This window comes from Methanobacterium veterum (genome assembly GCF_000745485.1).
Taxonomy (GTDB): domain Archaea; phylum Methanobacteriota; class Methanobacteria; order Methanobacteriales; family Methanobacteriaceae; genus Methanobacterium_D; species Methanobacterium_D veterum.
Genome location: NZ_KN050694.1, coordinates 257,079 through 314,749 on the forward strand (window position 1 = coordinate 257,079; position 57,671 = coordinate 314,749).

At 31.9% G+C, this 57,671-nt stretch carries 51 protein-coding genes (1 of these 51 only partly in view); 29 read left to right on the forward strand and 22 right to left on the reverse strand.

Features of this window, described 5'->3' with window-relative positions; translation table 11 throughout:
- Both EJ01_RS15105 and EJ01_RS15110 read left to right on the forward strand, forming a co-directional pair.
- On the forward strand, positions 1-426 hold the end of the coding sequence (locus EJ01_RS15105) for a M42 family metallopeptidase (RefSeq protein ID WP_048082551.1). 603 nt of this gene lie to the left of the window's left edge; the window shows 426 of its 1,029 coding nt (coding positions 604-1,029); the start codon falls outside the window, past its left edge; its stop codon occupies positions 424-426.
- A 273-nt stretch (positions 427-699) separates the two neighbouring features.
- Positions 700-960 (forward strand): hypothetical protein, encoded by a 261-nt coding sequence (locus EJ01_RS15110; protein ID WP_048082552.1) that lies wholly within the window; start codon positions 700-702, stop codon positions 958-960.
- A 36-nt stretch (positions 961-996) separates the two neighbouring features.
- On the opposite strand, the gene EJ01_RS15115 is transcribed toward EJ01_RS15110, so the two are convergent.
- From EJ01_RS15115 to EJ01_RS15130, 4 genes are all read right to left on the reverse strand, one after another.
- A complete protein-coding gene (locus tag EJ01_RS15115) occupies positions 997-1,704 on the reverse strand; it encodes an ATPase domain-containing protein (protein ID WP_048082553.1) in 708 nt (235 codons plus the stop codon).
- 46 nt (positions 1,705-1,750) lie between these two features.
- The gene (locus EJ01_RS15120; protein ID WP_048082554.1) at positions 1,751-3,001 is read right to left on the reverse strand and encodes a methanogen output domain 1-containing protein; all 1,251 of its coding nucleotides are present in this window, start codon (positions 2,999-3,001) and stop codon (positions 1,751-1,753) included.
- 78 nt (positions 3,002-3,079) lie between these two features.
- Entirely contained in the window at positions 3,080-4,855 is a 1,776-nt protein-coding gene (gene uvrC / locus EJ01_RS15125) for an excinuclease ABC subunit UvrC (RefSeq protein WP_048082555.1), read from the reverse strand.
- A 69-nt stretch (positions 4,856-4,924) separates the two neighbouring features.
- On the reverse strand, positions 4,925-5,650 hold the full coding sequence (locus tag EJ01_RS15130) for a DUF169 domain-containing protein (RefSeq protein ID WP_245611233.1): 726 nt from the start codon (positions 5,648-5,650) through the stop codon (positions 4,925-4,927).
- A gap of 700 nt (positions 5,651-6,350) precedes the next feature.
- Here EJ01_RS15130 and uvrB point away from each other — a divergent pair.
- The 5 genes from uvrB to EJ01_RS15155 all read left to right on the forward strand — a co-directional run bounded on the left by uvrB (position 6,351) and on the right by EJ01_RS15155 (position 15,276).
- Positions 6,351-8,306, forward strand: coding sequence for an excinuclease ABC subunit UvrB (gene uvrB, locus EJ01_RS15135; protein ID WP_048082557.1), 1,956 nt, complete (start codon positions 6,351-6,353; stop codon positions 8,304-8,306).
- The gene (uvrA, locus tag EJ01_RS15140) at positions 8,306-11,212 is read left to right on the forward strand and encodes an excinuclease ABC subunit UvrA (protein ID WP_048082558.1); all 2,907 of its coding nucleotides are present in this window, start codon (positions 8,306-8,308) and stop codon (positions 11,210-11,212) included. Before uvrB ends, uvrA begins: the two co-directional genes overlap by 1 nt.
- 217 nt (positions 11,213-11,429) lie before the next feature.
- A complete protein-coding gene (locus EJ01_RS16795) occupies positions 11,430-13,517 on the forward strand; it encodes a CHASE4 domain-containing protein (RefSeq protein ID WP_052376262.1) in 2,088 nt (695 codons plus the stop codon).
- 255 nt (positions 13,518-13,772) lie between these two features.
- Positions 13,773-14,615: a DUF362 domain-containing protein gene (locus tag EJ01_RS15150; protein WP_157197652.1), complete on the forward strand. Its 843-nt coding sequence runs from the start codon at positions 13,773-13,775 to the stop codon at positions 14,613-14,615.
- 46 nt (positions 14,616-14,661) lie between these two features.
- Positions 14,662-15,276: a PrsW family glutamic-type intramembrane protease gene (locus tag EJ01_RS15155; protein ID WP_048082560.1), complete on the forward strand. Its 615-nt coding sequence runs from the start codon at positions 14,662-14,664 to the stop codon at positions 15,274-15,276.
- 121 nt (positions 15,277-15,397) lie between these two features.
- Here EJ01_RS15155 and EJ01_RS15160 read toward each other — a convergent pair whose 3' ends face one another.
- From EJ01_RS15160 to EJ01_RS15170, 3 genes are all read right to left on the reverse strand, one after another.
- The gene (locus EJ01_RS15160; protein WP_048082561.1) at positions 15,398-15,634 is read right to left on the reverse strand and encodes a TRAM domain-containing protein; all 237 of its coding nucleotides are present in this window, start codon (positions 15,632-15,634) and stop codon (positions 15,398-15,400) included.
- 310 nt (positions 15,635-15,944) lie between these two features.
- A complete protein-coding gene (gene dmpI, locus EJ01_RS15165) occupies positions 15,945-16,130 on the reverse strand; it encodes a 4-oxalocrotonate tautomerase DmpI (RefSeq protein ID WP_048082562.1) in 186 nt (61 codons plus the stop codon).
- A gap of 53 nt (positions 16,131-16,183) precedes the next feature.
- Entirely contained in the window at positions 16,184-16,825 is a 642-nt protein-coding gene (locus EJ01_RS15170) for an NAD(P)H-dependent oxidoreductase (RefSeq protein ID WP_048082563.1), read from the reverse strand.
- Positions 16,826-17,028: 203 nt separating this feature from the next.
- Between EJ01_RS15170 and EJ01_RS15175 the strand changes: the two genes are divergently transcribed.
- From EJ01_RS15175 to EJ01_RS15190, 3 genes are all read left to right on the forward strand, one after another.
- Entirely contained in the window at positions 17,029-17,670 is a 642-nt protein-coding gene (locus tag EJ01_RS15175) for an exopolysaccharide biosynthesis protein (protein ID WP_052376264.1), read from the forward strand.
- A 468-nt stretch (positions 17,671-18,138) separates the two neighbouring features.
- Positions 18,139-18,342 (forward strand): hypothetical protein, encoded by a 204-nt coding sequence (locus tag EJ01_RS15185; protein WP_048082565.1) that lies wholly within the window; start codon positions 18,139-18,141, stop codon positions 18,340-18,342.
- A 231-nt stretch (positions 18,343-18,573) separates the two neighbouring features.
- Positions 18,574-19,245, forward strand: a complete 672-nt coding sequence (locus EJ01_RS15190) for a peroxiredoxin (protein WP_211251456.1) — start codon at positions 18,574-18,576, stop codon at positions 19,243-19,245.
- Positions 19,246-19,452: 207 nt separating this feature from the next.
- Here EJ01_RS15190 and EJ01_RS15195 read toward each other — a convergent pair whose 3' ends face one another.
- Together EJ01_RS15195 and EJ01_RS15200 are read right to left on the reverse strand one after the other, a co-directional pair.
- The gene (locus tag EJ01_RS15195; RefSeq protein ID WP_048082566.1) at positions 19,453-20,007 is read right to left on the reverse strand and encodes a dTDP-4-dehydrorhamnose 3,5-epimerase family protein; all 555 of its coding nucleotides are present in this window, start codon (positions 20,005-20,007) and stop codon (positions 19,453-19,455) included.
- Complete coding sequence (locus EJ01_RS15200; RefSeq protein ID WP_048082567.1) at positions 19,998-20,639, reverse strand: flavin reductase family protein; 642 nt, start codon at positions 20,637-20,639, stop codon at positions 19,998-20,000. Before EJ01_RS15200 ends, EJ01_RS15195 begins: the two co-directional genes overlap by 10 nt.
- A gap of 484 nt (positions 20,640-21,123) precedes the next feature.
- On the opposite strand from EJ01_RS15200, the gene EJ01_RS15205 reads away from it, so the two are divergent.
- Complete coding sequence (locus EJ01_RS15205; RefSeq protein ID WP_048082568.1) at positions 21,124-21,756, forward strand: CARDB domain-containing protein; 633 nt, start codon at positions 21,124-21,126, stop codon at positions 21,754-21,756.
- Positions 21,757-23,177: 1,421 nt separating this feature from the next.
- Positions 23,178-23,687 carry a type 1 glutamine amidotransferase domain-containing protein gene (locus tag EJ01_RS15210; RefSeq protein ID WP_048082569.1) on the forward strand — a complete coding sequence of 170 codons (510 nt, stop codon included), beginning with the start codon at positions 23,178-23,180 and terminating at the stop codon, positions 23,685-23,687.
- A gap of 239 nt (positions 23,688-23,926) precedes the next feature.
- Here EJ01_RS15210 and EJ01_RS16800 read toward each other — a convergent pair whose 3' ends face one another.
- Positions 23,927-24,838, reverse strand: a complete 912-nt coding sequence (locus EJ01_RS16800; RefSeq protein ID WP_052376266.1) for a response regulator — start codon at positions 24,836-24,838, stop codon at positions 23,927-23,929.
- A 154-nt stretch (positions 24,839-24,992) separates the two neighbouring features.
- A complete protein-coding gene (locus tag EJ01_RS15220; protein ID WP_048082570.1) occupies positions 24,993-25,940 on the reverse strand; it encodes a ribonuclease H-like domain-containing protein in 948 nt (315 codons plus the stop codon).
- A 438-nt stretch (positions 25,941-26,378) separates the two neighbouring features.
- On the opposite strand from EJ01_RS15220, the gene EJ01_RS15225 reads away from it, so the two are divergent.
- From EJ01_RS15225 to EJ01_RS15250, 7 genes are all read left to right on the forward strand, one after another.
- Positions 26,379-26,597 carry an AbrB/MazE/SpoVT family DNA-binding domain-containing protein gene (locus EJ01_RS15225; protein WP_048082571.1) on the forward strand — a complete coding sequence of 73 codons (219 nt, stop codon included), beginning with the start codon at positions 26,379-26,381 and terminating at the stop codon, positions 26,595-26,597.
- Between the two features lie 427 nt (positions 26,598-27,024).
- Positions 27,025-27,246 (forward strand): AbrB/MazE/SpoVT family DNA-binding domain-containing protein, encoded by a 222-nt coding sequence (locus tag EJ01_RS15230; RefSeq protein ID WP_048082572.1) that lies wholly within the window; start codon positions 27,025-27,027, stop codon positions 27,244-27,246.
- Between the two features lie 22 nt (positions 27,247-27,268).
- Positions 27,269-28,009, forward strand: coding sequence for an MBL fold metallo-hydrolase (locus EJ01_RS15235; RefSeq protein ID WP_048082573.1), 741 nt, complete (start codon positions 27,269-27,271; stop codon positions 28,007-28,009).
- 5 nt (positions 28,010-28,014) lie between these two features.
- A complete protein-coding gene (locus EJ01_RS15240) occupies positions 28,015-28,797 on the forward strand; it encodes a sulfite exporter TauE/SafE family protein (protein ID WP_048192899.1) in 783 nt (260 codons plus the stop codon).
- 162 nt (positions 28,798-28,959) lie between these two features.
- The gene (locus tag EJ01_RS17890; RefSeq protein ID WP_245611234.1) at positions 28,960-29,301 is read left to right on the forward strand and encodes a TSUP family transporter; all 342 of its coding nucleotides are present in this window, start codon (positions 28,960-28,962) and stop codon (positions 29,299-29,301) included.
- 94 nt (positions 29,302-29,395) lie between these two features.
- Entirely contained in the window at positions 29,396-29,560 is a 165-nt protein-coding gene (locus EJ01_RS17895) for a hypothetical protein (protein ID WP_245611235.1), read from the forward strand.
- 362 nt (positions 29,561-29,922) lie between these two features.
- A complete protein-coding gene (locus tag EJ01_RS15250) occupies positions 29,923-30,912 on the forward strand; it encodes a hypothetical protein (protein ID WP_048082575.1) in 990 nt (329 codons plus the stop codon).
- Between the two features lie 136 nt (positions 30,913-31,048).
- On the opposite strand, the gene EJ01_RS16810 is transcribed toward EJ01_RS15250, so the two are convergent.
- A complete protein-coding gene (locus EJ01_RS16810) occupies positions 31,049-33,763 on the reverse strand; it encodes a PAS domain S-box protein (protein WP_052376270.1) in 2,715 nt (904 codons plus the stop codon).
- A 493-nt stretch (positions 33,764-34,256) separates the two neighbouring features.
- Here EJ01_RS16810 and EJ01_RS16815 point away from each other — a divergent pair, with 493 nt between their 5' ends.
- From EJ01_RS16815 to EJ01_RS15270, 3 genes are all read left to right on the forward strand, one after another.
- Entirely contained in the window at positions 34,257-35,105 is an 849-nt protein-coding gene (locus tag EJ01_RS16815; RefSeq protein ID WP_052376272.1) for a nuclease-related domain-containing protein, read from the forward strand.
- 599 nt (positions 35,106-35,704) lie between these two features.
- Positions 35,705-36,259, forward strand: a complete 555-nt coding sequence (locus EJ01_RS15265) for a PadR family transcriptional regulator (protein ID WP_048082576.1) — start codon at positions 35,705-35,707, stop codon at positions 36,257-36,259.
- Positions 36,260-36,593: 334 nt separating this feature from the next.
- Positions 36,594-38,276 carry an MFS transporter gene (locus EJ01_RS15270; protein WP_052376274.1) on the forward strand — a complete coding sequence of 561 codons (1,683 nt, stop codon included), beginning with the start codon at positions 36,594-36,596 and terminating at the stop codon, positions 38,274-38,276.
- 372 nt (positions 38,277-38,648) lie between these two features.
- Here the strand turns inward: EJ01_RS15270 and EJ01_RS15275 are convergent, their stop codons facing one another.
- Positions 38,649-39,275 (reverse strand): type 1 glutamine amidotransferase family protein, encoded by a 627-nt coding sequence (locus EJ01_RS15275; RefSeq protein ID WP_048082578.1) that lies wholly within the window; start codon positions 39,273-39,275, stop codon positions 38,649-38,651.
- 783 nt (positions 39,276-40,058) lie between these two features.
- Between EJ01_RS15275 and EJ01_RS15280 the strand changes: the two genes are divergently transcribed.
- The 3 genes from EJ01_RS15280 (at position 40,059) to EJ01_RS15290 (ending at position 44,513) form a co-directional block, all read left to right on the forward strand.
- On the forward strand, positions 40,059-40,265 hold the full coding sequence (locus EJ01_RS15280; RefSeq protein WP_245611236.1) for a ubiquitin family protein: 207 nt from the start codon (positions 40,059-40,061) through the stop codon (positions 40,263-40,265).
- A gap of 45 nt (positions 40,266-40,310) precedes the next feature.
- Positions 40,311-41,651 carry an APC family permease gene (locus tag EJ01_RS15285; RefSeq protein ID WP_211251457.1) on the forward strand — a complete coding sequence of 447 codons (1,341 nt, stop codon included), beginning with the start codon at positions 40,311-40,313 and terminating at the stop codon, positions 41,649-41,651.
- A 429-nt stretch (positions 41,652-42,080) separates the two neighbouring features.
- Complete coding sequence (locus EJ01_RS15290) at positions 42,081-44,513, forward strand: DUF11 domain-containing protein (protein ID WP_157197653.1); 2,433 nt, start codon at positions 42,081-42,083, stop codon at positions 44,511-44,513.
- Positions 44,514-44,809: 296 nt separating this feature from the next.
- On the opposite strand, the gene EJ01_RS15295 is transcribed toward EJ01_RS15290, so the two are convergent.
- The 3 genes from EJ01_RS15295 to EJ01_RS15305 are packed head-to-tail and all read right to left on the reverse strand — an operon-like array spanning position 44,810 to position 47,334.
- A complete protein-coding gene (locus tag EJ01_RS15295) occupies positions 44,810-45,586 on the reverse strand; it encodes an MIP/aquaporin family protein (RefSeq protein WP_048082581.1) in 777 nt (258 codons plus the stop codon).
- Between the two features lie 9 nt (positions 45,587-45,595).
- Positions 45,596-45,805: a DUF2180 family protein gene (locus EJ01_RS15300; RefSeq protein ID WP_048082582.1), complete on the reverse strand. Its 210-nt coding sequence runs from the start codon at positions 45,803-45,805 to the stop codon at positions 45,596-45,598.
- A 29-nt stretch (positions 45,806-45,834) separates the two neighbouring features.
- Complete coding sequence (locus EJ01_RS15305) at positions 45,835-47,334, reverse strand: DUF2193 domain-containing protein (RefSeq protein ID WP_048082583.1); 1,500 nt, start codon at positions 47,332-47,334, stop codon at positions 45,835-45,837.
- A 529-nt stretch (positions 47,335-47,863) separates the two neighbouring features.
- Between EJ01_RS15305 and EJ01_RS15310 the strand changes: the two genes are divergently transcribed.
- On the forward strand, positions 47,864-48,055 hold the full coding sequence (locus tag EJ01_RS15310; protein WP_048082584.1) for a hypothetical protein: 192 nt from the start codon (positions 47,864-47,866) through the stop codon (positions 48,053-48,055).
- A 486-nt stretch (positions 48,056-48,541) separates the two neighbouring features.
- The gene (locus EJ01_RS15315; protein WP_245611237.1) at positions 48,542-48,826 is read left to right on the forward strand and encodes a DUF2769 domain-containing protein; all 285 of its coding nucleotides are present in this window, start codon (positions 48,542-48,544) and stop codon (positions 48,824-48,826) included.
- Positions 48,827-48,959: 133 nt separating this feature from the next.
- Here the strand turns inward: EJ01_RS15315 and EJ01_RS15320 are convergent, their stop codons facing one another.
- On the reverse strand, positions 48,960-49,628 hold the full coding sequence (locus EJ01_RS15320; protein ID WP_048082586.1) for a hypothetical protein: 669 nt from the start codon (positions 49,626-49,628) through the stop codon (positions 48,960-48,962).
- A 382-nt stretch (positions 49,629-50,010) separates the two neighbouring features.
- Entirely contained in the window at positions 50,011-50,304 is a 294-nt protein-coding gene (locus tag EJ01_RS15325) for a hypothetical protein (protein WP_048082587.1), read from the reverse strand.
- 582 nt (positions 50,305-50,886) lie between these two features.
- On the opposite strand from EJ01_RS15325, the gene EJ01_RS15330 reads away from it, so the two are divergent.
- Positions 50,887-51,195 (forward strand): hypothetical protein, encoded by a 309-nt coding sequence (locus EJ01_RS15330; protein WP_048082588.1) that lies wholly within the window; start codon positions 50,887-50,889, stop codon positions 51,193-51,195.
- A 278-nt stretch (positions 51,196-51,473) separates the two neighbouring features.
- Here EJ01_RS15330 and EJ01_RS15335 read toward each other — a convergent pair whose 3' ends face one another.
- From EJ01_RS15335 to EJ01_RS15345, 3 genes are all read right to left on the reverse strand, one after another.
- Positions 51,474-51,872, reverse strand: coding sequence for a hypothetical protein (locus EJ01_RS15335; protein WP_048082589.1), 399 nt, complete (start codon positions 51,870-51,872; stop codon positions 51,474-51,476).
- Positions 51,873-52,105: 233 nt separating this feature from the next.
- The gene (locus EJ01_RS15340; protein ID WP_048082590.1) at positions 52,106-54,691 is read right to left on the reverse strand and encodes an ATP-dependent helicase; all 2,586 of its coding nucleotides are present in this window, start codon (positions 54,689-54,691) and stop codon (positions 52,106-52,108) included.
- A gap of 256 nt (positions 54,692-54,947) precedes the next feature.
- Entirely contained in the window at positions 54,948-55,676 is a 729-nt protein-coding gene (locus EJ01_RS15345) for a metallophosphoesterase (RefSeq protein WP_048082591.1), read from the reverse strand.
- A gap of 571 nt (positions 55,677-56,247) precedes the next feature.
- Here EJ01_RS15345 and EJ01_RS15350 point away from each other — a divergent pair.
- Entirely contained in the window at positions 56,248-56,817 is a 570-nt protein-coding gene (locus EJ01_RS15350) for a HEAT repeat domain-containing protein (protein ID WP_048082592.1), read from the forward strand.
- 43 nt (positions 56,818-56,860) lie between these two features.
- Here EJ01_RS15350 and EJ01_RS15355 read toward each other — a convergent pair whose 3' ends face one another.
- Positions 56,861-57,586, reverse strand: coding sequence for a hypothetical protein (locus EJ01_RS15355; RefSeq protein ID WP_048082593.1), 726 nt, complete (start codon positions 57,584-57,586; stop codon positions 56,861-56,863).
- Between the last annotated feature and the right edge of the window lie 85 nt (positions 57,587-57,671).

Consider the following 57,671-nt stretch of genomic DNA (forward strand, 5'->3'; position numbering starts at 1 on the left):
CAGGAAGAAGTTGGACTTAAAGGAGCAAAAACTTCAGCATTTAAAATAAATCCTGATTTAGCTATAGCTTTAGATGTTACAATATCTGGGGACCACCCTGGAATTAAGGAAGACGAAGCCCCTGCAAAACTTGGAGGCGGACCTGCTATAATTTTAACTGATGCCAGTGGAAGAGGTATAATAACTCATTCTAAAGTCAAAAAACTCCTTATTGAAGCAGCTGAAAGAGAAGATATTCCATATCAGCTTGAAGTAAGTGAAGGCGGTACCACAGATGCAACAGCAATTCACCTTACAAGGGAAGGAATTCCTACAGGTGTTTTATCAGCTCCAACAAGGTATATTCACACACCAGTTGAGGTTGTAGACCTTGATGATGTTGAAAATACTGTAAAATTACTGGTGGCTGCACTTGAAAATGCTTAATAATTAAACTTTATATTTTAATTATTTTATTTTTTAAACACAAATTTGTTTTAAAATCAGTTAGAATAGAATGAAAGTAAAAAAACCTTTTTCTGGGATATTATTAAACTTTGGTTTTATATTAATTATTTTGAATATGTAACTTTATTTAGTTTGTATCAATTATAATTTTTAGTATGTTGAATGGGAGTTTAATAAATATAGTTTACACGTTGTAACTTATTTTCAAGTTACTGTGTACTAAACGCTTAGTGATGGAATATGGTGGTTAAGATGGCAGAGCATGAACATAATGATATAGATTTAAAAGAATTTGAAGAAGGAAATAAAGAACTGGAAGAACATATAGCTAAAAACAAAGAAGAAGCACTGGGTGTTTTAAAGAAATTATTTAAGCCTTTATATGGGAATAAATGGAGTAAAGAACAAGATGAAGATATAGAGTTGTTGTTAAAATCTATAATGGATATGGCAGTATGTGAAGCTTTAATCGATGTTAGGCTCGCCTTTTTAAATTATGGCGAAGAAGAGTAATTAAAAAAGTAGAATGTAAATTGGATATAAATATACTTATTTAGGTTCTGAACTGGATAGTATTTCAATTCCAGTTGAATTTATTTCATAGGTCATGAATTGAGTAGGTGTTTTAGTGCTCCTCATTTTCACGATATCCATTACTCTTTCCCTACGGCCTGTGTATGGATTTTCACGTTTCATGAGCTTTATAGCTCCATAAACTGAAAATAATGCCAGTTCATTAAATTCTTGGGAAGTGGCACTGTCAAGTATCACAAGTGCAGTAATGTCCCTCTTTTTCAGTTCATATACCAGCAGATCGAAGCGGTCTCTAAATTCATAAGGTGTTAACTTAGCGGTGTAACTTCCAAGGCTGTCTAAAATAATGACTTCAATATCTTCAGGAATGTTTTGTAGAATTTTAGCAAAGTTACCCTTCATAGTACCAATATCTATGCTCATTGCAGCCTCAGTTACCTTTGCTCTAGCTCCTGCCAGTTCAATGAAAGTTAAAAGGCCATTTTCCTGGAATTTTTCTAAATTCCAGTTGAAAGAGTTACCCTGTGTATTAAGATCATGAGCGTCTTCTTCTGTAGTTATGTATGCTGTTTTAAGTCCTTGATCACAGCTGTTTTTTGCAAAATGAAGTCCAAATATTGTTTTTCCGGAACCTGCATCCCCTGTAAGAAGCATTGTCCTACTTGCCGGAAATCCGCCGGTAATGTGATCTAATACTGATATGCCTGTTTTTACTCTTTCCAATGTTATGTCTCCTTTAACTCTATATAAATAAAATAAGTTAACTTCATTATTTAAGTATATGGTCTTTAGCCAGTATAAATTCAAATGTACATTTATCTGAACCTTCAGCCATGCATGATATCTGTTCCACATTGCCTTTAATAGATGTCCATGTAAAACTACGTAATATAATTATTCTGCATATCATGCAGAACATAGGACTGTATTCTGCTTCTTTTTCCCATGGACAATTTGAAAATTTAAGATAATTTTGGTGATTTTCTAATGTATCCTCTGCTTCAATACCCAGATTTGATAGAAATCCTTTTATCCATTTAGTATAGTAGTTTAAGATATTTTCATTTAAATTGGGTTTACCTTCTTCAAACTTTGGTTTCATGTTTATTTCAAAACGGTCTGAAAAACTTTTTGCAATATTATTTCTTATCTGAGGAGGTATATTTGATGCAAATACAGGCATAGCACTTAAAAGGAAACCGAAAAGCTCACCTCTAGCTTTTTCTTTTAAAAGCTGTTCTTTTTCTTTTTCAGCATTCTTACGTTCTGTTATGTCTTGGAATATAAGTACGATACCATTTATATTGTTTTTATCATCTTTGATAGGGGAACTTGTGTCATCAATTGGTATATGTCTCCCATTTTTAGTTATCAAAATGGTGTGATCTTTCATACCAGTTATGGAACCTTTTTGAAGCACTTCTGTAACTGGACTTTCTACTGGACTGCCAGTTTCTTCATTAATAATTTTAAAAATACTTTCCAATGGTTTTCCTAAAGCCTCATCCTGTTTCCATTCTGTAATCTTTTGAGCAATGGGGTTCATGAATGTGATGCATCCATCTTTATCAGTGGTAATTACAGCATCACCAATACTTTCAAGAGTTGTAGAAAGCCATTTCTCATTTGCCTTTAATTTGCTTTCCATTTCATACTTGTAGAGCGCAACTTCAATGGCACTGTGCAGTTCTCTATCTTCGAAAGGTTTAATAATGTAACCAAAAGGACCTGTTATTTTAGCTCTTTTAAGGGTTCTTTCATCAGAATATGCTGTTAGATATACGACAGGGATATCAAGATTATCTTTTATTTGTTGGGCAGCGTCAATACCGTCCATTTCTCCCTTTAGTACAATATCCATAAGTACTAGATCAGGATTAGTTTCCGAAGCTTTTTCTACAGCTTCTTCACCTGAAGACGTGATTGCAGGCACGATATAACCCATATTTTCCAGCCTGTGTTTGATATCCATGGCTACAATACTTTCATCTTCAACAACAAGAATTTTAAAAGATGCCATAATGCATACTATTTTAAAGCTTTAAATATATTAATATTGCCTTTTGCACACAATCATAAAGGATTTATAAGATTCATACTAAGCAGTACTGCTTTTATGCAGGTGCTTGTAGATGATAAATGCTAAGTTTTTATTTATACTCTCAACACTTGCTAACTCTTCAACACTGGCATTTTTTATGCTGTTAATGTCACCAAAATGTTTAAGCAGTTTTATTTTTCGTTTTTCCCCAACTCCCTTTATCCCGTCAAGCACAGAATACTTCAATTCGCGAGATCTAAGTTTTTTATGGTAAGTAACTGCAAATCTATGTGCTTCATCTCTTATCCTCTGCAGGAGATGTAAAGCTTCGGAATTTCTAGGTAAAATTATGGGGGTCGAATTATTTGGGACAAATACATGCTCGAATTCTTTAGCTAACCCAATAGTAGGTATATCGTCCAAATTAAATGATTTTAAAACGTCTAATGCCACATTAAGCTGTCCTTTTCCTCCATCTACTATGATAAGATCCGGCTTTTTATCCTCATCTCCAGTGGCAATCTTGCTGTACCTTCTGCTTAAAACATCCCGCATCATGGCATAATCATCAGGACCAGGAATTTCTACTTTAAATTTTCGATATTTACTTTTTTTAGGCATGCCGTCTTCAAAAACAACCATAGATCCAACTGCATGTTTGCCGCTGATATTTGAAATATCAAAACATTCAATATGTCTTGGTATTCTAGGGAGTTTAATGTATCTTTGAAGATCAAGCAAAGTATTTCTGACTTCTTTCTCTTGATTCTTAATTATTTCCGCATTTTTAGCTACCATCTGAACCAAACGGGTTTCTGTTACATTTTTAGGAGTTCTAAGAGCTACTTCATATTCCTGGTTGGAAGACAACCATTCTTCAATCAGATCCTTTTCATCAGGTTTGTACTGTATAATAATTTCTGACGGCACATGTCTTGGGCTCATATAATACTGTTTTAGAAATGCTGAAAGGATTTTATCTGGTAATGTGCCTTCCGTTCCGCTCATTAAGAAATCATCTTTTCCGATGATTTTGCCGTCTCTTATGGAAAATACAACTACACAAGCCAGTTTTTCATCGTATGAACATGCTATTACGTCCTGTTCAAGGCCTCTATCAAATTCTATTTTCTGTTTTTCAAGAATGCTGTCTACAGACATAATTTGATCCCGCAGTACTGCTGCCTTTTCGAATTCATGGTTCTCTGCAGCTTCTACCATCATCTTATTTAGCATATCAATTATTTTATTATATTTACCCTCAAAGAACAGGTTAATTTTCTCTACAATTTCATTGTAAGATGTTTCAGTTATTTTGCCTCCGCATGGAGCACTGCAAAGATGAATTTGATAGTTGAGACATGGCCCGTCCATTTTCCTGCAGGCCCTTATTTTAAAAATAGCTTTTAATGATTTGACCATCCTCCTTACAGATCCAACATCTGTAAATGGTCCATAGTAAAATGCACCATCATCTCTAACATTTCTTGTAATTAAAATCCTTGGAAACTTTTCGTTGGTTATTTTAATATAGGGATATCTTTTGTCATCCTTTAATCGAATATTATACTTTGGTTTGTACTTTTTTATGAGATTGGATTCCAGAATAAGTGCTTCTTTTTCTGTATCTGTTATAATATACTCTAAGTTATGAAAATGGCTCATGAGCAATTTTGTTTTTAAAGGTAATTCTGATTTGCTGAAATAGGATTTGACTCTTTTAATTAATGATTTAGCCTTTCCAACGTAGATTACATCGTCATCAATATTTCTCATTATATATACGCCGGGTTTATTGGGTAAATTATCTGGATTACTGCAACGATTTGACATTTAATCGCCTCTTGTATTTTTAGTGGTCTTGAATGTAATAAAAAAAGAAACACTGATTTAAGTGTTATTTTAAGAAATTATATTATCTCTTGTTTTAGGAGAAGCAACTTGCGGCCTTTTTACAGCGAAGGAATTATTCAAATCTTCATGCATCCCTTCTGCAATTTTTAATGGTATGCCAATAGCCATGTATTCTGGGGGGAACCATACGTTTCCAGTTGGATCTACAGGACCCACAAATGCAGTATCTTTTGGAGCTTTTTCAGCCATTCCTGCAGGGTAAGTAACAAAAGTTGCACATGAAGGGCCAAAAGCCATACTAATTGCATTAAATGGGTTTTTAGTTCTAAAGTGTATAATACTGCTTAAATTTCTTATTTGTTCTCCATTACCGAAGCAGAGGATTGATTTAACATCAACATTATCTTCTACATCTTCACATCTCTGTATTATAAGGTATTTCCCAAGTGGTTTTATTTCCCCAATGGATTCTAAAAACCCTTCAACATACTCCGGTCCAGCTTTAAGATATTCTGCTTCCCCACCTCTAAATTTTTCATTTCCTGTAGAAACGAAGTATTTAATGAATTTGAGGGGTTTAGTGAACCCTAAATATGTCATTGATCCAGGACAGCAGCCTTTAAGGGTATCTTTGCCAATATATAATGGAGGTTGATCTTCATTTATAGAAGCTAACATTATGGCTTTAGCAACGCAACGATCAAGAGAACACATAGGTACTGCCCCTTCAGGGATCGTTTCAGAACTATAAACAGCTATGGGGTTTGTATTCAACTTTCCACCAATTTTAAGACTCTTTCCAATTTTTTTTATGGAACTATTTTCCGTTTTAACCACCTTATAAATTTATGATTTATGTGGCTCTTGAAATCTATGATTTAGAGCATCGAAATAAGAAATTTCGAATGTTCAGAAAATATTGTCAAAATTGAAAATTTTGACACAGCAAAAATCGCAGATTTTTGCATGCTTTGCATTTTTCTCAACCTTCATCTTTTTCTAAAAATTGATGTTCAGGAAAATCATATATTTTCCTTCAACCTCCAAAAATATTAGAAATATTTTTGGGGTTCAGAAAATACGTAGTATTTTCTTCAACCTTCGTTATACCATCAATTATTTATATCATACTTCCCAATATTAATAAAGTTATTTTCTTATAAGTTATAATAATATATATAAAAGTTATCTTTTTTTCAAAAAAGAGGAAAGAGAAATAAAAAGATTTAAGCAAGTATCTAAGAATAAAACAGTAATAAACGGATTAAAACGAATAAATTAGAAATTAAAATACTTATAAGGTGATTTAAGTATCAAATATGGCTTTGTGTTACAGCTTCAAAATGACATTTAGGGCACCTATTACTTTTCTAATGCTCTTACTCAAAACCTATTTTATATCAATACAAAACTTAAACTATCAAAAGATTTTAGAAAAATGTTAAAATACCCTTTTCATACAGAGGAAAGAGAAATGACAGGATTTAAACTCAATTCAAATTATAAACCATTAGGAGATCAACCAAAAGCAATAAATTCGCTTGTAAATGGTATAAATGATGGATTAAAGCATCAAACACTACTTGGAGTTACAGGATCCGGAAAGACATTTACAATGGCAAATGTGATTAAAGAGATAAATAAACCTACATTGGTCATGTCACACAATAAAACACTTGCTGCACAACTTTATGAAGAATTTAAAGAATTTTTCCCTGAAAATGCTGTGGAATATTTTGTAAGTTATTATGACTACTACCAGCCGGAAGCATATATTCCCCACACTGATACATTCATAGATAAAGAAGCCAGTATAAACGATGAAATAGACCAGATGAGACACTCAGCAACACAATCACTACTTTCAAGGGATGATGTGATAGTAGTTTCAAGCGTTTCATGTATATATGGTATTGGATCTCCTGAGGACTATGGAGATCACTTGTTGCATATGAGAGTTGGAGAAACGATGGAACGAGAGGAAATATTATCAAAACTCGTCCATATACAGTATGAAAGAAATGATATAGATTTTACAAGGGGAAAATTTAGAGCAAGAGGAGACGTAATAGAAATATTTCCAGTTCACGGTTCACTTCCTGTAAGGATAGAACTCTTTGGAGATGAGATAGATGGAATATCTTATATAGACCCTTTGAGGGGAAATGTAGCCAAAAAAATAGATAGAATAACTATATTTCCTGCAAAACACTTCGTTATTTCTGACAGTAAAATGCAGAAAGCATTAAAAGACATTGAAATGGAATTGGAAGATAGATTAACTATTTTAAGGTCTCAAAACAAACTACTGGAAGCACAACGCCTTGAACAGAGAACAAGGTTTGATATGGAAATGCTTCAGGAAATGGGATACTGTCCTGGGGTTGAAAATTATTCACTTCATTTAAGCGGTAGAAAATGGGGCAGCATGCCTCACACTCTTATAAAATATTTCCCAGAGAATTTTTTAACAATAATCGACGAATCCCACGTTACAGTACCTCAAATTGGGGGAATGTATGCTGGAGATCGCGCACGTAAGGATTCACTTGTAGATTATGGATTCAGGCTCCCGTCAGCCCGTGAAAACAGACCTCTTAACTTTGAAGAGTTTGAGAGTCTAATGAATCAGGTTATTTATGTTTCTGCAACTCCTGCAAATTATGAACTCGCGAAAAGTCAGAATACTGTAGAGCAGATTATAAGGCCTACAGGGCTCATTGATCCAAAGGTGATAATAAAACCAGTTAAAGGGCAGGTAGATCACCTTTTAGGGGAAGTTCAAAAAAGAATTAAGAAAAATCAGAGAATTCTGGTAACTACATTAACCAAAAAAATGGCAGAAGACCTTACAGATTACTATGCAAAAATTGGAGTTAAAGTGAGGTACCTCCACTCAGAAATAAGCACATTGGAACGTATTGAAATTATCGATGACCTCAGACGTGGTGAATTTGACTGTCTTGTGGGAGTAAACTTACTCAGGGAAGGGCTGGACCTTCCAGAGGTATCTTTAATTGGAATTCTTGACGCAGATAAAGAAGGTTTCCTCCGTTCTGAAACATCACTTATACAGACAATAGGACGGGCTGCAAGAAATGTAGAGGGTGAAGTAATTATATACGCTGATGAAATCACAAAATCTGTAGAATCCGCAGTTAAAATAACTAACAATAGAAGAAAACTGCAGATTGAATATAATAAAAAACACAATATAACACCAAAAACTGTGGTAAGATCCATCAAGGAAAAAGAGAAAAAGGATAAAATTGAATTAATAGATGATATTGAAAATATGCCAAAAGATGAAGTTCGCTTACTTATTAAGGATTTAGAGCATGAAATGACTTTAGCTGCAAAGAAACTTGATTTTGAAAAAGCTGCAAAGATTAGAGATAAAATCAGCATTCTAGAAGGGGTTTCAAAGTAATGAATACAAAGAAAGATAGTATAACTATAAAGGGTGCAAGGGAACACAATCTTAAAAATATAGATGTTACTTTACCAAGGGATAAATTCGTTGTAATTACAGGGCTCAGTGGTTCTGGAAAATCATCCCTTGCATTTGATACAATTTATGCTGAGGGACAGCGGAGATATGTGGAATCTCTCTCAGCTTATGCAAGGCAATTTTTAGGGCAGATGAAGAAGCCGGAAGTTGATTATATTGAGGGACTTTCGCCTGCCATATCTATTGACCAGAAAACCACTAAAATGAATCCAAGGTCAACAGTGGGAACAGTAACAGAAATATATGATTATTTAAGGCTTCTTTACGCAAGAATTGGTACTCCACACTGTTACAACTGTGGAAAACCTATATCACAACAGACTTCGGGCCAGATTGTGGATAATATTTATAAAGAAGAAGAAAAAACTAAAGTGCAGATTTTAGCTCCTGTTGTTAAAGATAGGAAAGGAGAGCACCAGAAAATATATGAAGACCTTCAGAAAAAGGGATTTGTAAGGGTAAGGGTCGATGGTGAAGTTTTAAGCCTGGACGAAAATATCGATCTTGATAAAAATAAAAAACATACAATTGAAGTCGTTGTAGATAGATTAATCATAAGATATGATGTTGATTTTAAAAGAAGACTCGCCGATGCAGTTGAAACTGCCCTTGAACTTGGAGACGGCCTCATGGTTGTACTCTATGAAAAAGATGGTGAAAAGGAAGAAAAAGTATTCAGTGAGCATTTTGCATGTACGGACTGCGATATAAACTTTGAAGAGATAAGTCCAAGGACATTTTCATTTAACAATCCCCATGGGGCATGTCCTGAATGTAATGGGCTTGGAAGCAAGATGGAAATAGATACAGACCTGGTAGTACCGGACAGTACTTTATCACTTGAAGATGGAGCAGTCCTTCCATGGAGTAAATCCAAAAATAAGGATAATTATTACCACCAAATGCTTAAAGCAGTCGCTGATCACTATGGATTCAGTATGGAAACTCCTTTTGAAGAATTACCTAAAAAATACCAAAATTTAATTCTTTATGGGTCTTCTGAAAGAATAGATTTTACTTTCAGGCGGAAAGGCAGGGTACACCATGTAAAACGGAAATTTGAAGGTGTGGTAAAGAGAATGGAACGTCTCTTTATAGATACCAAATCAAACTACATGCGAAGTTATATTGGGCAGTTTATGAGTGATAGAAAGTGCCCTGCATGTAATGGGACCAGATTGCGCCCTGAAAGTAGATCTGTGACCGTAGGTGATAGAACCATAACTGCAGTGGTTGCAATGCCTATAAAAGAGTCATATAAATTCTTTGAAGAACTTGAACTTACTGAGATGCAGCACTTCATTGGAAAAGAGATCTTAAAAGAGATAAGGGAACGTTTAAGATTTTTATCAGATGTAGGGCTTGATTATATTACACTTGATAGATCTTCTGGAACACTTTCTGGGGGTGAAGCCCAAAGGATCCGCCTTGCAACACAAATAGGTTCAGGTCTGGTAGGGGTTCTTTATATACTCGATGAACCGAGTATTGGTTTGCACCAGAGGGACAATGCACGACTTATTGAAACTCTGAAAAAACTGAGGGACATTGGAAATACCCTGGTAGTTGTAGAACACGATGAAGAAACCATACTCTCTGCAGATTATGTTGTGGATATAGGCCCTGGAGCAGGTGAACATGGTGGAAGGGTTACAGCAATGGGAACTCCAGTTGAAATAATGAATAATCCTGATTCTATAACTGGAAGATATTTATCCCGGAGTGAAACCATAGAGGTTCCAAAAGAACGTGCAAAACCTACTGGAAAATTCATTACTGTAAAAGGTGCGAGACAGAACAACCTCAGAAATATAGATGTAAAAATACCTCTTGGTGTCTTTACATGTGTTACGGGAGTTTCTGGCTCTGGGAAGAGTACCCTTGTAAATGACGTGCTTTATAAAGGTCTTTATGGAGAATTTAATAGGAAACCAGTAACAACTGGAAAACATGATAAGATAAATGGAGTTTCCAATATTGATAAGGTAATTATAATTGACCAGTCTCCAATTGGGCGTACTCCGAGGTCGAATCCAGCTACTTACACTGGCGTATTTACCTATATCCGGGAAATATTTGCTGAAACTCTTGCATCTAAAAAGAGAGGTTATAAACCAGGTAGGTTCAGTTTCAATGTAAAAGGCGGACGATGCGAAGCGTGCAGTGGTGATGGAATAATTAAAATTGAGATGCACTTTTTGGCAGATGTATATGTGCCGTGTGAAGTGTGCAAAGGGAAGCGTTACAACAAGGAAACACTGGATGTGAGGTACAAAGGTAAAAATATTGCAGATGTGCTGGATATGACAGTTGAAGAGGCAGTTCACTTCTTCAGAAATGTTCCACGTATACAGAAAAAACTTCAAACCCTTGATGATGTTGGGCTTGGTTATATTAAACTTGGACAGCCTGCAACAACACTTTCAGGTGGGGAAGCTCAGCGAGTAAAACTTTCAAAAGAGTTAAGCCGCCAGAGTACTGGTAAAACTCTTTATATACTTGACGAACCAACCACAGGACTTCACTTTGCAGATATTAAAAAGCTTCTCCAGGTTCTTGGTAGATTGAGGGATTCTGGAAACACAGTCCTGGTCATAGAACATAATCTTGATGTTATAAAAACAGCAGACTATATTATAGACCTGGGCCCTGAAGGAGGGGATGAGGGAGGTCTTGTTATTGCAGAAGGTACTCCTGAGGAAGTTGCATTAAGTGGTACGTATACCGGAGAATTTTTAAACGAGATTTTAAATGGAAAACCCCTCATTTCTTCCATTGAATCAGATGATGATGTAATTTCAGAGGGGTCTTCGGGTAACAAGTAAATTTAATCTGCAGTTTATAGAATATTCTAAAAAGTAAATTTACTTTTTTTTAACTTATTTTTTCATCTCAAACTTCTTTTTTTTGGCTTATAAGTTTGTATGATTTGCTTAAACACGCATAATAATCTATTAAAACTAATAGTTTTATTAATGAAGGTTTCTAATATAAACACTAAATTGTGTCAGTGATAAAAAGATCGAGCGATATGGGGCAACAATGAAATTACGAGAGAAAACACTGGTACTCCTTGGAATAACTATAACATGTTCTATTATTGTTATGTGCATGGCTTCAAATGTTGTTTTAATGGGAGGATTTCAAACACTTGAAGAACAGAACACACTCCAGAATATTCAGCTAGCTACAAATGTGCTTTCAGGTGAAATTTCTGATTTAAATAAAACTATTAATGACTGGGCAGTCTGGGATGACACGTATATTTTCATACAGAATCATAATTCAAGATATATACAAAGTAATCTTTTAAATTCTACTTTTACTGGTTTGAAACTTAATCTGATCATTTATGTTGATAATTCCGGAAATATTGTCTATGGCAAAGAATTCGATCTTCAAAAAAAGGAAGAAAAACCTGTTTCTGAAGGTATTAAGAAGTATATATCTAAAGATAATATTTTACTGAGTTCTCAAGATGGTGTAAAAGGGATCATCATGCTTCCAGAGGGACCGATGATAATTGTTTCACACCCTATTTTAACTTCAAATGGAGATGGTCCCAGTAAAGGGACATTAATCTTCGGCCGATATTTAAGTGATGTTGAAATTCAGCATTTATCTGGTGAAATACAGTCTTCTCTTACATTGATTAGTTACAATGATTTCAATATACCTGCTGATTTTCAAACTGCACGCGAATCAATGTCTCAAAGTTCCCCATTTTTTATTAAACCAATAAATGATAGTTATATTGCAGGTTATGCTCTCATAAATGATATTGATGGAAAACCTGCATTTATTCTAAAAACGGAAAGGCCAAGAGGTTTTTATAAAGAATATCAAAATACACTATCTTATTTTATTACATCCCTACTAATAATATGCTGTTTTCTTGCTGTAATAACCCTTATTTATCTGGATAGGTCTATTCTCTCTAAATTATCTAGATTTAGTAAGGATATTTCTATTATAGGTAAAAAAGGTGATCTCTCTACGCGTATACTTGCTGATGGGGAAGATGAACTTTCATCTTTAGCAGAATCAATTAATGGCATGTTATCAAGAATAGAAACGTCACAGGATCAATTAAAAAAATCAGAACTGGAATTCCGTTCTTTAGTTGAATTAGCTAATAACTCCATTGTTTTAACAGATAGCGCTGGTAAAATTATGTTATGGAATAGAAGTGCACAGCGCATGTTTGGATACAGTGAAAATGAGATTTTAGGAAAGCCAATTTCAATTCTATTTCCAGATGAATACCATGAATCTTACCAGAAAGTGATGGATAACCCATATAACTCTGCTAATTCTCAAAATATGGGAGTAATCTATGAGTCGTATGGATTTAAAAAAGATAAAAGCAGGTTCATGCTGGAAATTTCACATATTTCATGGAAGATAAAGAATGAAAAGTTTTACTGTGCAATTATAAGGGATATTACTGATAGTAAACAGGCAGAAAATGAAATTAAAGAATCATTAAGAGAAAAAGAAGCGCTGTTAATGGAAATTCACCACAGAGTTAAAAATAATATGCAGATAATTTCAAGTCTGCTGTCCCTTCAAAGCAGGTATATAAAGGATAAAGACGCATTTGAAGTTTTTAAAGAAAGTCAAAATCGTGTTAAATCCATGGCAATGATTCATGAAAGGCTTTATAATTCTAAAGGACTTGCAAAAATTGATTTTGCAGGATATATTAAGAATCTAGTAGATGATCTGTTTGGTTCTTATGGAGTTAATCAGGATGATATTAAGATCGACATCAGTGCAGATAAGATTTTTTTAAATGCGGATACTGCAATACCTGTTGGTCTTATAATAAATGAACTTGTAACTAATTCTTTAAAATATGCTTTTCCAGCTGAAAATAGTGATCATGAAAAGAGCAGGATATACATAAAATTTCACAGGAATAATAAAAATATGTTATTAGTTGTGGGGGATAATGGTATAGGGCTTCCAGAAGATGTAGATTTACAACATTCAGAAACACTGGGCTTACGTCTTGTACGCTCATTAGTAGACCAAATTAATGGGACAGTTGAACTTCACAGTAACGGCCAAACAGAATTCCGAATTATTTTCACCCAAATTGAGCAGAATAGTCCAGTAACCAGCTAATTATATTAAATTTTAGGAATGACATTTATTCTTAATTTTATGCTTTTTTAAGGCCCTATCAATTTAATTAAGATATTAAATCACTGATTTTTAAATAACCAAAAATAAATTATGTCTTTAGATACATAGTATGACTATCTTATTTAAATGAGGGGGATGTTATTTGCCTGAGGAGGTAATCTTATAGGTCAAAATAAGAATAGCAAAGTATTTTTAGTTAAAACTAAAGATAGATACTCGGGAATAAATAATTTAATGGATCATTTTAAAATAGATGAATTTTCAGGGGATAAAGTTGCATTAAAATCTAATTTTAACAGTGCTGATCCGTTTCCAGCTTCAACACACATCGATACACTTCATGCAATTATTAAAAAACTGAATGAATCTAATGTCTCGGATTTAACTTTAGCCGAACGTAGTGGAATGGGTAACACCCGCAATGTCCTTGAGAAAATGGGAGTTTTTGAATTATCAGATAAACTCGACTTTGAAGTCGTTGTGCTCGATGAAGAAGATAAAGATAAATGGGTGAAGGTTGAAAAAGAAGGAACTCACTGGGTTAAAGGGTTTTATATATCAAAAATATTTCTGGAATCTGATAAAGTTGTCCAGACGTGCTGTCTTAAAACACATAGATTTGGGGGCCATTTTACATTATCACTTAAAAATTCTGTTGGAATCGTTGCAAAAAGACTTCCTAACGGTTTATATAATTATATGGCTGAATTACATGTGTCTCCCTATCAAAGACTTATGATTGCTGAAATTAACAAGCACTACAATGTTGATCTGATCGTTATGGATGCTATACATGCTTTTATAACAAAGGGACCTGAACAGGGAGAAGTTGTGGAGCCAAATCTTATTCTTGCATCCGCTGATCGAGTAGCAATGGATGCAGTAGGGGTTGCAATTCTTAGAAATTATGGTGTTAAGACTGGTATTAGCAAAGGCCCAATTTTTGAGCTGGATCAAATTCAAAGAGCTGCAGAGTTAGGAATAGGAGTTAAATCCGCGCAGGAAATTGAATTAGTCCCATTAAACGATGAGAGCGACGGCGATGCAGAAAGCATAATGAAAATACTTGAAGAATAGATCTTTTACTTTTATATTTTAAAATTATATTGGGAGTATTTATCATATGCCTGATGCTCGAGATGATAAAATAAGATATTATCAAGATAATTTAATTATAGAACCACATAGGCCCAATTTAAAAGAGAAACTTTTCTTTTTACTTTCAGGGATAATAGTTAGTATTCCTATAACCCTTCTTTTTGGATCATTTACAAGAAATTTTTTAGATGTTTTCCCTTCTTTTTTTGCCAGTCTAATTTCAATAATTATTTTCACTCCCTTTATTGAAGAGTTTGCCAAAGCATATCCCTTATTTTATAGACATGGTGAAACTGAAAGATCCATTTTTATTTTAGGGTTCCTGGTTGGTCTAGGATTTGGTATAACAGAATTTGTACTGTATGTATTTGTACTTAATATACCTGTAATAGTAAGACTGCCTGGAATTTTATTTCATGCATCAGCCACGTCTATAGTTGCATATGGTATTGCAAAAAAGCAGCCTTTAAAATTTTATTTAATTGCTGTTGGTTTACACATCTTGAATAACTTTTCAGCAATGATTGAAACGGGAGATATTGGTATTATTGTAGCCAATATTGGTGCTTATTATCTTTGTTTGAGGTTTTATCTTAAGACTACTGAGCAGTTTATTGATGGTAGTTATTTCGTTGATTAACGATTAAAAATAGATATTACAATAAAATATAGTTAAATTAAGCTTATTAAAACTAAAAAAATAAAATATAATTTAAAAAAATTAAGTTTATGAAATAATGATTTTCATGAATTTAATTTAATTATTCTACTATTTCAGCAAAACCAAAGTTTCTTCTTATAGAAGTGATTTTAATTTTAACTTCATCGCCTATTTTAGCGCCTGTTACAAAAACAACAAATCCTTCTATTCTTGCGATTCCATCGCCGTCTCTTCCAAGATCTTCAATTTTAACATCGTATTCTTCGCCTTCGTTTAAAGGAGAAGAAGAATTTCCTCTATTTGAGTAATTATCTCTTCCGTAATTATTATTAAACAATTCATCACGTCCTAAATACGGCCATATAAATGACCTGTAATACAGTTTGATTTATAGGTATATATAGTTATGCTATTTTTTAAATTTAAAAAGAATTTTAGATAATTACAGGCGGTTATAACTGCAGTATATTCTAAAAATTTAACATTTTTATTTTCATAAAATTATTCTAAAAATATATGGTATTTTGAAGATTTTAGTTAATTTAATGCTGTTTTTAAGGCAGTATAATTAAAATTAGAAAATTTATAAAAAGAAATATATTTGAAAAATTCAGGTAAATTATTTTAGATTAGATTAGTAAAGGCTATTATTTCCTGTTGCATAACAGAATATTCCCAGTCCCCACGTTTTCTGCTTCAACTTCCCTTATTATAGTCACAATTGCTTCTACTGGTAATCCCATTATTTTACTTGCACTTTCTGCAATAGTTTTTACAAGTTCTTCTTTTTGTTGTTTTGTTAATTTAGGTCCTTCTATTGTAATTACAGGCATGATATCACTCCTTAAATTTATTGGGTAATTGTTTATTTTTAATGCTTAAATATTTATAGAGAATTTATTCTTTCTTTGAACTTTTCAAGCTCTTTTTTTACATGTTCTTTAGATACCATTGCTGGGCCGTATATGCCAATAGAAGGAAGCACTTCAAGACCGGTCACTTCAAGAATATTGTGGGTTATAAATTTAAAGATATCATTTAAATCGCCGTGGGGACCTTCAGAGGAATATACTTCTTTAGGTGCACCTGTTGTAAAGGATAGCATCGCTTTTTTACCTCTTAATAAACCTGTATCATACATCTTTCCTTCAGCTATATTGTGGACAACTCCAGGCAGGAATACCCTGTCGAACCAGCCTTTTAAGATTGCAGGGGGTGATGTCCACCATACTGGGAACTGGAAAATTATCATATCTGCCCATTTTATTTTCTTTACTTCGTCTTTGATGTCCTGAGAAAGTGATCCTGTTCCGACTGCATTTACCTGTTCCATCATTGGATTAAATTGCTCAGTATTTTGCCTTTGCGAAAAATCATTTTCGTCAAGGACTGCTTTAAATCTCATCCCGTATAAATCTGATATTTTAACTTCATGGCCATTATCCCTTAATGTTTTAGCTGTAATGTCTTTCATAACTCCATTTAGAGAATTTGGCTCAGGATGTGCAAAAATAATAAGTACATTCATACTATCAACCTCCTTTTTTAATATTTTATGTACCTAAAAATTTAAATTCTTTTTGATGCTTATTAATAATAGCTGCATTTTAAAAAGAAAATAAGAAATTAAATGGACATTATAAAAATCAAAACTCTGTTTAAATAGTTTAACTTAAATTAAGAATATTGTCCAACTGTTGTAATTAATGAATAATTCTATGGTGGTTATAATTGCCTGAAACTAAGTCTAACGAATGCTTTTCAATATCACTGGAAGATATATCTTCTAAAATTCCGGATGATGGTATTAATATAAGAGACTTCCTCGATTTAATGGGTGATCGTGGGGGGTTGATTATATGCTTAATTTTAGCAACTCCTTTTTTAATTCCAGTATCTATTCCAGGATCCAGCATACCTTTTGGACTTGGAATTATGTTTATTGGAATAAGCAGGATTTTTAACAGGTATCTAATACCTAAATTTATTATGGAATATGTACTGCCGAAGGATACTCTCTTGAAGATACTAAATGGAACCATGACGGCTTTAGGAAAAGTAGAAAAGTATATTAAGCCCCGCTTTTTAGTATTGAGTAAAGGCCCTGCAATAAGTCGATTTAGTCTTTCTCTAATGGTATTTACTTCGTTTTTACTTATGCTCCCCTTACCTGTACCATTAACAGACAGTTTGCCGGGATATTCAATCTTTTTTTTAGTCTTAGGTATCCTTGAACACGATGGCTACTTCATTTTAGCAGGATATATACTGACCAGCATCACCACTATTTACTTTAGCCTGATATTTTTGTTTGGCTATGCTGGAATAACCTTTGTTTTATCCCATTTTGGGATATATATGCCTCAATTTTAGTTTTGGAGTATTTTCTAAAATAGATGAACATCCAAACGGTCCACACCTAATAGAATTCCTGCAAAACCTAAACATCCAAAAAACCACTCAAGAAATATATAAAACGATTAAAAGTTTACTGTGAATTCACAGGCAAAACACCCACACAATTAATGGGAGAAGCAGAAGAAGATGAAGAAAACAGAATAAGAATGAAAAACAGACGAATCAAAAAAAAATATTACAAGCTACTTAGTATACCTACGAGAACTAAACAGAAGCCCCAATTACATAACAAACTTAATAGTCACAGTAAAAAGTTTCTACAGCGAATACAAAATAGAATTACCAAGAATACGCTGCAACCTAAAACAGGAAGAACAACTAATAACAACTGAAGATATCATAACCAAAAAACACATTCAAAAAGTTCTAAAATACTGCAACACCAAATTCAAAGCAATAATCCTTCTAATGATGTCATCTGGAATGGGCACATCTGAAATACGACATCTAACTATCAACGATTTTATAACAAGTCAAGTAATCGCCATAAAAGAATCATTTGAGGAAAAATTAGTTGAAAGAGATGAACAAACCAAACTATTATTGTGGTTGGCTGAAGTGCTTAACGCAGACCCTGAACTTGCAGAACAGTTTAAAAAATCAGCTATAAAATATAATATAAAATAAATTATATTATTTTTTTTATTTATTAGCGAAGATAAATCCACTATTCCATGTACATCATGTACAAAATGTACACCATGTACATAATATTTTTATTCTAATTTTAAACAGAATTAATCATTTTTTTCACTAAAAACCTTGAATAATATTACTTTTTAACTAAAAAACCAAAAAACTAAATGTTTTACGGTACAAATAAAATGAAGTAAATAAAAATTAAATTAAGGAGGTAAAATGATGGAAAATATGCAAGAAAAGAAAAATATACCCCTTTTAGGTGATGATTTCCCTGAAATGAAAGTACAAACCACCTATGGAATGATGGAACTCCCACAAGAATTTTCTGGAAAATGGTTTGTCCTCTTTAGCCACCCTGCAGACTTCACACCTGTCTGTACAACAGAATTCGTTGCATTCCAAAAAAGATATGATAAATTCAAAGAACTGAACTGCGAACTTATAGGTCTAAGTGTGGACCAGGTCTTTGCCCATATTAAATGGGAAGAATGGATAAAGGAAAATCTTGACATAGAAATCCAATTCCCAATAATAGCAGACACTGGAGCAGTAGCCCAAACATTAGGCCTTATCCACCCAGGAAAAGGGAGCAACACTGTAAGGGCTGTTTTTGTTGTAGACGGCCAGGGAAAAATAAGAACAATACTTTATTATCCACAAGAACTTGGAAGAAACATGGATGAAATCTTAAGAATTGTAGAAGCCATGCAAATATCTGATGAAAACAATGTTGCCATGCCTGCAAACTGGCCGAAAAATGAAATATTAGATGACCATGTAATTGTTCCACCAGTTCCAACTGTACCAGCAATAAAAGAACGATCTAAACAGGCAAAAGAAGAAGGATTTGAGTGTTTTGATTGGTGGCTTTGCCATAAAAAGCTGTAGATTTTAATTTATTTTACTTTTTTTAAAATATTTATTTAAGCGAAAATACATCCAACCAGTTATGTACATCATGTACATTACAACTTTCTTTCATCTTTTGAAAATTGAAATAGAAAAAAAATATTTGAGTATATAAAAATACACCAAATATATAACCTATAAAATTTTTAATATATTACCATCCGGTTCTTTCACGGCAGAATAATGTTATTCCATTTTACAATCCCAATCATATGGAATAATATCATTGTTAATAGGATTAACCCGCCTCTCATCTACATCTTCAGGATCATAAAAGAGAGAAGGCATTCCTATCACGACAGATATTTCATTACCTACATTTTTGGTGCCGTGAAAGATTCCTGGAGGGATATAAACTATGCGGGGATATTTTTCACCCATAAATATTTCATTAGTAACTTTATATGTAGGTGAATCTTTCCTATAATCATATAAAGCAACTTTTACCATTCCAGTGACACATATCAAGTGATCTTCCTGCTTAGAATGAAGATGCCATCCCTTAATCATTCCAGGATAAGAATACGAAGCAATAAATTGCTTAATGTTCTGTGCTTTCAATTCTTCATCATCTAAACGAATGAGTTCAGTTAAAAATCCTCTTTCATCACTGAATAGCTTTGTATCTTTTAATACAACACCATCAATGAGTTCTTCACCATAAAAACCAGGTATATTCTGAACTCTTGGTCTTTCTAACTTATTGAAATCTTCTATACTTTCTATACTTTCTATTTGCATGTTTTCACCTCTTTTTCATACATCCATGATAATGGATCTTTACCGTCTTCAAACATAGCACCATAAGGTTCAAATTTATCAATATCATTAACAGTGCAGAAATGCATTCCATCGTTTGATCCTGTCATCATCAATGGTTTAGCTTTTTTTAGATCCCAGGAACCATCCTCAGGGTTGTAAACATTGTCATCTATCTCTAGATGTACTACTTTACCCATGATTAACAGATAAGGAATGCCATTATAATCCTCTTCATATATGTTGTGTAGTTTACATTCCATCCATGCATAACAGCCTTCAATCCCTGGTGCTTTAACTTTTTGGGAAGGTCTTTCTTTTAGATCCGCAAGTTTAAATTCGTTAATATTAAATGGTACATGCATAGCCGTTGGTATTACTTTATCCGCCATATCTGTACCTGGCATGTTGATAACGAATTCTTCTGTTTCTTTTATATTGACAAAAGTGTCTCTCATTTTTGCTGATGCCACACAAATCAGATCAAATGGACGTAAAATTGACATAACACACGAATAAGGGGCTATGTTATTAATGCCATTTTTACTAACTGTAGAAATAAATGATACTGGCAATGGTATCAGCGACTCTCTCTTAAAATTTTCTAAGATCATATTACCACCATTACTCCTTATATTTCCACCTATATAAATATTAGCTTTTTATTAAATAGTATTACATAATTAACAGAATATTTATAAAATTTATTACTGAATGTAGACAAAATAACCAATTAAACACCAAAAAAAACAGGAATAATAAAAAAAATAATTTATAAAAAAAATTCCTTCTTATTTTATCCAATTACATCATGTACATAGAACTTTTAATTTTGAAAAACTTTATTTTATTTATATTTTTAATTAACTAATATTAACGAAGATATATCTGACTTCCTATGTACACAATGTTCATTTTGTACATAAAAGAGTAGTTTTATATTTTTTTATTTGATTTAAGAAGATTTAACTAAAAAAATGATGTGTATACGTCTATTTTAGTTAAAATAATTATTTAATATTTTCTATTAATTTGTTATAGTAAATAATATTATATTAAAATTGATAATTATCTTTATAAATAAAGGAAAATTCAAAAATGAAACAAAAAATTGTAATATTAGGAATTACATTGATAACAGCATTCTTGTTAATGGGATCTGCATCAGCAACAACATTCACATTACTTGATAATGATTTAGATTTAAGTTATTCCAATAGTGCTTATACTTTTAATATTTATTTTAATCCTTATTGTGGTTATGTTTCAACATATGGATACAAACAAATATCCTCAGTAAAAATTACAGATATTTACGGCTCTTCAAAAACATTAATACAAAATGTTAATTTTAGAAATATTAAAAATAGTTATGGTTACTCTGCTTCTATTGATCTAGATAAAGATAAGCTTGGATTATCTTCATTAAAAAGAGTAGATGTTAATTTTGTTAAACAGCCTGATTTAAGGATAGCTGCAATTAAAAGGAGTGGTAATTATTATTATGTCACTGTGAAAAATTATGGTGATGCTACGGCTAGAAGTAGTTATTTGGGTACTTCTGTTTATTCTCATAAAACTGTAAAGACGTATATTCCTTATTTGAAATCTGGGCAGTATAAAACAGTTAAATTATACGTTAAATCGTATTATTCTAAAACATTTAAAGCGGATTGTACTAATTTGGTTAATGAGATATACGAATATAACAATATTAAATATGCATATTAACTCTTCTATTTTTTAGGCCATCATTACTGTCTATCATAACTAAAACAATGTCTTAATAAATATTTTATTATTTTATTTTATAAAATAATTTTAACATATTTCCTTTTTCTAATTTATTTTAATTTAAAAAGAATTAAAGTTAGTGTAGAATAAAAGCTCTCAAGCTTGGTTTAAAACTAGATCTTTTATTGGTAGACGTAAAATAGAGAAAATTATCAAGAGCGGATTTAGTTACCCGATATTTTCGGATAACTGACATGCTCTTTTTTTCAAGGAATACATACAAGGTAATGTATCATGTGCAAGGAGTGGGCTGAATATTCATTTGAAAATAATAGGTATTGGTCACTATCTGGGGATTAGTGACCAAATGGAACTTTTTATGATACAGTTAGATAGTAGTTCCTCATGATTTATATACCTTTGCATGTCGGAATGTTGGATATTAAAAATACAAATGCTGCAAATAATCTTTATTTTTTTAAAACAGGGAGAAATATGATGAATATGTCCATAGTTTTACTTTCTAAAAAATAATTTAACATTTAATTAAGGAGTTATATTCAGCTACATGTCAAAAATAGGATATAACAAACTTTAAATAATTAAACGTTTACATTATAATGCATATGATTGGTTTGATAGTTTAATCAGTGTACATAGAATAATAATAAATTTTTCGCTCATGTTTGATGTGAAGTTCAAAATGTTAATTTAAAGTTAATGGGACTTGTAATTAACATAATTAAAAAATTTAAACAATATTTACTTTAATACAACACATTATTTACGCACAAGATCATGGACATGAGCAAATTTTTTATATTATTATTCCTCCCTATTTTATTTAGATTTTAAACAAATAGTAGTTACTTAAATGACATTTAAGGCATAAATATTGATATTACGTTCATCACGCCTGTTATACTAACTCTATATCCTAAAATTTAAATATAGATTTAATTCAAAAATAAGGAATATTTAAAGTTAATTTTTTAATTAAGATATAATTTTGCTTCTATATTAAATAATTACGATTTAATCAAAGATTAAAAAATAAATTAACACTTATAATATTTTATTAATCTATTCTAATGGTGGGAAGACGCACATAGATGAAGTCTTTTTCTTTAAAATCTTCCCACAGGTTGAAATTAATTTATACTTAATTTATACTTTTGCTTTTTTAGAATATATGTAAAAACTTATTTATGCTGAAATTGCGTTTTAATATTTTAAAATTATAAACAGATTTAAAGCTTTAATTTTAAGAATAAATCCTATTTAGTTTAAGCATATTTACAGTGTTAATTGTGAGTTAATTAATCCATTTAAGTTATGCACGATCTTTTTAATAATATTAATTATAAAATTAATAATCGTATATTGGAAATTAATATGGAGAAGCAGGAGTGAATTGAATGAGCAAAATAGGAGTTTTAATAGGACCAAAATTTGAAGATGTGGAATATATTAAACCCTCAAAATCTTTTAAAGGAAAGGGGCATGAATTAACGCATATAGGATTAAAAGGTGGACAAACAGTAGAAGGGAAAGAAGAAAAAACAAAAGTCGTCGTTGATAAATCTGCCGGAGATGTATCAGTAAATGATTTTGATGCGATCTTTATTCCAGGCGGATGTTCTCCAGATAAATTAAGAGAAGATGAGAATGTAGTGGAGTTTGTGAAAGAATTTGTTGAAAGCAATAAGCCAGTTTTTGCAATCTGCCATGCTCCTCAGCTTTTAATTACAGCCCAGGTTATTGAAGGACGAAAAGTAGCAGGGTGGAAATCTATTGTTCAGGATATTGAAAATGCTGGAGCAGAGTATGTAAACGAGGAAGTTGTTGAAGATGGCAATATAATTTCAAGTCGCGGACCTGATGATATTCCTGCATTTACTGAAGCATCTCTTAAAAAATTGGAATAATTAATAACTGGTCACAGTGCTTAAAATAAGTAAAATTTTTTTATTTAATTTTTAAAATTAACCTATTACATCATACCTTAAAATTAAAAAGTAGGAATTATTTTATAACTGGAATTACTTAAATTAAATTGGATGTCTAGACATACTTGACTAATTTTAGAATCCATCAAAATCAGCCATAGAGTTTCTAAATTTTCAAGGTCTAGATATCCTAGCCTAAAATAAATATAATAATTAAATTAATCCCCATCTGAGAAAATAGACATTCCCATTACTATCTGGCCGTTAGTATCACGTATGGGTACAGAACTACTAATTACTACGCTTTTTGTACCGTCTTCCTTTGAAATGATGATCTTTTCTTCTTCAACTTCTTCGCCGCTTGTAATAGAACGTGTTAATGGCCAGTCTTCAAGTTCATAGGGCCTCCCATCAGGGTGGGAGCAATTATAATAGCAGTATTCTGCAAGTTCTTCTATCTCTAAACAATCATCCCAGATATCTTCCAATTTTTTATTTTTAATAAGAGGTTTACCTGAAGAGGCTTCTACGATTAAAATTCCAACGGATAAATTGTTGATTAGAGAATTCAGTTTTGATCTTTCTATTTCTACAGTTTTGAGTGCATCAATCAATTTATTTTCTACATTTTCCCTTTCTTCAATTTCTTCCTGCAGTTTTCTTTCTGTTTCAAGCAGTTCTTTTTCATGCCATTCAATCAGCTCTCTCTGATCTTTATGGCTTTTCATTAATTCTTTTTCAGTTTCTTTACGTTCAATGGCGTAAGAAATTGAACGAGCCAACAACCGACCGTCGATCTGTCCTTTAATTAGATAGTCCTGGGCACCTTCACGAACAGCCTTAACAGCGATATCTTCATCATCAAATCCACTCATTATTACTATAGGTAACTCAGGGGTCTGATCATAAGTTCTAATAAAAGTATCAAATCCCCAGCTGTCAGGTAAATTTAAATCAAGGAGTAAAACATCAAAGGTGTCATTAAAAAGACTTTCAAATCCATTTTTAAGTCTATCAACATGATTCAATTCAAACGAGATATTTGGTGTTTCTTTTAACATTTCCCGTATGATTACAGCATCTTCTCTGTTATCTTCTATTAATAAAATTTTGATAGGTTTACTATTCATATTTCCGCCTCCGTAACTGAGACAAGTGCATTATATAAATATGTTTAGTGTAATTTTGTAATATTTGTAATAATTTATAATTTTAATATTTTTATTTAAATAGGAACTGATTAATGAATTATTCTGATAAATACATTAGATCTCAAACTTTTAGTTAATATGTGGAATATTCATCATGTAGTCTGGAGAAGATCAATGCCAAAGTAATTATATCCTGTCTGTTGTGCTCAATAATTGGAACTAAAGGCCCAATATTTTGAGTTTTAATATAAGTCTTATAGAATGCAGGCACTAATCCACTGGGTACGTCATCTATTCGTTCTATACCAAATAAATGGTTTTCAATTGTTGTTAACTGGCAGTTTGGTAATTTATCACTCCATGTACGCCGTGAAAAGTGAAGTAAATCAAAGTGAGGCATGTTTAAATTCTTTTTAATGCCGAAATATTTCATTCTGTTTCGAATATAAGGAATATCAAATGTCTGCCCATTAAATGTTACAAATACACTTTCATCTTCAACATGAGATGAGAAAGCATCTAAAACTGCACTTTCTTCCCCTACACTCCGTGACAGGTACTGGTTTACGCATATTTCATTTCCATGAAGCTTGGCAACCCCTAAAAGGATTATTGGAACGTTACTAAATCCTAGAGTTTCTATATCTAAAAAGATGAAATCCTCATCATTAGAAAAACTAGATGAAAATAAGGACATAGGGTGTGATTTTGGGTAACATTCTGAAATTCTATCAGATATGTAGCAGTTGTTACAGCTGTCAATGATCTTTAATAAATTAGATGCTTCTCTGCCAAACCTTTCATGTTCTACCAGGTCTTCGACAGTTTTGTACCCTTCATTTTGTAATTTTAGTTCCCTTGATGCTCCAATTCCGTTTAATAGTTTTAAATCTGATAAAATTTTTTCTCTTGCTTTTTCCTGATTTAATGTATTAAATTTGAGAGTGGATTTATTTTCTATATCATAACAGGTACCACTATCTGTAATAATTTCGTTACCATCTATTAGATCCTCGAGTGCGATTCCATCATGATCATCTAACAGTTTTTCCTTTAATTTCTGGGCATTTTCGTATTCCATGTATTCATTTCCAAAAGTTTATTGTTCCTAATAATTTATGCTCTTATTGGAATTTTGGGCTTTTATACTTTTACATTTATCATATTTCAAACTTTATAAGTATATTGTTTTTTAATATTTTCAGCATAGAAAATACTATACATTGAAAATATTAGAGATTTTTGGAATATTTAATATTTCTAATACAAAAATGTAATTTTCTTAACGATTATATTAATCTGCAGATGAGTAAAATTTTTACATTACCTGTAATCAAATATAAGCAATATATTTTTAGTTTAGCAATATTTAAAGGAAATTATGGATTTAAAAGTTATTAATTTAAAATCTCACGGGTTCTATTGACTTGGCAAAGTTTAAATAGGAATTATGTAATATATTAGTTTGGATATGAATAGTATGATAAGTATTACTTATATGAAATGAGGGAGGAATATTATGGGAAGTTATAAAGATAACCATTTTTTTGGCAGTGTTAAAGTTGGTGAACGTGGGCAAATTGTTATTCCTAAAGAAGCCAGGGACAAATTTGATATTAAACCTGGGGACAGCCTGGTAGTCTTTGGAAAAGATAAAAACCAAAAGCTCATAATCGTAAAAGAGGATGTAATGAGAGATTTTGCGCTTAAAATACTGGAAGACTTAGACAGTCAATAGTGCTAATGTTATTTTTAGATAATGTGGCTTAATTTATTTCGATTTTTAAATATCTCCTATTTTTTTTAAATCTTTTTAATTTTAAATTCTGTGCTTTTTAGTTAAGTATAAATATGATATTTATAATTTATATGATTTAATATGAATTATATGATAAATATAATTTATATCGTAGACTAAATGGCCAGTTATAATTAAAAAAATAGTCTATTTTTAGCATTTTATTCAAAATATGTAACTTGTATGTGATGCGGCGAAATGTGTCTGGAAAAGGCAATCAAACTGGAAAATCAGCCTCTTTAAAAATGGATATAAAAATTAGTAAATGAATCCACATAAAGTTTAAATATGAATTGTATGAAATACATGATTGAACATATATTAAATGTTAAATGTGATCTATGTAAAATAAAGGAGAAGTATAAACATGGGAAATTATAAGGATCGGCATTTTTGGGGCAGTGTTAAGGTAGGAGAGCGAGGACAGATCGTTATTCCTAAAGAAGCTAGAGATAGATTTGATATTAAACCTGGAGATAGTTTAGTAGTCTTTGGAAGAGACAAAAATCAGAAGCTTATACTCTTTAAAGGAGATGTAATGAGGGACTATGCACTTAAAATACTTGAAAATTTAGACAGTCAAGATTAATATATTCTTAGGAGTGATACAGGTGAAAATAGCAGATGGAATAGAAATGATAGAATTACCTATGAACATGATGAGAAGAGAAAGCACAATTCGACCAACATTAATATGGGATGATGATACAGTTATCCTGGTTGATGCAGGAATGGCAGGTACTTTACCCGTCATCAAAAAAGCAATGGAAGATGCGGGCGTGCTACCCGAACGGCTTGATAAAATCATAGTTACACACCAGGATATTGACCATATCGGAGGTATTAAAGATATTCTTGACGAATTACCTGAAGTCAAAGTGCTTGCACATGAAGAAGATAAACCTTACATTAAAGGTGAAAAGAAACTTGTAAGAGTAAACGCAAAGTTTATGGAACGTATAAGCGATTTATCAGAAGAAGAACAGAAAAAAGTTTTGTATATATTTGAAAATACCAATGCACCAGTTGATATAACTTTAGCTGATGGGGAGGAACTCGCAGACTGCGGAGGAATTGTAGTCATTCATACTCCCGGCCATACACCAGGACATATATGCTTGTACCATAAAGCAACTAAAACTCTCATAGTTGGAGATGCAATGAATATCTCTGAAGGACAACTTGTCGGAACAAATAACTTGATTTTAACAGAAGAAGATGCAAAAACAGCCGCAGCTTCGCTTAAAAAGTTTGAAAAATATGATGTTGAGAATGTGATAACATATCACGGGGGTCTGTTTAACGATAACCCCAACCAGAAAATTAAAGATTTTAATAAAGATGAGGCGTAATTTGAATGTTTGATTTTAATTTAATTCTTATTCCTTTATTTGGATTTCTTATAGGCCTCTTCGTGTCCACTTTAGGTGGGGGCGGAGGAGGGTTGTATGTACCTGTTTTGACGTTGATTTTTGGCGTAACTCCGCAGGTGGCTGTGGCTACATCTCTAGCATCTGTTTTACCCACCACTGCTGCAGGTGCCTTAAGTCATTATCGTGAAGGTAATGTAGATATTCGTACAGGATTAATTTTAGGAATTGGCGGAATAGTGGGTACGGTAATAGGGGCATACATTGCTAATATGATACCTCCAGTGCTTTTAAAAAAGCTTTTAGGTGCTTTTATGTTAATAATGCTGATTCCAACACTAAGAAGTATGCTTAAAAGACGTAAAAACAAAAATGAAGTTAAAAAAGAATCTTCAAAACTTACTGGACCCAAAAGGATTATAGCCTCTCTTTTCGGAGTGGCAGGTGGAATACTGGCAGGAGGTTTTGGACTAAGTGGAACACCGCCAGTTACTGCAGGGCTTTATAGTTTAGGCCTGCCTGCCATGATGGTGGTAGGTACAACTATATTTGTACTCATCTTTAACTCTGTTACAGGTATAGGAACATATTTATTATTAGGAAGGCTTGATATACCTTTGGTACTCCTTCTTGGATGCGGATCAGTTGTAGGTGCCTTTTTAGGACCTAAATTGCTTAAAAAAATTAACCCCAAAAATTTTGAAAAAATCTACGGGCCTTTGACCATGGGCATCATGCTTATTTCAGGCGCAGCATTACTACTGACATGAAGTGGTAGTCTACATTGAATTTTGCCAATAAACTTGGTCAGAGAAACGAACAGTTTTATGTAGGTCACTTAATGTTTGATTTTAGTCTGATCCTTCATCATTTACTGGATTTATTATAGACCTGCTTGTAACAACTCGTGGAGGGGGAGTGGATCATTGTATGTGCCCATCTTAACCCTCCCGGTGTATCTGCAGGTGGGTGTGGCTACGTCGCTGGCAATGATACTTCCTACCACTGCAGTGCCTACAGCCACCGCCGCATGGGAAATACAGAAGTCTGTAAGGGATTTGGGAGTTGGAGGAATAATAGGTACATTAATAGGAGCATATGTTGCCAATATGATTCCATCTTACATTTTAAAGAAACTATTGGGTGTTCTTTTACTTGTAACTGCAGTTCCAATGATAAGAAGATTTTTAAATGAACATAAGCAGAACAAAAAGGATAATGAAAAAGTTGACAATAAAAATGGAACTAAAAAACACTTAATGGACCTAAAATAATTATAGCATCTTTGGAGTTGCTGGTTGGATACTGGCAGGAATTTTTGGATTAAGTGGAACAGGACCTGTTACAGTAGGGCTTTACAGTTTAGGCTTGCCTACTTTAATGGTGGTGGGTACAACAATATTTGTACTTGTGTTTAATTCAGTAGCAGGTATTGGTGGCTATTTTATGTTAGGCAGATTTGATCTGAGTTTAACACTCCTTTTAGGCAGTGGTGCAGTTATAGGTGCACTTTTAGGGCCTAAATTACTTTGAAGAATTGACAGGGCTATTATAAAGAGGTTTATACCACCAGTACTCATAGTTATTTCTATAATTTTTGGTATATCGCTGATACTTTAGTCAAAATAGCATTGTTCTGCCTAATTACTTTTTAAGTAAGCTTTATAAAAAAATTAATTAAACTGCAGAACCTATTTTTTATGGTAACCTGCTGCTTTTAATAAATCAATTGTAAAAAGATTATATCATTGATATTGCTAAAGCCAGTTTATTTAGACAGATATCACTTAAATAAAGCAGGTAATCCCATTTTGTTAAATTAATCCAAAAAGGATAAGTTTTATACATTATAGCTCTTAAATAAATTAATATTTGATGATTTCTGGAGAAAGAATATGGACCGTGATAACTTTAAAAAATATCTGTTTATAATAAACAGCGATAAGATCAGTAAATATCTAATGAATAGAATTAATGGATATGCTGTAATTTTATTTTTAGGTGCAATAATACTAAATATGGTGATATTTTTTTATTTTAACAGCTTGAATTTCCTTTCTAGTGTGGAAAACAGACTTGATTTCATGGTTTTTATTTTAACGGTTATATTGGTTGATGCTACCCTTTCATTATTGTCTTTTACATATATTCTGGTTATTAAAGAAGATGATAAAGGTTCAATGGATTTGAAGGGGACAGAAATTGTCAGTGATAAATCACCTGCTGAGATAAGTTACTTAATTAAAAACTGGAAAGATGGACTGAAAACTAAATCTGAACATCTACAAAACCAGAAAAAGAAGCTCTTAAAATACATCGATAAAATAGAGACTAGCAGTTTAGCTGAACAAGAAAAAACAGCTGATGAAGGAAAAATGCACACAAAAAGAAAAAATGATGTGCATAAAATGAAAAAGATGGATAGGAACAGTAGATTGCCTGTTTATATGATTGAGTCTAAATTAATGAAAATCAGCGACGATTTAAACGTTTTTGATGATAACCTGGAAGAACTTGAAAGTGATGAAATTAAATCTCATTTAAAAGAAGCTCTGAGTTTAAATGAGAACTTAAAAGACCTTGAAAACGAGCTGGTTGAAAATTTAACACTTTTAGAGTATTCTATGGAAGTATACAACTTCAAAACTCTAAAATTGATTGGAAGACTGTTTTTCCAGAGTTCAATATCTATTATTATGGGGTTTTTCATTTTAGGAATTTTAATATATTTACTGCCAAATCCTACTGTTTTAGGAGCCCTTCAAAGCTTTGGGAATATGCCTCTACAGTTAATCCTGCTTATTGCAACCATTTTCATTCTAGATGGGTCATGGTCATTCTTGAGGGCAATTCACTCCTTTTTCAATCTGTACATAAGGGATTAATGACTTAAATTTTATTTTTTTTTTAATATTTTGTGGTCATGATTTTAAATGTTTTATCTTTTGTTATGATTACCAAATTACATTTTAATCTGCAGATTGAATTGATTTAAATTTTATTTTTTATGTTTGGTTTTTGCTAAGAGTTAACATGAGTGATGGGAATGGTAAAATAAAATGTTGAACCCTTACCGTATTCTGATTCAACCCAAATTCTCCCGCCGTGCTGTTCTATGATTCGCTTGACTATAGCCAAACCAATTCCTGTACCCTGATATTCTCCAATGCTGTGTAATCGTTTGAAAATTTCAAATATATGGTCTTTATACTGTTCTTCTAAGCCTATTCCATTATCACTAACAGAAAATATATGTTCATCTTCTTCTTTTTTAGCTGAAATATGGATCTTAGGTTGTAATCCTTCTTTTCGAAACTTTAAAGCATTTCCAATAAAATTCTGAAACACACGTGAAATTTGGTCCTTATTTGCAGTTATTGATGGAAGTTTGTCATAGATTATTTCTGCATTGCATGCTTCAATCGAAGAATGGAGATTAATTAACGCATTATCAAGTGCTTCTTGACTATTAAACTCAGTAAATTCTCTTTTTTGTGTTCTCACCTGAGAATAATCAAGCAGCCCCTGGATCATATCCTTCAACCGCTGTGCACCACTTTCTATATATTCAATAAAATCATCAGCGTCCTGGTCAAACTTTCCCCCATAACGCATTTTTAAGAGTCCAGCATAGTTGCCCATGGTACGTAACGGTTCCTGTAAATCATGACTGGTAATATAGGCAAAACTCCGTAATTCCTTGTTTGAACGTTCTAATTCTTGTATTATTTGTTTTAGTTGTTTTTCTGCATTTTTACGTTTTGTAATATCACGAAAAACAATTTGAATTGAAGGTTTTCTTTTGTAGGTTAAAGCTGTTATCATTACTTCTACATCTATGGGTGTTCCATCTAATTTTAGAAATTTTTCTTCATATAAAGGCTCGGATCCCCCTTCTTTATATAGCCGAGTAATTCTTTTTTTTACATCTTCTTTATAATCTGGATGTACAAAATCAAGTATTGGCTTTCCAATTAACTCTTCAGGGTTTCCTCCTGCAATTTTTGCTGCAGAATCATTGATTGCTAGAATTATGCCTTCACTGTGAATAGCCCATGCATCAAAAGATTCTCTAAGTAATCTGCGGTATATTTCTTCACTTTCTTTTAAAGCTGATTCTGCTTTTTTACGTTCGCTGATATCCCTTGAAACTGCAAGAACTACATCCTTTCCTTTAAGCTTGAAAAAATGGGTTGCAACTTCAAAAGGTATTTTGGATCCATCTTTAGCTATTAAAACACTTTCATGTCGGGCATATCCTTTTTCTGACATTTCAGATGCTATTTCTGCATCAGAAACATCTGTATCTTGATGAACTATGTCATAAGGAGTCATATTCAAAAATTCTTCTCTGCTGTAACCTAAAAGGTTAGTCCCCACGTCATTTACTTCAATAAAGTTTCCTACGGCTCTATTTTTCTTTACTTCAGATAGTGTTATCATATCATTTGCATTATTTACAATTCCACGGAATTTTTCCTCACTTTCGCTTAATGCTTTATATGCTTCTTCCAGTTCCTTTGTACGTTCCTCTACTTTTTCTTCGAGATGATCATGCGCTTCTTTTAACTGCATTTCAGCTTTTTTACGTTTTGTAATGTCCGTAAACATTGCAAATGAGCCTGCAAAATTGTTATTTTTATCCGTAAGTGGTGTTCCTGAAACTTGAGTCCATACTTCAGACCCGTTCTTATTCTGAAATCTTCTTTCATAACGCTCTGAAATTCCCTTTTTTCGAGACTCCCTTTTAAGATTATGATCATGAATATCTTCGGGGAATAAGAAAAAATCAAATGATTTTCCAATCATCTCTTCAATTGTATAACCCAACATTTCAGCCATTTTTTGATTGGCAAATGTTATATTGAAATTGTTATCTATAACCCAAATGCCCTCATTTGCGGTTTCAACAATCTGACGGTATTTTTTTTCACTTTTATGAATAGCTTTTTCAGCTTTTTTACGTTTTGTAATGTCCCTGGTTACTCCTAATACCTCATTAACTTCTCCTTTTTTATTCATCAAGAATGTTATCACCACTTCTGTAGGTACGATACTGCCGTCTTTACGAATTTGGTCTACTTCATTAGTTTGAACCCTTGCTGATTCATCACCACTTTTAAGGGCATTTATACGAGAAGGCATATTTTTTATAATAGATTGATATGAGTTAGGAGTTAAAACCTCTTCCATGGATTGTGAAAGCACTTCTTGAGCAGTATATCCCCTTAATTGATATACTGATGGACTTACATAGTTAAATCTGCCAGAATTAATATCTAAAATCCATACAACATCACCCATATTTTCAGAAATCAGACGGTAATGTTTTTCACTTTCCTTTAATTTTTTCTCTGTAGTTTTATATTCACTTATATCTTCAAAAATTGCAGCAAATTTCCCTTTTTCAGGAGAAGTAACTACAATTCGAAAATATTTATCCAGTGGTTCAAAATAAGCTTCAAAATGTTCAGGTTCGCCAGTTATTGCAACTTTTGAGTAAATATCAATATATGGAGGGATAGCTACATTGTAAATTGCAGACGCTTTCTTTCCTAATACTTCCTCTCTTTTAAATCCAGTTATATTCTCATAAGCAGGATTCACATCAATAATAACATAATCAACAGCATTATTTGATGAATCGTATACAATCTCATGAACTGCAACTCCTTCAAGCATATTGTCAAATACTTTAAGCCGATTTTCTATTGTAGATTCATAAGCTTTTTTCATCATTCTATCGGGGTAGGCTGATTTTCATTTATTAGGATTCGCTCCGGGGAATATTGTGTAAATATTGCTATTTAAATTATTATGTAATTTTTGGTTAAATAAATGGAATTTTTTAAAAACAAGTTCAATTTAAATTAACCTAACATATTAATGAAGTATAAACCATGTACATGAGCGAAGATTAATACTATTTTAATGCTAATTTGAAATAAATTTTACTATCTAATTTTTGTCTAAAAAAGTGGTTTATTATTTGTTTTTATTTTATCCATTGTTATTTATTAATTATTAAAAGTTTTTAGAAATGGTTAAAAATACACTGTTTGATGTATATCTATTCTTTAAATATTTTGGTGTTTACAAATTTTTAATATTAATAATTAATTCTTTTAAACGATTAATTTATAATTTAATTAAATAAATTTTTCTATTTGGTTGTAATAACAAATAATAATATTATCTATTAACTGATACATGACTAAAGGGGATTATAATGGGATACTTGATCTGTGATAACTGCGATATTTACTATGAATTAGATGAAGACTTCAATGATTTTGATACCTGCCAAAACTGCGGCAATAAATTAAATTTTTACAGTAGCTTTGATGAATATTATAAAAAAAAGAGCGGACCTCAAAGAGAAAAAATAGCTGTCGGTAAAGGCTATGCTGAAAAAAAGAGCTCTAAATATAATTCCATATTAATCATAGGTGCAGTTTTTATTCTAATTGGACTTCTTGGGTTTATAGTTACTTTTTTATCATTATTGATCTTAGTTATTGGTGTTGGATTAATTTATTATGGATATAATAATGGTAAAAGCTGGAATAAAGGAATAAATGGGGAATACATTGTAGCAGAATATTTAAATCAATTACCTGAAGATTACTTTGTTTTTAATGATGTTAAATTCCCTGGAAGTTATGGAAATCTGGATCATGTGGTAGTAGGGCCTACAGGTGTCTATGTAATTGAAACCAAAAATTATGAAGGGTTTTTCTTAGTTAAAGGTAATGATTGGTTCTATAAAAATGGCAGCAGAGTTAAAAAAGCAAAAGGACAGCCTGGAAAACAAGTGATGGCCAACTCATTGTCTTTAAAGAAATTTTTAGAAGATAATGGAGTTAATATAAACTGCGTATGGATCAATTCTATTGTTACACTCATAGATAACAATTTTAAAATTGAACAAAAACCTGAGTATTATAATGTTTTGTTCCCTTCCACTATACCTCAATTTATTTTGAATTCTAACAGGAAGATTGATATGAATATTCTTAAAGAGGTGGTTCTTTTAATTGAACCATACTGCATTGAGTTGTCATATATGAATGTTTAATAATATAAAAGATAAAGAACTGAAGTGTTGGAATATGTTGAAATTAGAGGCATTTGAAGTAAATTTTGTAAGTGATTTCGAACTACTGTCAAAATTCATAGAATTTTACATGTTGCAAATCTGAAAGATTTGCAAACTTCGTTATAGACTTATATAACGAAGTTCAAATGTACAAAAAATACAAAATTTCCTCAAATTTTTCAAAATTTAACAACTGAAACTACCAACATACAATAAACTATGTAAAGTTCCATATTACGATCTTGTGGATAATAATATGCTAATTTGAAAATAAATTCTAAAAAATTTCATTTTTAAGACGTTGAATTTTTCTATAGATTTAATCAGGGTTCTAAATTTTTCAAGTATTAAGATGCGCATTGATATTTTAAATTTCATTAATCATTTTTTTTCAATAAACAAAAAAAATAAGTGAATATCTGTTTGTTAATATTACTCAATAGTTTTATAGTTATTACTAATGAAAAAGTATATATACTACTTTTCACTACTATCAAGTAACTTGATATCAAGTTATTTGATATCGAGTAATTTGATACCTTATCATTTTTTTAGATAGGAGGAGGTTACTAATATATATGTCAAGATCAGGAATTAAGCAGGAAAATTTGAAAGATATTCATGATAAAATCGAAGAAATAAAAGGACTTAACAGTTTAAAGATGTGGATACTTCACGTTTTAGAACACGGACCCAAAAATGGAGTGGAAATTATGGATGCTGTTGGAGAGCATCATAATGCGTTTTATAATCATATAAACGAAAACATACTTCCACCAGGTCACGGAAATAAACAAGAAAATGTAAAATGGGAATTTAAAAAGCCGTTACCAGGATCCGTATATCCCATGCTTAAAAAAATGGTTAATGAAAATCTAATCATAAAGCAACATGATGGAAGATATAACATAACTGAAGGTGGCTTGGAAATCGTTTATAAAATTTTTGGATTTCCAAAAGATACAAACGATGAAAGTAACCGTGAAAAAGCAGTTAAATATGCACTATCTGAAATCAGTGTATGTATATTGTATTTAGAAGATGTTCAGAAAGAACAATTGGTTTATCATAAAGATCTAATAGTTAGTTTAGTTGAAAGACTTAAAAAAATTCAGGATTTAATTGAATCCTGAATTCACGATTAAAATTTAATGTAATCTAAAGATTTTCAAAGAAAATCTAATGAATAAACCATCAATAAATCTTTTTATAATAAGGTTAGCTTTGGCTCTATTAACCTATTAAGAATAATTATTTTTTAAATTCTAATCTTGGTTAGCTATGGCTATCTTCAAATATTAAATTTAGACGTTAAGAGAAAAATCAGGAATAATAATGTTATAAAAATGAAAAATTCGAGTAAAAAATTGAATAATTCATTATTAGGCGTATTTATGGGAGAATAATTGCTTTTATGGAATTATACGTTGATTAATGAATATTCAAAATATGATGAGAGGTATTAATATGGAATATAAATGGATGGCATTAATAGCTATTTTCATATCATCCTTTATGGGCATGATAAATATGAATGTAGTCTTAATTTCACTTCCCGCCATTTTTAATGGTATTCAAATTGATCCATTAAGTCCAAATTCATTTCAATATTTATTATGGATTATAATGGGTTACAGTTTAGTTACGGCCACTTTGCTTTTAAGTTTCGGTCGGCTTTCTGATATTTATGGTAGAATAAAAATGTTCAGATTAGGAGTGATAACATTCACACTGGCATCAATTTTACTTTACTTAACTCCGTCAACTGGAGATTTAGGTGCAATTGAAATTGTGGGACTTAGAATATTTCAAGCAGTAGGAACTGCTTTATTTATGGCAAATAGTTCAGCAATAATAACTGATGCATTCCCCTCTAATGAACTTGGAAAAGCCATAGGTCTCAATGTAGTGGCAATAATGTCCGGACAATTCGTAGGTTTAATACTAGGAGGTATACTGGCAACATTTGACTGGAGGTATGTATTTTTAATGAGCGTGCCATTTGGACTTTTAGCAACTATCTGGTCCTTTAAACTAAAAGAAATATCTATTAAAGACGTAAAAACTAAACTTGACATTTGGGGAAACATCACATTCATTGGCGGAATTACACTACTCCTTATCGGAGTTACATATGGATTAATGCCATATGGCAGTGATCTCATGGGATGGAACAATCCTTGGGTTATTGCATCCATGCTAATAGGATTAATTCTATTAGTTTTATTCCCATTCATTGAAAAACGCGTCGAATCACCTATGTTCAAGTTTGACTTGTTTAAAATTAGGATGTTCTCATATGCAAACCTAGCAGGATTATTAGCTACTCTAGCTAGAACTTCTGTAATGCTAGTACCAATAATATTACTGCAAGGTGTTTGGTTACCGCTTCACGGTTATAGTTATGCTTCTACTCCATTTTGGGCAGGAGTTTCCTTGATACCCCTCACGGTTGGAATAATCATTGTGGGGCCAATTTCAGGAAAACTATCTGATAAATATGGTCCTAGGGGAATAGCTACAACTGGAATGCTAATCAGTGCATTAGCCTTTATGTTATTAGCAGCATTGCCATATAATTTCAGCTACATAGAATTTGGATTGATACTGCTTATGTTAGGTGCTGGAACGGGCATGTTCGGATCACCGAACAAAGCATCCATAATGGGTTCCGTACCACCTCAAAACAGAGGTGTAGCTTCAGGTATGATGCAAACATTAGATAATACAGCTATTGTAGGAAGTACTGCTTTGTTCTTTACAATATTAATCGTTGGAATAACACAAGGATTCCCAAGTGCTATGGCTAATTCATTGACTAGCATAGGTGCTGCTCAATTAGTTCCCGCATTTAGCAACATTCCACCTAGCGGAGCATTATTCTCTGCTTTCCTCGGATACAGTCCAGTAGATTCAATATTATCTAGTTTACCAGCATCAGTAGTTACCAATATACCCGGAGGAGTTTTAAACACACTTCAAGGAACTACATGGTTCCCACAAACATTTGCAAATGCTTTCCTTCCTGCTGTTAGAGAATCATACATAATAGGAGCAATATTGTGCATAATAGCTGCAATACTATCAGCCCTTCGAGGAGAAAAGACACAACATAAACAAAGTGATATTAAAACAACAAATGCAAAATAAAAAGAACAAGACATAAAAATTAGAGGTCCGAATGAAATTCGGCATTCTAACTAACTTTTTTATTTTTTAAGTTTTGAACATTTAATCAATCCAGATATTGTAACGTTATGAATATATTACGATCTTGTGACCAACATCCATTATATTACGAAGTTGATGAAAATTCTTTGAATTTTCGAAACGTCAAAATTGAAAATTTTGACAGTTGATAATACTCCTTGATTTTTGCCAGTTCAAATATACCAACATCAAAAAAATTTCATCAAACTTTTCAAAATCTAATAACTGAAACTCCCAACATACAATAACTTATTAAAAAATCCATATTACAATCTTGTGAGTCATAATATATTTTTAAGGAATGAAACTTCTCTATGCTTCTTTAAGGGATTCCATTAGGGCATAGAAATACTTTGGTTCATTAGTTTTATACAGATGATACCATGCTTCCAGTGTTTCAGCTTTCATTACATTTATTCTTTTTAATACTTCATATGAAAACTCTAATGGGGCAATACCGCTGGCTGTTATTAGATTGTTGTCTGTAACTGCTGGTTGATTTAAATAGAAATTTTCTCCGGTGTATTCAGGACAAAACATTTTTAAAACTTCTATATCATTACTGGCATGTTTTCTATTGTTTAATATTCCTTTATTTGCCAGGGCGATTGTGGCTCCGCAAATTGCTGCAATAATTACTTTTTCATTTATAATACCTGAAACAATATCTATTATTTTTTTATTTTCCTCTTCCATCCATGTATCTGCTCCAGGTAAAATAAGTAGATCATCTTCCTTAAACTGAATATTATCAATAATTTCATCTGGAGTAATTATAATACCTCCCATTGTTTTTATGGGTTTTTCAGTGTTCCCAATTTTTATAAGTTCAACTGAAGGTTTTGTTTTATCCAAATATCTGCCACTGTTTAGTTCTGCTGTCAAATAACTGATTTCCCAATCTGCTAAGGTGCTTAATACGTATATGTATACTTTCATAAAATTTCTTTAAGCATTTAATGTTTATAATTTTATGGTATTTCTGAGTACAAATTGTTGAAAAAATTAAATAGCAGTTTACTTAGCCTTAGAAATTAATTTTAACTGTTTTTTACTGAGATATATAGTCTAAATATACTTAAAACCATGAACAATTGGGTGTTTAAGAATTAAAATTATTAAATTTAAAGCTCTGTTTTAATATATTACGATCATGTGCCCATATCCATTATATTACTAAGTAAGCACCAAAATCAAAAATTTCATCAAATTTTTCAAAACAGCTATAGTTATCAACATATAATGGCCTATAGCAAAATCCATATTACGGTCTTGTGCCAGCGGTATATTCCTATAACTATAAATCTTATCCAAAATCTACATAATCCTTTTTCACCAGATGTCTTGAAAACATGTAACAAAATTACACCCAATGTGCAAAAAATGGAGTAATTCAATTTAATAAGGAATTAAAAATGGATTCTATTTTAACAGTGGGCATATTTAACTTCTAAATACAGTTTAGTTATATTATTTTTTTTCTCCCTTTGAATTAATCTATGCTCTGTTTCAAGAAATATTTGATTTAATTTTAATTAATAATAACTAATCAAATTTTTATATTACTAATTATATAATGACTGTTGATGAGAAGGTGAAGATTTAAATATATTACATACGGTAACAGGTGTCTAAAATGTAGAGAAGCATATGAATAACATAATATATGCCATAATACACGGTTATTGAAATTAATGTTCTTTATTAGTCAATGGTGATTATGTGAGAATTAAAATCATTAATGCTCCATTTAAAGAAGATGGAGTACAAGAATTGAAAATTAATAGTATTTCTGTCAGTGATTTATTAAAAAAATTAGAAATCCCTGTTTTCATGGTTATAGTTACAAGAAATGGTAGAGTTGCCGGAGAGCATGAAATATTGGCTGATGAGGATAATGTTCAGATTTCCGGTATGGGATGCTGCTAACTTTAGACAAAACAACTTCTTTTGAATAAATTCGGTTAAAAATGGTTGGTCATAGTAATGGGTCAAAAAGATTATAAAAAAGGAAGCATCACTCTTTGGGGTGCTGTTGGGATGGGAACTGGAGTAATGCTTGGAGCCGCCATTTTTGCAGTAATTGGCCAGGTAGCACAACTCGCTGGAAACTTAATGGCTGTTGCATATGTGGGAGGTGCCATCATTGCAACATTTAGTGCCTACACTTATGTAAAAATGTCCAATTCTTATCCATCAGCGGGAGGAATTGGAATGTTTTTTGTGAAAACCTATGGGAAAGGTACAATTACAGCATCATCTGCCCTTTTAATGGCTTTTTCTATGGTACTTTCTCAAAGCCTGATAGCCCGTACATTTGGAACATATACACTCCAGCTTTTTAATATAGGTCCAGAAAGTGGGCTTGTACCTGCACTTGGGGTAGGTTTACTTATTTTTGCATTTTTGGTTAATATTTCTAAAAATTATATAATTGAAACTTTTACTTCTACAATTTCTGTAGTTAAAATTGTTGGGCTTGCTATTTTTTCTTTTGCAGCATTAATGGCAGCAGGTTTTTCATTAGGAGCTCTTCCTCAAACTTTTTCTTTAGGAGTTGCTCCTCCGACTATACCTGCTAAGCAAGGATTAGGACTTGCTGCTTCATTCGCTCTGGCTCTTCTAAGTTTTAAGGGTTTTACCACGATAACAAATAGCGGTGCAGAAATAGTAGAACCTCACAAGAATATTGGCAGGGCAATTATTATCTCCATTGCCATATTAACAGTACTATATGTATTTATAACTCTAGCAGTGTCTAGTAGTCTTTCTGTGCCAGAGATAATTGCAGCAAAAGATTATGCCCTTGCAGCAGCTGCAAGTCCTACTTTGGGCATATATGGTTTGTGGTTTACAGTGGGAATTGCCATTTTATCCACTGTTACTGTATGTATTGGAAGTTTATTTGCCGTCTCCCGTTTGACTGCTATGCTTTCAAAGATGAAATTGATTCCTCACAGTCATTTGGGCATGAAAGGAAGAGTACAGAAACATATGCTTGTTTATCTACTGATTATAAGCTCAATATTAACAATATTATTTGATTTAAGCCGAATTGCATCAATTGGGGCAATATTTTATCTTGTAATGGATATCATTTTTCAATGGGGAGTGTTAAGAAGAATTAGAAAAGATATTAATGCAAGAGCTTCTATCATTACTGGTTCTATTGTATTGAATATTATTGCTTTGAGCGCTTTCGTATGGATGAAGGTTCAAATGGACATTTTTATTGTTTTAGTGGCTGTACTGTTCATTGCTGCGATCTTTATTGGAGAACAGTATTTTTTAAAGTCTTATTTATCTAAAGAATGAAGAAACTACTGTAAAAGAATATTTATTAAAATTATATGTTACAATATGAGTAAAAATGTATCTTATGGTTAAGAATTTATGTAATCAATTTTAAATAGAATAAACTAAATTTTGTACAGTTATCGCTTGCTTCTTATATTAAGTGTTTTAATATATAAATTTATGTTATATTGGGCCTTATTTTTTATTTAACGACTAAATTTTAATTATTTTTGCATTTAGTGAACTAATATATATCTAATATGCCTAATAATATGAATAAAGTTATATAATATTATTTAAGTAGTTTAAATTGATCATGAAATTAATAGTGGAATTATTAAGTCTATTCAGTTTGGCCTGAATTTTTATGGGATCCTATTTTAATTATCCAAATGCATCCAGTTTAATCTGATTGGAATTTCATGTATCTTATAATTGTAAAAGGGGGTGAAAAAACTGAAAAAACATGCAAAAGCCACTAAAATGTTAGTGATAATGGTTTTACTGGGTTTTTTTATTGTTTTAACTTCTGTTTCTAGTGTCAGTGCATCAACGGTTTATGTTAACACTACTGGAGATGATACAAATGGGAACGGTAGTGCAGAAAATCCATACCAGACCATAGGTAAAGGAATAAGCAGTGTTGAAGAAAATGGAACATTACAAATTGCAAAGGGAAACTACAGCGGAACAGGAAATACAAACCTTACGATCAACAGGAATATGACTATCATAGGTCAAAACCAGAATAAAACCATTATAAACGGAACAGGCACCAACTGGATATTCTATATAGACAGTGGTGTTAATGTAACCCTCATAAATTTAACACTAACCAGCACAACAACAGGCAATGGTGGTGCAATCTACAATAAGGGTAATTTGACTGTATCAAACTGTACTTTCACAAACAACACAGCAGCAAATGGTGCTGCCATATTCAATTATAATGGTACTATCAATGTAAATGGTTGTACCTTCGCAAATAACGTAGCAAACACAATTGGCGGCGCTATATTCAATTATAAGGGCACTATTAATGTAAATAGTTGTACCTTCACAGGTAATGCAGCAGATGAAGCTGCTGGTGCTATCTGCAATAATGGTAATTTAACTGCCACTAATTGTAATTTCACAGGTAACAATGCCCTGTGGGCTGGTGCTATCTACAATGTTGACAGTGCTATTATTACTTTAAGCGGTTGTAATTTTACAGGTAACAATGCAACTTATGGTGGTGCTATAACTAATTATTTGAGTACCTTGAATATGAGTGGTTGTAATTTCACAGGTAACAATGCTTCATGGGGTGTTATCCTCAATTATGGCAGTAATAGTGCTGGTTTGAATAGCTGTACTTTCACAGGTAACACAGCAAGTTATGGTGGTGCAGTCTACAATTATTACAGCACTATTATTTTGAATGGTTGTACTTTCAAAGACAACGATGCAACCACCAGTGGCGGTGCTATTTACAATGGGCTGGACAGTACTTTGAATATGAGTAATTGTACATTCACAGGTAACAATGCCCCTGATGGTGGTGCTACCTACAATAAAGGTACAATTACTGATTTGAGTGGTTGTAATTTCACAGGTAATAATGCAACTTATGGTGGTGCTATCAACAATTTTAAAGGTACGATTACAGGTTTAAGTGGTTGTAATTTCACAGGCAACGCTGCGACTTATGGTGGTGCTGTCTTCAATCATGGTACTATTAGTTCTGTAAGTGCTTGTACTTTCAACAGGAACGTTGCAAGCAGTAATGGTGGTGCTATCTGCAATATTTTTACTATCAATAGTTTAACTGGTTGTACTTTCACTGGTAACAACGCAAGTCTTGGCGGTGCTATCCGTAATATGGGCAATATTACCAATATCCATTTCTGCAGGATAGTTGGAAACAGCGCAACTTCTGGCAGTGCTATTAATAATTTGGATGGTTCAGTAAATGCAGAGTATAACTGGTGGGGTTTTAATACAAACCCAAAAAACATCAGCAACCTAATTACAGGCGATATTGATGATATAAATGCTGATCCATGGTTTATACTTTCAATAAGTGCAAATCCAACTGAAATACATAATACTAAGATGTCCAATGTTACAGTAAATTTATACAATGATTCAAATGGTGTTGATCATAGTAATGAATCCGCTAAGTACCCTTCAGAAATACCATTAACGTTTACTACAACATGGGGAAGCATAGCACAAACTATATTAAATTATGGAACTGGTTCAGCTGTATTTACAGCAAACGGGGGATCAGTACCTCAGCAGAACCCTGTAACAGTTTTTGTAACAGATAGTCTTAACCAGGCAGCCACATTATCTACCAATATCACAATAAAACCAACTGTAACTCTATACATCCACACAACAAACAGCGAAACACATCTTAAACCTGGTGAAACATTCATACTAACCTATAAACTCGGAAATAAAGGGCCAGATATGGCAAAAAACGTTAAAATAACATTCCAGTTACCAGAAGGCTTAGAATTTGTAAATATACATGTGGATAGCGGAAAATGGACATACAACGAGACGACAAGAACAGTGACATGGACACTGGACTCAGTACCAGTAGGAGATCCTTACCTGTACTTAACAGTTCAAGCTGCAGGTGACGGTAGTTATAAAATAACACCAAGCATCACTTCAGATACCTATAACTGGAATTCAGGAGATTCTGGAATTATAACAATTAATGTACAATCAAACAACAATAACAACTCAAACAATGATGGCACAGTAAATGCAGCCAGTAAAATTACAAAAACAGTTGGTTTACAGGATACAGGATTACCTTTAAACTACTTGTTATTAGCTGTTTTAATGGTTCTAGGTGGTTTAATACCAAAAAGAAAATAAACTCATTTCATTTTTTTAATTTTTTGAGAATAAAAATAAAATTTTTTTAAACGATTTAATATTAATTGACTTTTTCAGATATAGCCGCCATTCGACTAAAGATATATCGATTTAATGAATATAATAAAATCATTATTTTTGTGCTAATTAAAAATTTCATTAAATTCAAACTTAAAGTTGAAACCATCAGCAACTATTACGTTCTGTAAGCAAATTAGATGCAGACAACGATAAATCGCAGGTAAATAGAAAAAACAGGTTTTAATGGCATTAAATAAATAAAAAAAGAAAAAAAATTATTTTTCCCTTGTTACCCTTTGGGCCGGCAGCTTTTCTTCAGAAGATATGTACTCATAAATAAAGGCTGCTAAAACCGCCCCTACAATGGGACCGATTATGTATATTGGGAAATAGTTCCACAGGTTGTTCCCAGCCAAAACATAATCGCCTAAATAAGGTCCAAAAGTCCTTGCAGGGTTAAGTGAAGCTCCAGAGATATTACCAATTGTGGTAATTACTGCTGCAACAGTAAAACCTATTGAAATCCCTGCAAACCCTGGAACGGCTCTCCTATCAACACCAGACCCCATTATCACAAACATTAATAGAAACGTACCTATTGTTTCAACCAGAATTGCCTGATAATAACTTATTCCTTCAAATGGGGCAGTTGCACCAAGACCACCCACTGTAACTGCGTTCATCCCCACGCTTGCGGCAAAAAGGAAACTTGCAAGTGATGCTCCAATAAGCTGCGCAATGATATATGGAACTACTTCATTTCCAGGAAACTTTTTAGTGGCCCAGAGGGCAATGGTAACTGCAGGATTTATGTGACAGCCTGAAATATGGCCCATTGCATAGATTAATACAACAATAGTTAGGCCAAAAGCTAGACCTACCGCTAACCAGTCGCCTAAACCACCTAAAGCTCCAATTCCAATATTAAATGCATTTGGTACGGCAGATCCCTTGCTTATCATTAAAGTTATTGCAGCGGCACCTGCACCCATAAATACGAGGAAGAATGTTCCTATAAGCTCGGCTAAAAAACGCTTTTTAAGTGAAATCATGCTATCACATCAATCACTTTTATAAGCTGCATAGCACCATTCACACAACATCCGAGGTAATGGTTTTTCATGTTTTTTACTGGGAAAAGGAAATCCTCCCTCCCATATTTCAACATCTTCACGTATCACATGGTCCATACACAGCCCCATACCACAAACTATACAGATTGCTACGGCGTCTGAATCTTTACCTTCTAAAGCACACATATAACATTTCATTTTCAGCACCACCTTAAAAAATAAATTAGTTATACTGCTTCTTTCCACTGGCAGTATGAGTGTCTGAAGTCAACAAGACACGCTGAGGCGCAATTTTTACATGCTCTAACTGGAGATGCTGGTGTTTCTTTATGCAGAGCTATTACATTGGTCATTAAGGTTGCAGTCACAGGTTCACTTGTTATAAGGCAGGGGTAATCAGCTAATCTCATTAACGATGAGAATCTTACCGTGATAGCACATCCAGGGTATGTGTACCTTTGAGGGTTCATTATAACTTCATTTTGTTCTACTGGATCTAAATTAACTTTAAATCCTGCAACTTTGGGCTCTAATTTTTTCCCGCTTCCATTTATCATTCTTCGCTCTTCATCCAGAGCTTTCCAGCCTCTGTAGATGGTGTCCATGAAGTCGCAGTTGTGAAGTTCTGCTGCTGCAGGCCTTGTTGGATTCAGCTGCACAAAATTGTGGAACCTTCTTGTCAGCAGTTCAACTACAGTTGGGGCATTAAAACCATCTAGTTCCAATATATATTCTACTGCACATGCTGCAGCACCTGTAGCGACTGATAATATTTGATATTCACTTTTAAAGTCTTTAACACTATTTTTTAGTGTTGATTCCATTACATCAGTTGTGGCTTCTATAATTGCCATTGTTACATCATCTTTGCACATGTTATAAGTTGATTGGGATATATGGTGGGATATATCACCTACACAGTATGCGGGAACGGTTACAATGTTTCCGTAGTGCACGTCATCTTCAACTGCTGCCATCACTGTTTCTTTCATCTTTTTTTTATAATTTGACATGTATTTTCTCACATCAAAAGATTCCTGGCCTAAAGAATCCATAAGTTTTGCCTGGGCTTCAACTGGAGTTTCATAAATTGATTTAACCATTTCAATTTCATTTTTAATGGCTTCAGTTACGGTGATTCCATCTTCTATTTCATTTGCAAAAACTTCTCCAATACCATAAGAGGTGTTCATTCCCCAGGATTTGGCAGCTAAAATGGCTTGTTTATGATTATTCGGTATTTCGGTCCTTTTTAGGATTCTATTTACTATATTACTTGTACTTCCAGGGATCAACGCAAAATCCACAACACATGTCGGCCCATAAAATCCTGCATATCTCCTTACAGAATCAAGCCCTATAATGTCTTCAGACTTTTCAATACTTTCTATAAATTTGTCTACGCTTTTTTTAAAGCTTTCATCTTCTTCGTACAAAATTTCTAATATTGCAGGTGTTTGATAATGCTCTACAAAGGGATCATCTTCAGGCCTTACTGTATCAGTGAGGCTGGTTAGTGTATTGTAGTGTGTGTTAATGGAATCAACATGAAGATTAATTACTGCTTCACTTTGTCCATCAATGGCCTCCATCTTATTTGCTACATCAACATACGCCTTTGTATGTTCCATTTTAAATTCATGTCCTCTATATTTTTTCACAGTATTTACATCTGCTTTTTGAGCCGCCAGGGCTTCATTTATCATTTTTTCATATAGTTCTGACATAATAACACCAATTAATTTATTAACCTTAATAATAGATATATTTTTTTAAATACTAAAGAACCCTAATGAACTATTAAAAATATTCCATTATCCATTTTTTTAAAATTTAAAGGGTTAATTTCAGGCATTATTTTTTTAAGATACAATAATCTTGGAGTTAGATAATTGCCAAAAGTAGTTAAAGATGATATTTAAATTTAATTAAGCTTTTATCACTGTTTTTTAAAATAACCTTTTAAAAGCAATTAATTTAATAAATAGAATTAACATGAATTTATGGGACAGTAAATGATCATTATTGTAGAAAGTAGATTGTGACATTCCATTTATTTTAAGATCTTTACTAACTTTATATAATTAGTTTTAGCGACTTCATGTTTCACTTTCTAATACTTTAAACCAGGAATATGCTTTTAAATTTAGGTGTTTTTAAACATTTGTGAAAAAAGTCATAATTTTTAGTCAAAAAATCTAAACTATTGTGAAGACAATTATATTTATAACTTTAAAATAGTGGAGGTCTGATTAAATGGATAATATTGATGGTATTGATATGGCAAATGATTTTTTAGATGCTGCATATAAGTGCAAACCACATAATTTAGAGCCTTTACTTCAAAAAATTGAATTAAAAATCAAAAACAGTGACCACACTGATAAAACCCTTTTAAGGGCTAAAATGATTGTGACCAGTAAATTAGCGCTTTATTATAGCAAATAATATTTTATCCAGGATTATAGTAGTTCTTCACTTGTGTAATAAGGATTCATATATTCTTATTACATAAATTTGAATATTCAATTTTAAATTCAAAGTTTAAAAGTACTATTTTTATTTAGATATGTAATAAATAACATCAAAATTTTTTAAAATTAGAAATAAAATAAAAATTTTAAAAATTAGCATAAATCAGTCATTACATGTATATTGACAAACTCATTTACTGCTATTTTTACGAATTTCTAATTTTATGATATTTAACTGCAATCTTATCATTTTTGACCATCTAATTGTTAATGAATTTGCAAATAGTATCATGAATTACTTTTAAAATTTAGGGACCTAACAAATATTCTAATAATAAACTAAATCTCATATTTATTAATGGGGAACTACAAAAATTTTTTATTATATTGGGATCATTATTAAAAAATAAAAATTAGTTATGATATAATAAATTATATGAGCAAAGTTGAATTCAGTGTGATGAACATCAAAAGGTGTTTGTGTCCAGAATGTCCTGTCCAGTCAGAGAGTGTATGTGCTGAAGGTAAATGGAGAATAATGCAGGAAATAGCATGGGCAAGTGAAAGTGGAATGTATTTTGAAGCAGATAGAGTCCCTGGAATGTACTGTGCTACTGGAAAGGCATTGTGTAATGATCTTAATCCGAAAAAAATGTGTATATGTGAGAAATGCCCGGTCTGGAAGGAAAATAATTTAAAAGATGGAGAACTAAAGTTTTATTTCTGTCAAAGGGGCGAAAGTTAAGGGTAGTTATATTGAACTAAGATTATAATTTATCTATTTTATGAAGCGCTTCTTTAAATACAGTTTTAATTATATCTCCATTACCCAACATAGCCTTAAGTTCAATACATTAGGCATGCATAAAACAAGTATATTATAATTTATCTATTTTCTGAAGCGCTTCTTTAAATTCACTTTTGTTTATATCTTCATTATTCAACATAGCCTTAAGTTCAAAAGCCAGATTTTTCTTGGTAATTTCTGTGTCTTTACTTAAAAGGCCGTCATATGCTATCTTAATAAGAGGATCATTTTGTGCTAGCTGTTCTAGACCTGTGGATCCATTTTTTTCTACAGGAGAACCGCTTTTTGCATCAACTACTTCCAGGTTACATGCTTTGGCACTGGGATTCCAAGATTGAACTGCTTTAATCTTGACACTTTCCACATTATTATTTATACTCTTTCTAAAAGTATCGAAATTAACTGAATAACTTTCCTGCACGTTCATAGGAACATTATTGAGGGCATGGTTTAAACTGTCAATTAAACTGTACACCCTGCCTCCTTTTTCACCATAAATGTTGCCTGACTTTGGGTAATAAGATGTTATAAATCCACATATCCATTTTTGTTTGTTTTCATGGTCTGTAATTATAATATAAAATTCATTGACATCTGTTTTCTTAATTAATCTCTTTTTTATTTCACCTATGTAAATTTCACCTGTTATTTCTTCTCCAGGTTCAAGTTGATTTAGAAATTTTGTGTTATATTCCTCACTCTTATCCTTACTACCTTTTTGTATCCCCAAATCCAGCATAATAACCACCCAATTGATAATATTAATATGTAAGTTAAATATATTAAAAATATCGGGTAATAAGTCAAATTATTCAGGCTGTTAGGTATAGCACTCGCATACAAATTTATTCAGCTAATTTAAATGAAATGATATTGAATAATGAATTGAATTCAGGCTGCAACTTGTAAATACTCTTCTAATATAAGTAGTAACTTAATTATTTAATCTTTAACCTGATATCTAAAATTTACTGCATTTTACAGAAAAAACTTAAATTATTCAATTTGCCGCATCCCTGATAAATTCAGTAACAGTTAAGATATTGAGATTTTTTTTTGTTATAACTTATAACTAATACTTGTTGTATTTAAATTTAAGATTAAAAAAGAAATTTAATTTCTTATTCAGTTTCTTCGAAGTGTTTAATATTTTCAAGAGGCACTTTTGTCCTTAAAATCTTACATCCAGTATTGCTGTCCTGTACAAGGCCAACACCACTTCCAAATAAACGTTCTAACTCTGTTAAATATGAAACTGGGACATTAAAATCCTTGCTAAGCTCAATATAGATATAAAGATTGATCCTGGTGAACTCTTCAAATGTATCTTCCCTTTGAGCTAACTTTATTATGGGATTTCCTTCTTTTAAATCTACTAAAAGCATGTATATTATATTATCCAGTCTTTCCAACATTGTTAGGCTCCTAATATTTGATTATTAAATTTAATAATTCAAAAGTACTTTGTATTATTATATGGTTTTAAATACAGATATCATTTGCTAAAGTCGTAAATGTAAATTATAGCAAATACCAAATGATGGTGGATTAATTGATCTATAAAAAATGTATTTAAATACTTCAACTTCTAAAAAATCATAATCAATTTTTTGGGTTCAGGAAAAACAGAGTTTTTTCTTCAACATCCAAAAAAAAATCATATATTTTTTGGGCCCCCGAAGACACAGTGTTCGGGGCATGTAAAAATTCTTCGAATTTTTACGGTTGAGGAACGTAGTTTCTCAAACATTGGAAATCTCTGATTTCTGAAGTTTGAAAATGCCAGCATGCAAAAAACTTATTGTTTTTGAAGTAAAATCATCAATTTTGCTAACATTTTTTCAACTCTCCAAAATTTTTTAATTTTCATTAATCTCAAATTTATTAAGTTTAAAAAGTTACATTACTCGCTATAAAAACCTTTATATAGTTGTTCTTAAAGTATTTAAATAAAAAGAGTTTTATTGTATTAACAGAAACCTATTTTGGTGATTATTATGAAAGATAACGAAATTAAATCAATTGCAGTAAGAGTTTTCAATAATTTAAAAAGTGTTGAAGTTGCAAAAAATCCAGACGCGTCAGAAGAAGTAGGAATGGATGTAAGAGAAATGTTGCTTGGATTCGACACCAAAGAATCAATAGGCGACGCCTTAAAATTAATCAGTGAAAAAATGGATACTGATAATGATATGGAAGCTGAAGATCTTGCAGTTGTCATAACCAGAACCCCTATAATGACTGCAAATGGTCAATGGTTCATTGAAATGGACGCAGATGACTTTGTTCATTATTTTACTGAATAAATTCTAGAATTTAATTAAAAGAGGCGCAATGTCTCTATAATTCTATTCTTTTTAGATTGATAATAATCTATTCCATTTAAAGAAAGATAAAATTTTTTTAACTTTTTTGTATTTTTTATTGATTAAATATGAACTTAATTTTAATTACAGGTTAAAGTTAACGACTGAATAATTAAGGCTCCACGCTATTAGATGAGTATTACAAGTTGCAGCCTGAATTTGATTTATTGTTCCATTAACTCATTTAAAATGAAAAAAATTGTAAAATTAGTAAATTGTTAGTATAGCATCTTGGATCTGTATATTCTCCAGTAATATTGTGCTGCAGTTAATTTTGTTTTTTTGTAATCTATAGTAGTTGGTGGGACAAAATCACTGTCTGTCCAGTCTCTAATTTTAACTGTTGATTTTGTAACCTTTGCAATTGTTATAACTTCGTGCCAGGCTAAGTGATATTTTCCCTTGTTGTTGTATTTGTAGTAAATTAAGGCTTTTGTTTTTAAAAAATCATTATTATACTGGTAAGTTTTCCATACCATTTTCATCTTTGAATTATCAAGCCAGAAGTAATGAGTGCCATGATCTACTATTTTCACTGCTGATGCAGGCTGAACGCATTGAAAAGCTACAAATACCATAAACAGAACACTTAACATCAAATATATGTTTTTGTTCATTTTTTAACCTCCTTCAATTTTAACTTTCAAATATGTAACTTATTTTTAAGTTACAATTAAAAAGTAACATTTTATATATATAAAGTTTTGCTAAAATAGGATTAATCATATATAAAGGTAGAAATTTTGAAATTAGATCAATTACAACATTTAAAAGCATTTGAGATACTTATTAATTACATAAAACTGTATTTATTAGGTTAATTCTAAGAATAAGGGCATGATCATGTACCTTAACCTGAATCACTGATCTGGTTAATAACAGCCTGGTGCATCCTCCTTATAAATTCAATTCTTTCTTCGTATTTTAAAACATCAAGATAGCACTGTGCAACAAGGTTAAATGAAAATGGTGAGGGGATTACAGTATTTATCTGTTTTATCTCAAGCTGCCCGCTTTCAATCATTTTTAAAACTCGTTTCGCATTTTTAAGATCCATAAAGTCTTCTATAACTTCTCTTCTTGCTTCTTTAAGTATTGAAAAGTTTTCATCAAGTTCCTTGACAAAATTTAACAGTATTTTACCTTTAATATGCTGTCTGGACACGCTTTTTTGTTTTCCTTTATAATGCCTTAAGATCATCAGTGCTCTTCCAGCACAATGTCTGAACCTTCCAGCCAAAGTTTCAGTTTTATCAATTGCTTTAATTAAAATATCTTCAATATTTTCAGAGGTAAGTTCATTAAATGATTCTAAACCCCCTATTTTACCTTCTGAACTTAAATAAAACCCATTGTCTGAAATTGAAATCATGATATCTCGTTTATACTTTTTAGCCAGTATGTAAGCTACAGCACGGGATAATGCATCATTGACTCTTCTTCCAAAGCAGGTATGGAAAACTACGAATTTTCTGTTTCCAAAACCTTTGTAATGCTCTATAAGAAGCTTTTTATTGCTTGGGATCACTGCGTAAAGGTACTGTTCCCTGAAGTATTCATAAATTGAATTTGCAGCATTGTAATCAACATAGAGAAATTCGTGGATGAAATCCATAATTTCTTCTTTGCTTCGTCCGTATTGAAATTTACCTTCCATCAATGCCCTGAACCGTTGAATTTCGAGTGCGAGATCAAATGAAAGAGGCAGCTGTTCTGAAAACCATGAGGGGATACTTGGAGGTCCTGAAGAGGGAGTAACATTTAAAGTCATTCCCCTTGCATAATTAAAACGGTATATTTTTCCTCCCAAGACGAAAGTGTCCCCTTTTTGAAGTTTTTCCATGAAATCTTCTTCCACATGCCCAACTACCTGGCCAGCGCATTTGACCCTTGCAGAGGACCTATCTGGAATTGTACCTATGTTAGTTGAATAGAGCATCCTGGCTAATTTTCCCCTCTTTCCAAACATGTTAGTGTCATAATCAGCCCATATCTTAGCATATACATATCTATCCTCCAGATCTGTGTATTCTCCAGCTAAGTAACTTAAAACACTTAAATAATCATTTATTGTTAGATTTCTATAGCAGTAGCTTCTTTTAACCAGGTCATATGCTGTATCAATGTCCTGTTTACTTTCTATTGCCATTCCATAGATATGTTGTGCTAAAACATCTAGACAGTTTTCTGGAATGTGTATTTCATCTATTTTCCCTTCAATTGCATTTTTCAGTATCAATGAACATTCCACGAGGTCATCCCTATCTACAACAATGATCCTCCCTTTGGATTTTTCATGTAACTTGTGTCCACTTCTCCCTATACGCTGTAATGCCCTTGAAACAGATTTAGGAGAACTTACAAGTATAACCAGATCTATGTACCCTATATCTATCCCCAGTTCCAGAGATGTGGAGGATACAACTACTTTCAATTCCCCATCTTTCAATTTATCTTCAGTTTGGAGGCGCAGTTCCTTTGAAAGTGAAGAGTGATGGGTCATAATATTACTGTCATCATACCTGTTTTTAAATCTCTTTTTAAGGTTAAAAACAACACTCTCTGTACCGCTCCTCGTATTTGTAAATACTAAAGTAGTTTTATGGCTCTGTATCAGTTCATCTAGAAGTTTATAAGTTGCATTGTTCATTTCTTCTGGATCTGAGTTTATGATATCATCAACAGGACATAAAACTTTCATATCAAGTCTTTTTAAGTAATTTACATCTACAATCTTACAGTCCCTAACTTCGCCGTCTTGAGACCCTACCAGATAGTGGGCTACTTTTTCAAGGGGAGAAACAGTTGCACTTAGTCCAATCCTTGTGAAGTTACCTGCCAGATTCTGCAGCCTCTCTAAAGTCAGACTAAGATGTACTCCTCTTTTATTGTCTGCAAGTGAGTGAATTTCATCTATTATGACATATCCAACGTCTTTTATTTTTTCTCTAAATTTGGGAGCACAGAGAAGGATTGAAAGTGTTTCTGGGGTTGTAATCAATATGTGCGGTGGCTTTTTAAGCATTTTTGTCCGTTCATATTGAGTTGTATCACCAGTGCGAACAGCTTTTCTAATTCCAAGTTCTTTTCCTGCAATCTTTTCAATTTCACGTAAAGGTTCATCGATATTTTTTTCTATATCATTATCGAGTGCCTTTAATGGAGAAATATAAATACAATATACCTTATCCTCAATCTGATCCATGTCCGAAAGCATGGTTAACTGGCTTATAATTGAAAGAAACGCCGTAAGTGTTTTCCCAGATCCGGTAGGTGAGGAAATAAGTATGTTGTTACCCTTGTGTACATCCATAATGGAAAGCTTTTGAGATTCTGTAAATCCATCAAACTTGTTTTTAAACCATTCTTTGACCCATGGATGTAATAATTTATAAATTTCAGTGTCTTTGTAAATTTTTTCCTGTCTTTTTATCATTTTTATCCTTGTTGACTTTAATTTACTAATTTTGAGATAAAATATATCAGTTATAATATTTTATGAATTATATGTTACTATTTTTTTTCAATACTTAATTTTAAGTTAAACTGGTAAAAAATAACGATCTACTCTAATTTCAGTGTCTTTATAAATCTTTTCCTGTCTTTTTATCATTTTAATCCTTTTGACCTTAATTTACTCAAAATAAGAATTAATTAAGCATTAATTCATTCTTATTTTATAATTAATTTGGTTATATTTTTATATTCAATAAATTTTTTATCTTCCCAAAATTCATGACTTCAAAGTTTTCAACCGCAAACACTTCAAAATCAGCTAAAGAAACATCTTTTAGAAATGGAGAAATAGTTTTTTGCTGCAGGCAGTCGGAACCCTCAGTTATAAAGTTAAAAGAAGGCATTACTATAAACTTCTTGTCATTTACTTTCCCCTTTAAGAAACATTTTACTTTTTCTACCCTTTCTCCGCTTCTAAGTCCAATACTTGGGTGTTCATGGCCAATAATTACAGTATTTTCTTCAATTTTCTCAAAACCTTGGGGTATTTTATCGCCGTGCATTATGATGTAATTTTCTACTGAGTAATTTTCATATACATCTAGATCGCACTTTTCAGCTATAAACCCTGTAAAATTGTCATGATTTCCTTTAATTAGAATTATTTCATCAAAATTTTCCTTAAGAAATGTAATGAAGTCCATAACTTCATCCCATTCCTGTTTGCTGATTTTACCAAATTCATGTTTTAAATCGCCGTTAACTATAATTTTACTGGCATTTGAAGCGCCTATTATTTCTTTAAGTCTAGCTATAATTTTTTTATATTGAAATCTGGGGATCATAAAGCCTTCTCTATTTAAAGCGTATTCGTAACCCAGATGGATGTCTGATATGATTAAACAGTCTTTAATAAGCAGAGCTGAGTCAACAATTTCTGCACCATATATTTCATTAGTTTTCATGTAAATCTTTGATATTTTGATCCTGATTTTAAAAAAAATATTTTTTTTGGCATTCTATGAATATATTAAAAATAATTGATAAGTACATTAACTTGTATAATGAAGTAAATATATTTTACTACATATATACCACGTATCTCAAAACTATTAATTTTCGCTCATGTATATTATCAAGTGTCTGGTTTATACTTCATTAACGTATTTACTGGTTAATTTAGGTTGAAATTGTTTAAAAAAATTCCATTTATTTAGCCAATACATAATAATTTAGTAACAGTTGCGCAATACTCCAAGCGTTAATTTTAATAAATTTTGACCTCATTTAAATAACTATGCTGTGCATATATCAAGAATTTAATATAAATTGTAAAGATCATAACTAATCACATACCGCAGATTATATAACTAATTTTTATAGGCAAGACATTTTTAAAGGTGAATAACATAATTTATTTAAATTATAGATGGAATAAATTTTAATTGATTACAGCTGAGTGGTTTAAACCTTATTGTGATTAAATAAAATGAATATGTACTATTTAATAATTTACTATAAATAAAGGTGATTTATATGGCGAGTGAAATTGATACCCTCATAAAAAATTTAAAAGATGGCGATGTAGAAAGGCGAAAGGAAGCAGCAGAAGAAATTGGTAAATCAGGAGATTCAAATGGAATTGAACCTCTTATTGAAGCTTTCAACGATGAAAGCCCTACAGTTAGGTTCCAAGCCGCTAAATCTCTTGGGGAAATAGGGAATCCTGCGATAGATCCATTAATAGAAGCTTTAAAAAATGATAACGAAGGAAAAATAAAAAAATACATCACCCTTGCACTTAAAGACATTGGTGATGTCAGCGTTGTTGATACTTTAATTGATGTTTTAAATGATGACGACTTTGCGGTTCGAAAATTTGCTGCAAAGGCTTTAGGGGAAATAGGGGATAAAAAAGCTCTGGAACCTCTTGTTGAATCATTAACCGATGAAGATTGGGGTGTTAAAGTAGCTACACTTAAAGCCCTTGGTGATCTTGGTGATGAAAGAGCTATAGATCCAATTAAAAAAGCAAGAAGGGCTGCTACTGGAGATAAAGACCTTAAAAAAGTTGCAAACAAAGCTTTAAAGAAGATAGGTAAATAATTTTACTTAAATTATTTTTTTTAACCATGATATTTTCTGCGGATTAAGTTCCGTCTTTTTTTCTAATTTTTTTAAAAATGTTACCCATGATACTGCCCTTTTCAAGCTCCTTGATAACATTATCCTTTTCCTGAACCACACCCCAGAGCAGCTCGTGACTTTTCTTTAGTTTATCATATTCATCTTTGGTTAATTCAACTTCATTTATTTTGAGCCTCAAAGATTCTTTTTCAAGGGTGCGTAAATCAGTTAATCTTTTAACTTCTCTTTCAAGCTCTTTATTTACGGTTTTTAACTTATTATACTGATTATAAATAGCATTAAGTTCTTCTATATCTTTATTGAGCATTTCAATTTCAGCTTGATAGCCGTCATTAATCTTTTTAATGTCTAACTGAAGTTCTTCTATCTGTACTTCGTGTAAATCATTGAGATTTTTTATTTTTTGATCCTGTTCCATCAATTCCTGATCTTTGCAGGATAACAGTTCTTTTAAATTAAGAATTTCTTGATCTTTTTCGTTTAATGACTGTTTCAGTTCATTAATACTAGAATTTACATCCTGTGAACCATTAAATTCCTGCTCGAAATCTGCTTTACTTAAAATTACAATATCTTCAACATTTTCAAAATCAGTACCTTCTATCTGCTCTTTTTTAACAGGTATCATATACCTTCGAGTAATCTTTTTACTACCATCTTCAGACTTTGCCTTTGATGTTCTTTCATATTTTTTAAGTTTGCAGTATAAAACAGGGATATTTTTCATTGGATGTGAATATATTAACTTCTAATATATAACTTTTGAGTTATTTTAGATTAAACTGATTAAATACAGTGATAATATAGTGAAT

Coding starts and splice junctions, on each gene's coding strand:
- EJ01_RS15315 (WP_245611237.1), top strand. CDS start 48,542: ATGAACATCAAAAGGTGTTTGTGTCCAGAATGTCCTGTCCAGTCAGAG.
- EJ01_RS15110 (WP_048082552.1), top strand. CDS start 700: ATGGCAGAGCATGAACATAATGATATAGATTTAAAAGAATTTGAAGAA.
- EJ01_RS15345 (WP_048082591.1), bottom strand. CDS start 55,676: ATGAAAACTAATGAAATATATGGTGCAGAAATTGTTGACTCAGCTCTG.
- EJ01_RS15265 (WP_048082576.1), top strand. CDS start 35,705: ATGTCAAGATCAGGAATTAAGCAGGAAAATTTGAAAGATATTCATGAT.
- uvrC (WP_048082555.1), bottom strand. CDS start 4,855: ATGTCAAATCGTTGCAGTAATCCAGATAATTTACCCAATAAACCCGGC.
- uvrB (WP_048082557.1), top strand. CDS start 6,351: ATGACAGGATTTAAACTCAATTCAAATTATAAACCATTAGGAGATCAA.
- EJ01_RS15185 (WP_048082565.1), top strand. CDS start 18,139: ATGGGCACATCTGAAATACGACATCTAACTATCAACGATTTTATAACA.
- EJ01_RS15170 (WP_048082563.1), bottom strand. CDS start 16,825: ATGAATGTACTTATTATTTTTGCACATCCTGAGCCAAATTCTCTAAAT.
- EJ01_RS15220 (WP_048082570.1), bottom strand. CDS start 25,940: ATGGAATACGAAAATGCCCAGAAATTAAAGGAAAAACTGTTAGATGAT.
- EJ01_RS15270 (WP_052376274.1), top strand. CDS start 36,594: ATGGAATATAAATGGATGGCATTAATAGCTATTTTCATATCATCCTTT.
- EJ01_RS16810 (WP_052376270.1), bottom strand. CDS start 33,763: ATGAAAAAAGCTTATGAATCTACAATAGAAAATCGGCTTAAAGTATTT.
- EJ01_RS15275 (WP_048082578.1), bottom strand. CDS start 39,275: ATGAAAGTATACATATACGTATTAAGCACCTTAGCAGATTGGGAAATC.
- EJ01_RS16795 (WP_052376262.1), top strand. CDS start 11,430: ATGAAATTACGAGAGAAAACACTGGTACTCCTTGGAATAACTATAACA.
- EJ01_RS15350 (WP_048082592.1), top strand. CDS start 56,248: ATGGCGAGTGAAATTGATACCCTCATAAAAAATTTAAAAGATGGCGAT.
- EJ01_RS16800 (WP_052376266.1), bottom strand. CDS start 24,838: ATGAATAGTAAACCTATCAAAATTTTATTAATAGAAGATAACAGAGAA.
- EJ01_RS15190 (WP_211251456.1), top strand. CDS start 18,574: ATGATGGAAAATATGCAAGAAAAGAAAAATATACCCCTTTTAGGTGAT.
- EJ01_RS15320 (WP_048082586.1), bottom strand. CDS start 49,628: ATGCTGGATTTGGGGATACAAAAAGGTAGTAAGGATAAGAGTGAGGAA.
- dmpI (WP_048082562.1), bottom strand. CDS start 16,130: ATGCCTGTAATTACAATAGAAGGACCTAAATTAACAAAACAACAAAAA.
- EJ01_RS15150 (WP_157197652.1), top strand. CDS start 13,773: ATGGATCATTTTAAAATAGATGAATTTTCAGGGGATAAAGTTGCATTA.
- EJ01_RS15305 (WP_048082583.1), bottom strand. CDS start 47,334: ATGTCAGAACTATATGAAAAAATGATAAATGAAGCCCTGGCGGCTCAA.
- EJ01_RS15295 (WP_048082581.1), bottom strand. CDS start 45,586: ATGATTTCACTTAAAAAGCGTTTTTTAGCCGAGCTTATAGGAACATTC.
- EJ01_RS15340 (WP_048082590.1), bottom strand. CDS start 54,691: ATGATAAAAAGACAGGAAAAAATTTACAAAGACACTGAAATTTATAAA.
- EJ01_RS15250 (WP_048082575.1), top strand. CDS start 29,923: ATGGACCGTGATAACTTTAAAAAATATCTGTTTATAATAAACAGCGAT.
- EJ01_RS15310 (WP_048082584.1), top strand. CDS start 47,864: ATGGATAATATTGATGGTATTGATATGGCAAATGATTTTTTAGATGCT.
- EJ01_RS15330 (WP_048082588.1), top strand. CDS start 50,887: ATGAAAGATAACGAAATTAAATCAATTGCAGTAAGAGTTTTCAATAAT.
- EJ01_RS15230 (WP_048082572.1), top strand. CDS start 27,025: ATGGGAAATTATAAGGATCGGCATTTTTGGGGCAGTGTTAAGGTAGGA.
- EJ01_RS15120 (WP_048082554.1), bottom strand. CDS start 3,001: ATGGCATCTTTTAAAATTCTTGTTGTTGAAGATGAAAGTATTGTAGCC.
- EJ01_RS15225 (WP_048082571.1), top strand. CDS start 26,379: ATGGGAAGTTATAAAGATAACCATTTTTTTGGCAGTGTTAAAGTTGGT.
- EJ01_RS15335 (WP_048082589.1), bottom strand. CDS start 51,872: ATGAACAAAAACATATATTTGATGTTAAGTGTTCTGTTTATGGTATTT.
- EJ01_RS15240 (WP_048192899.1), top strand. CDS start 28,015: ATGTTTGATTTTAATTTAATTCTTATTCCTTTATTTGGATTTCTTATA.
- EJ01_RS15195 (WP_048082566.1), bottom strand. CDS start 20,007: ATGCAAATAGAAAGTATAGAAAGTATAGAAGATTTCAATAAGTTAGAA.
- uvrA (WP_048082558.1), top strand. CDS start 8,306: ATGAATACAAAGAAAGATAGTATAACTATAAAGGGTGCAAGGGAACAC.
- EJ01_RS15205 (WP_048082568.1), top strand. CDS start 21,124: ATGAAACAAAAAATTGTAATATTAGGAATTACATTGATAACAGCATTC.
- EJ01_RS15155 (WP_048082560.1), top strand. CDS start 14,662: ATGCCTGATGCTCGAGATGATAAAATAAGATATTATCAAGATAATTTA.
- EJ01_RS16815 (WP_052376272.1), top strand. CDS start 34,257: ATGGGATACTTGATCTGTGATAACTGCGATATTTACTATGAATTAGAT.
- EJ01_RS15355 (WP_048082593.1), bottom strand. CDS start 57,586: ATGAAAAATATCCCTGTTTTATACTGCAAACTTAAAAAATATGAAAGA.
- EJ01_RS15200 (WP_048082567.1), bottom strand. CDS start 20,639: ATGATCTTAGAAAATTTTAAGAGAGAGTCGCTGATACCATTGCCAGTA.
- EJ01_RS15210 (WP_048082569.1), top strand. CDS start 23,178: ATGAGCAAAATAGGAGTTTTAATAGGACCAAAATTTGAAGATGTGGAA.
- EJ01_RS15325 (WP_048082587.1), bottom strand. CDS start 50,304: ATGTTGGAAAGACTGGATAATATAATATACATGCTTTTAGTAGATTTA.
- EJ01_RS15300 (WP_048082582.1), bottom strand. CDS start 45,805: ATGAAATGTTATATGTGTGCTTTAGAAGGTAAAGATTCAGACGCCGTA.